This is a genomic window from Chitinilyticum litopenaei DSM 21440, assembly GCF_000428145.1.
Lineage (GTDB): Bacteria > Pseudomonadota > Gammaproteobacteria > Burkholderiales > Chitinibacteraceae > Chitinilyticum > Chitinilyticum litopenaei.
This window is the reverse complement of record NZ_ATZJ01000025.1, coordinates 1-55,086: the sequence shown is the minus strand read 5'-3', so window position 1 is coordinate 55,086 and position 55,086 is coordinate 1. Positions and strand designations below refer to the sequence as shown.

Annotated in this window: 39 protein-coding genes; 18 read left to right on the top strand and 21 right to left on the bottom strand. The window is 63.1% G+C overall.

What is annotated here, in order from left to right; genetic code table 11:
- Nucleotides 1–299: 299 nt before the first annotated feature.
- Nucleotides 300–1,412 (bottom strand): AI-2E family transporter, encoded by a 1,113-nt coding sequence (locus C515_RS20665; protein ID WP_051304859.1) that lies wholly within the window; start codon nt 1,410–1,412, stop codon nt 300–302.
- Nucleotides 1,413–1,521: 109 nt separating this feature from the next.
- Nucleotides 1,522–1,824 carry a hypothetical protein gene (locus tag C515_RS0110975; protein WP_028455580.1) on the bottom strand — a complete coding sequence of 101 codons (303 nt, stop codon included), beginning with the start codon at nt 1,822–1,824 and terminating at the stop codon, nt 1,522–1,524.
- Nucleotides 1,825–2,190: 366 nt separating this feature from the next.
- Between C515_RS0110975 and glmS the strand changes: the two genes are divergently transcribed.
- Nucleotides 2,191–4,011, top strand: coding sequence for a glutamine--fructose-6-phosphate transaminase (isomerizing) (gene glmS / locus C515_RS0110970; protein ID WP_028455579.1), 1,821 nt, complete (start codon nt 2,191–2,193; stop codon nt 4,009–4,011).
- Between the two features lie 366 nt (nt 4,012–4,377).
- Here glmS and C515_RS0110965 read toward each other — a convergent pair whose 3' ends face one another.
- The 6 genes from C515_RS0110965 to C515_RS0110930 all read right to left on the bottom strand — a co-directional run bounded on the left by C515_RS0110965 (nt 4,378) and on the right by C515_RS0110930 (nt 13,197).
- Nucleotides 4,378–7,527 (bottom strand): type I restriction endonuclease subunit R, encoded by a 3,150-nt coding sequence (locus C515_RS0110965; RefSeq protein WP_028455578.1) that lies wholly within the window; start codon nt 7,525–7,527, stop codon nt 4,378–4,380.
- A 137-nt stretch (nt 7,528–7,664) separates the two neighbouring features.
- Entirely contained in the window at nt 7,665–8,420 is a 756-nt protein-coding gene (locus C515_RS0110960) for a DUF6933 domain-containing protein (protein ID WP_028455577.1), read from the bottom strand.
- 1 nt (nt 8,421) lies between these two features.
- Entirely contained in the window at nt 8,422–9,480 is a 1,059-nt protein-coding gene (locus tag C515_RS0110955; protein ID WP_028455576.1) for a PDDEXK nuclease domain-containing protein, read from the bottom strand.
- A 238-nt stretch (nt 9,481–9,718) separates the two neighbouring features.
- Nucleotides 9,719–9,859, bottom strand: a complete 141-nt coding sequence (locus tag C515_RS24035) for a hypothetical protein (protein ID WP_158380811.1) — start codon at nt 9,857–9,859, stop codon at nt 9,719–9,721.
- A 316-nt stretch (nt 9,860–10,175) separates the two neighbouring features.
- Nucleotides 10,176–11,558 carry a restriction endonuclease subunit S gene (locus C515_RS23100; RefSeq protein WP_081686898.1) on the bottom strand — a complete coding sequence of 461 codons (1,383 nt, stop codon included), beginning with the start codon at nt 11,556–11,558 and terminating at the stop codon, nt 10,176–10,178.
- A gap of 55 nt (nt 11,559–11,613) precedes the next feature.
- Nucleotides 11,614–13,197 (bottom strand): class I SAM-dependent DNA methyltransferase, encoded by a 1,584-nt coding sequence (locus C515_RS0110930; protein ID WP_028455572.1) that lies wholly within the window; start codon nt 13,195–13,197, stop codon nt 11,614–11,616.
- Between the two features lie 205 nt (nt 13,198–13,402).
- Here C515_RS0110930 and C515_RS0110925 point away from each other — a divergent pair, with 205 nt between their 5' ends.
- On the top strand, nt 13,403–14,647 hold the full coding sequence (locus C515_RS0110925; RefSeq protein ID WP_028455571.1) for a spore maturation protein: 1,245 nt from the start codon (nt 13,403–13,405) through the stop codon (nt 14,645–14,647).
- A 58-nt stretch (nt 14,648–14,705) separates the two neighbouring features.
- Complete coding sequence (locus C515_RS0110920) at nt 14,706–15,581, top strand: pirin family protein (RefSeq protein ID WP_028455570.1); 876 nt, start codon at nt 14,706–14,708, stop codon at nt 15,579–15,581.
- Between the two features lie 70 nt (nt 15,582–15,651).
- Here the strand turns inward: C515_RS0110920 and C515_RS20655 are convergent, their stop codons facing one another.
- A complete protein-coding gene (locus tag C515_RS20655; RefSeq protein ID WP_051304858.1) occupies nt 15,652–17,787 on the bottom strand; it encodes a TonB-dependent siderophore receptor in 2,136 nt (711 codons plus the stop codon).
- 193 nt (nt 17,788–17,980) lie between these two features.
- Here C515_RS20655 and C515_RS0110910 point away from each other — a divergent pair, with 193 nt between their 5' ends.
- The 13 genes from C515_RS0110910 to C515_RS0110850 all read left to right on the top strand — a co-directional run bounded on the left by C515_RS0110910 (nt 17,981) and on the right by C515_RS0110850 (nt 36,478).
- On the top strand, nt 17,981–19,294 hold the full coding sequence (locus tag C515_RS0110910; protein ID WP_028455569.1) for a lysine N(6)-hydroxylase/L-ornithine N(5)-oxygenase family protein: 1,314 nt from the start codon (nt 17,981–17,983) through the stop codon (nt 19,292–19,294).
- Entirely contained in the window at nt 19,285–20,460 is a 1,176-nt protein-coding gene (locus C515_RS0110905) for an MFS transporter (RefSeq protein WP_028455568.1), read from the top strand. Before C515_RS0110910 ends, C515_RS0110905 begins: the two co-directional genes overlap by 10 nt.
- The gene (locus C515_RS20650; protein ID WP_051304857.1) at nt 20,447–21,070 is read left to right on the top strand and encodes a GNAT family N-acetyltransferase; all 624 of its coding nucleotides are present in this window, start codon (nt 20,447–20,449) and stop codon (nt 21,068–21,070) included. Before C515_RS0110905 ends, C515_RS20650 begins: the two co-directional genes overlap by 14 nt.
- Entirely contained in the window at nt 21,067–22,890 is a 1,824-nt protein-coding gene (locus tag C515_RS0110895) for an IucA/IucC family protein (protein WP_043649150.1), read from the top strand. The genes C515_RS20650 and C515_RS0110895 overlap by 4 nt, the downstream gene beginning before the upstream one ends.
- Nucleotides 22,891–22,911: 21 nt before the next feature.
- Nucleotides 22,912–23,637 (top strand): siderophore ferric iron reductase, encoded by a 726-nt coding sequence (locus C515_RS20645; RefSeq protein ID WP_051304856.1) that lies wholly within the window; start codon nt 22,912–22,914, stop codon nt 23,635–23,637.
- 297 nt (nt 23,638–23,934) lie between these two features.
- Nucleotides 23,935–24,699 carry an ABC transporter ATP-binding protein gene (locus C515_RS0110885; protein ID WP_028455566.1) on the top strand — a complete coding sequence of 255 codons (765 nt, stop codon included), beginning with the start codon at nt 23,935–23,937 and terminating at the stop codon, nt 24,697–24,699.
- Nucleotides 24,696–26,786 carry a Fe(3+)-hydroxamate ABC transporter permease FhuB gene (fhuB, locus tag C515_RS0110880; RefSeq protein ID WP_144290429.1) on the top strand — a complete coding sequence of 697 codons (2,091 nt, stop codon included), beginning with the start codon at nt 24,696–24,698 and terminating at the stop codon, nt 26,784–26,786. Before C515_RS0110885 ends, fhuB begins: the two co-directional genes overlap by 4 nt.
- A gap of 4 nt (nt 26,787–26,790) precedes the next feature.
- On the top strand, nt 26,791–27,648 hold the full coding sequence (locus C515_RS0110875) for an iron-siderophore ABC transporter substrate-binding protein (protein WP_028455564.1): 858 nt from the start codon (nt 26,791–26,793) through the stop codon (nt 27,646–27,648).
- A 211-nt stretch (nt 27,649–27,859) separates the two neighbouring features.
- Nucleotides 27,860–28,885 carry a tetratricopeptide repeat protein gene (locus tag C515_RS0110870; protein ID WP_028455563.1) on the top strand — a complete coding sequence of 342 codons (1,026 nt, stop codon included), beginning with the start codon at nt 27,860–27,862 and terminating at the stop codon, nt 28,883–28,885.
- 77 nt (nt 28,886–28,962) lie between these two features.
- Nucleotides 28,963–29,979, top strand: coding sequence for a tetratricopeptide repeat protein (locus tag C515_RS0110865; RefSeq protein WP_028455562.1), 1,017 nt, complete (start codon nt 28,963–28,965; stop codon nt 29,977–29,979).
- 268 nt (nt 29,980–30,247) lie between these two features.
- Complete coding sequence (locus C515_RS0110860) at nt 30,248–34,117, top strand: DUF3683 domain-containing protein (RefSeq protein ID WP_043649147.1); 3,870 nt, start codon at nt 30,248–30,250, stop codon at nt 34,115–34,117.
- 340 nt (nt 34,118–34,457) lie between these two features.
- Nucleotides 34,458–34,871 carry an HIT family protein gene (locus tag C515_RS0110855; RefSeq protein WP_028455560.1) on the top strand — a complete coding sequence of 138 codons (414 nt, stop codon included), beginning with the start codon at nt 34,458–34,460 and terminating at the stop codon, nt 34,869–34,871.
- Nucleotides 34,868–36,478, top strand: a complete 1,611-nt coding sequence (locus C515_RS0110850; RefSeq protein WP_028455559.1) for a cyclic-di-GMP receptor FimW-related protein — start codon at nt 34,868–34,870, stop codon at nt 36,476–36,478. Before C515_RS0110855 ends, C515_RS0110850 begins: the two co-directional genes overlap by 4 nt.
- A gap of 507 nt (nt 36,479–36,985) precedes the next feature.
- Here C515_RS0110850 and C515_RS0110840 read toward each other — a convergent pair.
- The 11 genes from C515_RS0110840 to C515_RS0110790 all read right to left on the bottom strand — a co-directional run bounded on the left by C515_RS0110840 (nt 36,986) and on the right by C515_RS0110790 (nt 51,341).
- Nucleotides 36,986–38,575 (bottom strand): HD family phosphohydrolase, encoded by a 1,590-nt coding sequence (locus C515_RS0110840; protein WP_028455558.1) that lies wholly within the window; start codon nt 38,573–38,575, stop codon nt 36,986–36,988.
- A 12-nt stretch (nt 38,576–38,587) separates the two neighbouring features.
- Nucleotides 38,588–40,924: a GspE/PulE family protein gene (locus C515_RS0110835; protein WP_028455557.1), complete on the bottom strand. Its 2,337-nt coding sequence runs from the start codon at nt 40,922–40,924 to the stop codon at nt 38,588–38,590.
- 34 nt (nt 40,925–40,958) lie between these two features.
- The gene (locus C515_RS0110830) at nt 40,959–41,723 is read right to left on the bottom strand and encodes an MBL fold metallo-hydrolase (protein ID WP_028455556.1); all 765 of its coding nucleotides are present in this window, start codon (nt 41,721–41,723) and stop codon (nt 40,959–40,961) included.
- Between the two features lie 10 nt (nt 41,724–41,733).
- Nucleotides 41,734–42,414, bottom strand: a complete 681-nt coding sequence (locus C515_RS0110825) for an FHA domain-containing protein (protein WP_028455555.1) — start codon at nt 42,412–42,414, stop codon at nt 41,734–41,736.
- Between the two features lie 37 nt (nt 42,415–42,451).
- Entirely contained in the window at nt 42,452–43,279 is an 828-nt protein-coding gene (locus C515_RS0110820; protein ID WP_051304855.1) for a PP2C family protein-serine/threonine phosphatase, read from the bottom strand.
- Nucleotides 43,254–44,702 (bottom strand): serine/threonine-protein kinase, encoded by a 1,449-nt coding sequence (locus tag C515_RS20640; protein ID WP_245575024.1) that lies wholly within the window; start codon nt 44,700–44,702, stop codon nt 43,254–43,256. Before C515_RS20640 ends, C515_RS0110820 begins: the two co-directional genes overlap by 26 nt.
- 68 nt (nt 44,703–44,770) lie before the next feature.
- On the bottom strand, nt 44,771–45,487 hold the full coding sequence (mtgA, locus tag C515_RS0110810) for a monofunctional biosynthetic peptidoglycan transglycosylase (protein WP_081686897.1): 717 nt from the start codon (nt 45,485–45,487) through the stop codon (nt 44,771–44,773).
- A gap of 73 nt (nt 45,488–45,560) precedes the next feature.
- On the bottom strand, nt 45,561–46,379 hold the full coding sequence (aroE, locus tag C515_RS0110805) for a shikimate dehydrogenase (RefSeq protein WP_028455552.1): 819 nt from the start codon (nt 46,377–46,379) through the stop codon (nt 45,561–45,563).
- 72 nt (nt 46,380–46,451) lie between these two features.
- Nucleotides 46,452–48,116: a DUF7017 domain-containing protein gene (locus C515_RS0110800; protein ID WP_051304853.1), complete on the bottom strand. Its 1,665-nt coding sequence runs from the start codon at nt 48,114–48,116 to the stop codon at nt 46,452–46,454.
- Nucleotides 48,113–50,800: an NERD domain-containing protein gene (locus tag C515_RS0110795; RefSeq protein ID WP_081686896.1), complete on the bottom strand. Its 2,688-nt coding sequence runs from the start codon at nt 50,798–50,800 to the stop codon at nt 48,113–48,115. Before C515_RS0110795 ends, C515_RS0110800 begins: the two co-directional genes overlap by 4 nt.
- Nucleotides 50,801–50,879: 79 nt before the next feature.
- Nucleotides 50,880–51,341, bottom strand: coding sequence for a rhodanese-like domain-containing protein (locus C515_RS0110790; RefSeq protein ID WP_028455549.1), 462 nt, complete (start codon nt 51,339–51,341; stop codon nt 50,880–50,882).
- Between the two features lie 416 nt (nt 51,342–51,757).
- Between C515_RS0110790 and glnA the strand changes: the two genes are divergently transcribed.
- Nucleotides 51,758–53,167 (top strand): glutamate--ammonia ligase, encoded by a 1,410-nt coding sequence (gene glnA / locus C515_RS0110780; protein ID WP_028455548.1) that lies wholly within the window; start codon nt 51,758–51,760, stop codon nt 53,165–53,167.
- A gap of 179 nt (nt 53,168–53,346) precedes the next feature.
- Entirely contained in the window at nt 53,347–54,648 is a 1,302-nt protein-coding gene (locus tag C515_RS0110775) for a tyrosine-type recombinase/integrase (protein WP_211234042.1), read from the top strand.
- A gap of 185 nt (nt 54,649–54,833) precedes the next feature.
- On the opposite strand, the gene C515_RS24390 is transcribed toward C515_RS0110775, so the two are convergent.
- Nucleotides 54,834–55,086, bottom strand: a 253-nt coding sequence (locus tag C515_RS24390; protein ID WP_211234041.1) for a hypothetical protein, incomplete at its 5' end; no start/stop codon positions are given.

Here is a 55,086-nt window from a genome sequence, read left to right as displayed (position 1 = left end):
ATCCCGGGCAAGTTGAAGGCGATGCGCAGCAACATCAAGCGCTTCATTCTGCCGCCACGTCGCAGCGAGCGGCGCTATCCGCGCACAGTGAAGATGAGCAAAACCCGTTACCCAGTCAAGAAAAATGCCGCTCAGGCTTAACTGAGCGGCATTGCCGCAATTGCGGGGCTTTTGTCTGGCGATGCCCAAAGGAGGTACTACTGATCGGCAAACCTGCTCGGCACGCACCCCACGGGGCGCCACTGTGCGGGACGCCGCGCGCAACACGCTCAGTCAGCCGCGTCTCGCCGCCTCACGCCTCAGGCATCCGTGTCCGTCTTGCGGTCTGCCGCCGTTCTGGCGGCTGGCGGCATCGCGGTTTCAACGATTTCATTGAACAACCAGCCCTTGGCCAGCGAATAAAACAGCGCCAGCAGCGTCGGACCTAGGAAGACGCCAAGGATGCCCATCGAAATGGCTCCGCCCAGCACCCCGAACAGAATCAGGGCGAAAGGCAGATTGCTGTTCTTGCCGATCAGCAGCGGCTTGACGACATTATCCGCGCTGCCAACGATCCCCACCATCCAGACCGCCAGGAAAATGGCCCAGCCCGTTTCGCCGTTGTGATACAGCCAGCCGGCCACCGGCAAGCCCAGCAAGGCCGGACCGCCAGGAACCACCGAGAGGAAACAGCTGGCAAAACCGAAGGTTGCCGCATTGGGCACGCCGGCGATCAGATAACCGACGTAGGCCAGCGCCCCCTGTACCAGCGCCGTGCCGACAAAGCCGTTGACCACGCCACGGATCGAAGAGCCGGCGATGCCAAGCAGCTCGTCGCCACGCGGGCCGGCCAGCTTGCCCATCAGGGCCACCAGCCATTTGCGCACGGTTTCCCCTTCCAAATAGAAGACCAGTGCGATGGCAAAGCTGAGCGCCAGCTCCACCACACCCCGGCCCAGCGCCGCCAGGATGCCGAGCAGGAAATGCGCGACCGGCGAGGCATACTCGCGAATCCGGGCCAGCAGCTCGGTGTCGCCCTGCCCCAGCAGACTCCAGTAGTGATCGATGTTCGCCCCCACCCAGGGCAGCTTGACCAGCCATGCCGGCAGGGCCGGCCAGCCATGCGCGAAGGCGTCACGCACCTTGACGACCAGCATGCCTGCCTGCTCGACAAACTGGCTGCCGCCGATCAGCAGCGGCAGCAACAGCAAACCGGTCAGCGCCGCCAGCATCAGCAGCGCCGCCAGCAGACGCTGGCCACGACACAAACGCAACAGGAAACGGTAAGGCGCCCATGTGGCGATGACCAGAATGGCGGCCCACAGGATGGGCCCAAGAAACGGCTTCATCACCAGAAATGCCATGCTGCACAGCAAGACAATGGCGCTGAGCCCAAAGAAGGGTGTAATCAATTCGGAAGTACGGATACGCATGCGTCACTCGCCCATGAAATATTGACGCAAGCATAGCGGATATGACCGGGCGACGCTGCCCGGCCCGCGTTACAGATGGTCGAAGCCGAACAAGCGAAGCCCGAACGAATCAGACTGCGCCATGACGGGCAAGCCGCCTGGCGCGTTGCAGCATTTCCCCCAGCAAAAAAGCGATCTGCCGGCGGGCCAGCGGTTCGGACACCTCGCAAAACCGCCGCGCCAGCACATCGTGCATGTCACGCACCAGCAGGAACAGAATCTCCTTTTCTTCCAGCGATGCACGCGGCAGATAAGCGTGGATTTCGTCGACGAGCTGGTCGGCCAGTTCTTCGGGATAGCGGGCCGGAGCAGTAAGAATACGATCGTACAGGCGCACTCCGATCACACCCATAGCCAGCAGTTGCAAAGCCATTATGCACTCCCATGCGGCAACGATTTCAATCTAGGAACACTGCCGCTTGCTGCCATTGCCATCCGTCGAGCGGCACGCAGGCAAGCATGGCGTCGCAAAGCGGTCTAGCAGGGTGTTGCACCAACCGGATTTCCGACCGGCATCCCGACGTCAAGCAGCGGGCTGCGGACAATGCCTGGCACAAATCACTGCCTGCAAAATCAGCGACTTGGTTTTTGGTTTTCCTGCATTTTTCCCGGCTTCGCAGTGAAAGCGGGCCACAAGCTGTCGTTCACCAGCCCGCTAAGGTGTTGCAGTTATCGCACTGCAACATAAAGCGCCGTATAACTCAGTAGATAACGATGACTACATCTGGAGAAGCAAATCATGTGCGGGATTGTCGGCGCCATTTCCGATCGCAACGTCGTACCCATGCTGCTGGCCGGGCTGGAGCTGCTGGAGTATCGCGGTTACGACTCAAGCGGTCTTGGGCTTATGGGCGAAAACGGCCTTGCACGCATTCGCGTCAAGGGCCGCGTCAGCGAGCTGGCCAGCGCCAGCGCCAATGCCACGGCCAAAGCCGGCATTGCCCATACGCGCTGGGCCACGCACGGAGAACCCAGCGAGGCCAATGCCCACCCGCATCTGGGTGGCGACAGCATTCTGGTCGTGCACAACGGCATCATTGAAAACCACGCACTGATCCGCGCCCAGCTGCTTACCGCCGGCTACACCTTCACCTCGGAAACCGATACCGAGGTCATCGCCCACCTGATCCACGCCGAGCTGCAGCACTGCGGGCATGTGCTGCCGGCCATCCAGGCCGCACTGCAAAGACTGGAAGGCGCCTACGCGCTGGGCATCATCAGCCAGCACGAACCGGACACGCTGTATTGCGTGCGCCGTGGCAGCCCGCTGGTGATCGGCAGCGGCTTCAATGAATACTTCTTCGCCTCCGACATCGCCGCGCTCTTGCCCTTCACGCAACGCATCACGCATCTGGAAGAAGGCGACATCGCCCGCATCAGCCGCGAGCACTGCCAGATCATCGACAGCACGGGCCAGCCTGTGCAACGTCTGTGCCGCACCGTCGACCTGAGTCCCGAATCAACCGACCTGGGCCACTACCGCCATTTCATGCAGAAGGAAATGTTCGAACAGCCGGCCGCGCTGGCCAGCACCGTCGAACGCGCCCTGCAGCTGGGCTTTCATCCCGCGCTCTTCGGCCCGCAGGCCGAGGCGCTGTTCCAGGGCGTGCAGCACATCCGCATCCTCGCCTGCGGCTCGAGCTATCACGCCGGACTCGTGGCCCGCTACTGGATCGAGGAAATGACCGACCTGCCCGTCAGCGTCGACATCGCCAGCGAATATCGTTACCGGCTGGCGCGCGAGCCAGCAGGCACGCTGATCGTCGCCATCTCGCAGTCGGGCGAAACCGCCGACCTGCTCGCCGCCGTGCGCGCCGCGCGCGAGCGCGGCCAGGTCACCGTGCTGGCGATCTGCAATGTCCAGCATTCGTCGCTGACACGCGAAGCCGACCTGCTGGCGCTCACCTACGCCGGCATCGAAATCGGCGTCGCCTCGACCAAGGCCTTCACCACCCAGCTGGCGCTGCTCTTCACGCTGGCCGCCACACTGGCCCAGCAACACGAGCGTCTGGATCGTCATACCCTGCAGGAGTACCAGCACCTGCTCGGCAGGCTTCCTCAGTTCTGCAGCGATACCCTTGCCCTTGAACCGGAAATCGCCAAATGGGCGCATGAACTCAGCCATGCCGACCACGCCCTGTTTCTTGGCCGCCACCTGCTCTACCCGATCGCGCTTGAAGGCGCGCTCAAGCTCAAGGAAATTGCCTACATCCATGCCGAAGGCTACGCCGCCGGCGAGCTCAAGCACGGCCCGCTGGCGCTCGTCGACGAAACGATGCCGGTGATCGTCTGCCTGCGCCACGACCGGCTCACCGACAAAGTGCTGAGCAATCTGCGCGAAGTGGAAGCGCGTGGCGGCCAGATCTACCTGATTGCCGAGCCCGGCTGCACTGAACACGCCAGCTTTGCGCACCGCGTACTCACCATCCCGGCCAGCGGCGAGCTGGCGCCGCTGCTGATGACCTTGCCACTGCAGCTGCTCGCCTACCACAACGCCTGCCGCAAGGGCACCGACGTCGACAAGCCGCGCAATCTGGCCAAGAGCGTGACGGTGGAGTGAGGCAATCAGGAGTGCCGAAGAATGTGATCAGGTCAAACAAAGTTTTTACAGACTGACCCAGTAAAAGGCTATGTACCCAAACCGTGTTGTGATCTTGAATTCGTCATTCCGGCACAGGCCGGAATCCAGGGATTCCGGATAAAAATGCACTCTGGGTACCGGCTTTGACCGTAGGGAATCCCCGTGGGACGCCGGTATGACGAAGTGGTTTCTCATGTTTCTGTGACACAACATCGTTCTGGGACATAGCCTTATTGATCCGGCCCTCAGAAATTTCCGTAGGAGCGAACTTGCTCTCGCGAAGCGTTGCTGATCGCGAGCAAGCACGCACCTACGAGTGAAAACACCAGAGGGTCGGATCAATAATTAACCCCATACCTCACCCAGTGCCTCGGCCTGTTGCAACACAGTCTGTACAGCCTCGTCCTGGCCGTCAGGCGGATATTTGTATTTGCGCAGGATGCGCTTGACCATGATGCGCAGTCTGGCGCGCACGCTTTCGCGCTGCGACCAGTCAACGCTGATGTTGGCGCGCAGATTTTCGGTCAGCTCGTGGGCGATTTTCTTCAGCGTTTCGTCGCCCAGCTCCAGCACGGCCGCCTCGTTGTTGGCCAGTGCGTCGTAGAACTTCACCTCGTCATCCGACAGGCCCAGCGCTTCGCCCCGCCCTGCTGCGTCGCGAAATTTCCTGGCCATGTCGACCAGTTCTTCCATCACCTGCGCGGTTTCGATGCTGCGGTTCTGATAGCGCTTGACCACATTGGCCAGCAATTCGGAGAACTTCTTCTGCTGGATCACGTTGCTGGCGAACTTGCTGCGGATTTCGCCTTCCAGCAGGCGCTCCAGCAGTTCCACGGCCAGGTTCTTCTCCGGCAGGTTGCGCACCTCGGCCAGAAACTCGTCATCCAGCAGGCCGATATTGGGCTTTTCCAGCCCGACCGCATCGAAAATATCCACCACCTCATCACTGACCACGGCCTGGCCGATGATCTGGCGAATGGCGAGGTCGCGCTCTTCGTCGGTGCGCTTCTTGTCGGACAACTCGCGTTTGGTCAGCAGCACCTTCACCGCCTGCAGGAAGGCCACTTCCTCGCGCACCGCCTTCGCTTCATCCAGCGTGCAGCACAGGCTGAAGGCCTTGCTCATTTGCAGTGCAGTATCGGCAAAGCGCTTCTTGCCGTCCTTCTGGCCGAGCACATGGTTGGCCGCGCCGGCCAGCAGCTTGTGGCCGCCGGTAGCAAAACCGCTGTAGTCAAAACCATGCAGCAGCGCCCGCAGCACATCGAGCTTTTCTTCAAGAATCGACCACGCTTCCGCCGCATCGACGGTGGGTTTGCCGCGCCCATTGCTGGCGGTGTATTCCTTCAGTGCGGCCTTCAGCTCGTTGGCAATGCCGATGTAATCCACCACCAGCCCGCCCTGCTTGTCACGGAACACGCGGTTGACGCGGGCGATGGCCTGCATCAGGTTGTGGCCTTTCATCGGCTTGTCCACATACAGCGTATGCACGCAGGGCGCGTCGAAGCCGGTCAGCCACATGTCGCGCACAATCACCAGCTGCAGCGGGTCATCCGGGTCCTTGAAGCGCTTTTCCAGACGCTTTTTCACCTGCTTCGGGTAGACGTGCGGGCGCAGCAAGGGCTTGTCGCTGGCCGAGCCGGTCATCACGATTTTCATCGCGCCCTTTTCCGGGTCGTCGTCATGCCAGTCTGGACGCAGTTCGCGGATGGCGTTGTACAGATGCACGCAGATGTCGCGGCTCATGGCCACCACCATCGCCTTGCCGCGCTGCGCCTGCTGGCGTTCCTCGAAATGCGCCACCAGATCGGCCGCCACCTGCCTGATGCGCGGATCGGCGCCGACGATCTTTTCCAGCGCGGCCCATTTCGATTTCAGTTTCGATTGCTGGCCTTCTTCCTCGTCCTCGGCCAGCTCGTCTACCTCATCGTCGATCTGCGGCAGCTCGTCTTCCTTCAGGCGCAACTTGGCCAGCCGCGACTCATAGTAGATGGCCACCGTCGCGCCATCTTCCTTGGCCTGCTGCATGTCATAGATGTGGATGTAGTCGCCGAACACCGCGCGGGTGTCGCGGTCTTCGCTGGAAACCGGCGTGCCGGTGAACGCCACAAAGGTCGCGTTCGGCAGTGCATCGCGCAGATGCTGGGCGTAGCCCACCTGATAGGTGCTGGCCAGATATTGCCCGCTGGCATCCTGGGCGGTGTTTTTAGGGGTATCCGGCTGCTTGCGTTCTTTCAGCTTGGCTTCAAAGCCATACTGGGTACGGTGTGCTTCATCGGCAATCACCACGATATTGTGCCGATCAGACAGCACGGGGAAGCTGTCCTCATCCGCGCCGGGGGCGAATTTCTGGATGGTGGCAAAGATAATGCCGCCAGACGGGCGGTTCGCCAGCTTGGCGCGCAAATCCTGCCGGGTTTCCACCTGCACCGGCTGCTCGCGCAGCAAATCCTGCGCCAGCGAAAACACGCCGAACAGCTGACCATCCAGATCGTTGCGGTCGGTAAGCACCACAATGGTCGGGTTTTCCATTGCCGCCTCGCGCATCACGCGGGCGGCAAAGCAGGTCATGGTGATGCTCTTGCCACTGCCCTGCGTGTGCCACACCACGCCGCCCTTGCCCTTGCGGCTACCAATCACATCGGTGCGCGAGGCCGCCACCACCTGGCCGATGGCCGAGCGCACCGCGTGGAACTGGTGATAGCCGGCAATTTTCTTGATCAGCGTGCCGTCGTCTTCAAACAGCACGAAGTAGCGCAGGTAATCGAGCAGATACGCCGGCGCGAACACACCGCGAATCATCGTTTCCAGCTCGTTGAATTCACCCAGCGGATCGAGGTTCACCCCGTCGATGGTGCGCCACTGCATGTAGCGCTCAGCATTGCTGGACAGCGACCCCATGCGCGCCTGGCTGCCGTCGGAAATCACCAGAATCTCGTTGTACTGGAACACATCGGGGATCTGTTCCTTGTAGGTCTGAATCTGGTCAAAGGCCTTCCAGATGTCGGCATTTTCGTCGGCAGGGTTTTTCAGCTCCAGCAACACCAGCGGCAGGCCATTCACGAACAGGATGATGTCCGGCCGGCGTGACTGCTTCGCCCCTTTCAGGGTGTACTGGTTGATCGCCAGAAATTCGTTAGCGCCGGCGCTGTTTTCCCAGTCAAGCAGCCGGGCGAAGTCGCCGCGCGTCTCGCCATCCTTCTGGTAGCTCACCGGCACACCGTTGACCAGCAGACCGTGGAAATGCCGGTTGGCAGACAGCAGCGCCGGAATGCCGAGGTCCAGCACCTGCTGCAGCGCATCTTCGCGTGCAACAAGTGGCAACTGCGGGTTGAGGCGGGCAATGGCAGTACGCAGGCGCTCCACCAGCAGCGGCTGGCTGTAGTCGGTACGCTCCGGCGTATCCCCATCGGGGGCAATGTCATAGCCACAGACATGGCGATAGCCTGTTTCCACCAGCCAGCTTAGGGCTTCCTGTTCCAGTTGGTCTTCGGTCATTCACGCCTCCCAGCGCCGCCCGGGTTTGCCAATAAATACAAATCAGAGTTCAACCGTCATGCCGGCGCAGGCCGGCATCCAAACGGCGCATTCAAGTCAAGCAGCTGGATTCCGGCCTGCGCCGGAATGACGTACGCTCAATGCAGACCGCTCTTGCCCTTGTACGCCTGTGCCAGCAGCTGCTCGATCAATGCCTGCCTGGCATCGTCTTCCTGCGGATTCATTACTTCTGCATGCTGCAGCAGCACTTCCGCCATGTCCTGCCGCTTGGCCATTCGCAGCCGTTCGCGCACCTGCTGCACAGTGGACTCGTCCATCCCGGCAAAATCACGCAGCGCCGCACACAGCATTTCTTCGCCCGGATAGAAATAATCACTGCCGCGCGCGCGGCGCAGCATGCGGTTCATATCCTCATCGAACCAGGCAGCCTGCTCCTCATCTTCCGGCAGGCCACCGTTATCCTCGACAGCGCCTCGGCAGCAATGCACCACCTCGTTGATGTGCGTCTGCACGCTGCGGTCACTGCCGGAGCGGAAGGCGAAGCGCTGATGGGCCTTGATCAAACAATCCACCATCGCATTCAGCTGTGTCTCGTCCAGCGCCGACACATCCTGTGCCAGCCAGAGCAGATGATTGACCAGCCGTTCCCAGAACAACCGGATCAGCGTTTCACCATCACCCTTCTTGATGCCCCAGAAGATCATCACAAAGCGCGTTTCGGCCTGCATCGCCACCAGCACGTTCTGGCGGGCAATCTTCACCGCATGCAGCTGCCACACCCACGGCGGGTCATCCGGCGGCATGGGCCGATCATCCACCCACGATTCGGTCACACCCTTGCGGGTCGCAGTCAAAGCCTCGGTCGCGTCTTTGGTGCACTGGAACAGCAGCATGTCAATCGTCCTCGTCTTCTGCATGGTCGGCCAGCAACTCAGCGGCCAATTCAGCTTCAATGGCGGCAATGCTCGGCAGGCTCTGCTCCAGCGTTTCCGGCAAATCCCGCAACAGCTGGTATTCGGCGACGCCGATGGGTTTATCGATGCCGGACAGCGCATATTCCGCCACCAGCCGGTTCTGCTGCTTGCACAGCAAGAGGCCAATCGTCGGCTTGTCGTCGGGCGCCTTGATTTGCGCATCGACCGCAGCCAGATAGAAGTTCAGCTGCCCGGCGTGCTCGGGCTTGAAGGCCGCCGCTTTCAGCTCGACAACCACATAGCATTTCAGCCGCGTGTGGTAGAACAGCAGGTCGATGAAGAACTCATCGCCCGCCACCTCCAGCCGGTATTGCCGCCCCACAAACGCAAAGCCCGCGCCCAGCTCCAGCAGAAAGCGCGTGATATGCCGCACCAGGCCCTCTTCGATATCGCGCTCGTGCGCCTCATTGCCCAGGCCGAGAAAGTCGAACAGATACGGGTCTTTCAGCGTTTCCTGCGCCAGCGCCGATTCCCCCGCCGGCAGCCGGGCGACAAAATTGCTCACCGCCGCGCCCTGGCGCTGACGCAGCCGGTTTTTGATGTTCAGCTCCAGCGTGCTGCGTGACCAGCCCTGCGCCACCGCTTGCGACGCATACCACTCGCGCTCGGCCGCATCGTCCAGCTTGGTCAACAGCGTCACGATATGGAACCACGGCAATTGGTCAGCAGGCTGCTGACCAAATTGACCATCCGGGCAGCGCTCGGCAAAAAAGCGCATGTATTTCAGGTTCGAGGCCGACCAGCCGCGCATTTCGGGGAAGGCATCTTTCAAATCCCGCGCCAGCCGCTCGACCACCTTGGCGCCCCAGCCCTGCACCTGCTGTCGCTGCAAAATTTCCCGCCCGATGCGCGCATACAGCGCCACCAGCTCGGCATTCACCGCCAGCGCCGCCCGCTGGCGCGCCTGCTGAATGTCCACCTTCAGCTGCCGCAACCAGTCCGCGTAGCCATCGGGAGTCACCATGGTCAGCTCCGTCATTGCACCACCTCATCCAGCGCGGCTTCGGGCAGGCGGAGGGTGCCTGCGATGAGGCGATTGGTAGGGTGGGTTAGCCGCGCGGCGCTGCTTATTCTTGAGCAAATGTATATCGCGGCGTCCCGCAAGGGGATTTGCTGCGCGGCATAACCCACCGGAACGCTGCGGGGCAATATACCCACCATACTATGCTTTCGTAGCCATTGATTGGCAATGGCCGCATGAATATACCCTATAAACATCACACCACCTCCACCAGCGCTGCTTCGGCTTCGGGCAGGCGGAGCTGGCTGGAGATGGGGCGAATTGTAGGGTGGGTTAGCCGCGCGGCGGCGTAACCCACCGGAGCTACGCGGATAAATGACGGCTTAACTTGGTACATGGCATGGTGGGTTACGGCGTTCCGCCTAACCCACCCTACGAAAAACCGCATCATTACACCACCTCCGCCAGTGCAGCTTCAGCTTCGGGCAGGCGGAGCTGGCCGGAGATGAGGCGATTTGTAGGGTGGGTTAGCCGCGCGGCGATGCTCATTTTTGAGCAAATGTATGTCACGGCGTAACCCACCGGGACGCTGCGGGGCAATATACCAACCAGCCTATGCAGTCGTAGCCATTGATAATAAATGGCTGCATCAATATACCCTAGATGGTGGGTTACGGCGTTCCGCCTAACCCACCCTACGAAAAACCGCATCATCACACCACCTCCGTAAGCTGTGCTTCGGCTTCAGGGAGGCGGAGCTGGCCGGAGATGAGGCGTGGCAGTAGCGTGTCGCGCAGGGTGGCGAGGGTTTGGGCTTGTTTTTCATTTTCGACTAAGCGGTCGAATAATGGTTGAGCCACATTTACAAACGCCTCAATCACTTCCACAGGCGGCAAGACCAGCTCAATCGGGCGGAAGGCCTTTTTGCTAATCTCCATAAAAGTCGAGCCGTTTGCACGGTTTTTAATGACTTCCATGTTTTGGCGGCACCAGAACAGCATATAGAGCGGTGGCAAACGGCCTCCGGGTGGCATCGCAATGTAGCCTTGATTAATTGCCAGCGGAATTTGAGCGATTGCCAGATAGCCAATCGGGGCGCGCGACGACATCAGCAGGGAGCCTGTGGGCAGCAGACCAGAACTAATTTTGGCCAGTCCTTTTTCAGACACTTTCCGCTCTGTATCCAGCAACACCGGCGTATTAAGCCCTGACAGGTCTTTTGGCGAAGTCCAAGCTACCTCTGCCGGATTCCAGAACTCATCATTTTTGGTATCAGGGGTTGCGCCACCCACAGTTTCCACCGCATCGGCAATCGTGCCCCATGCCCACCCCTCCGGCACCGGGCCTTGTGGGGAAGCGGTGAAGGTGGCGGGGAAGAGGGTTTGTAGCTCGGGGGGGAGCGTGGCGGTTTGGGTGCCGGTGTTGGCGTGGACGGGATCGAAATCGACAAACCACGACTTGAACAGCGCCTGCGCCATCGCCTCCAGCGTCGCATTGGTCTCGCGCAACAGCGCAATCCGGTCGTCGAGGGCACGCAATACGCTCGCGATGTTTTTTTGAGATGCAAGAGATAATGCAGGTATTTTTAAATCTCCAATTTCTTGAAGATTGAAATTTGGTTGTGCTGACTGTGAAGCAGAACGCAATACCCAATCACGACAAGCTGGGGACTGCAATGCGTAGTGAATAAAGTATGGGTCGGCCACTTGTTCATTTAGCGAGATAATGCCGACAGCTTGATTTGTATTCGCAGGCAAATGCTCAGGCAACACTACTGCCGTTTTTCCCAAATAGACACCGGCCATTGAAAATAAAACGTTGCCGGCGCAAAGCTGAGAGCGCGCAAGTTTGCTATGCGTCTCTGAGTCAATGTATGCAAATTTGGATACATCAATCGAACCATCCGCTGTAATTGATTCAGATTTGATGTAATTGATGCCATGCTCGACGAAACCCTGGCCTTTTGTAGGGGTTGTTCCCTTCGTTATACGAACACTTAGGTCACGAAGTCGAATCCACTCATACTCAGCCCCGTAGGGCGCAATTACCGAAGGTATTGCGCCACAAGCCTTATCAGCAGAAGACTTCAGAGCCATACCCCCATCCGGCGCATTGCCGCTGCGCGGCAAATGCGACTTACCCATTTGCATCTCAGAACTCATACCCCAGCCCTCCCAGTTTCTGGCGGATTAGCTGGTCGAGTTCTGCGCCTTTGGCCATTTGTTCGCCGAGCTTTTCGGTGAGTGCGGTCATTTTGGTGGCAAAGTCTTCGTCGTTGTCTTCCACTTCCTCCGCGCCAACGTAGCGCCCCGGGGTGAGTACGTGGCCGTGTTCGGCGATTTCAGCGAGCTTCACGCTGCGGCAGAAGCCGGCAACATCCTGGTAAACCAGGTTTTCCTCCCCGGCCGCAAGCGGCACTTGGGCCTGCGGCCCGGCGCGCCATGCCAATACGGTATTGGCGATGCGGGCAATACCCTCGTCGTCGAGTTCGCATTGCACACGCGAAATCATTTTGCCGAGTTTGCGCGCGTCGATGAAGAGCACTTCGCCCTGGCGGGTGGTTTTGGTCTTAGATAGGAACCACAGGCAGGCAGGAATTTGGGTGTTGAAAAACAGCTGGCCGGGCAGCGCAATCATCACTTCGACCACGTCGGCATCGACCATGGCGCGGCGGATGTCGCCCTCGCTGTTCTGGCTGGACGACATCGAGCCGTTGGCCAGCACAATGCCCGCGCGGCCAGTGGGTTTGAGGTGGTAGAGCATGTGTTGCAGCCACGCGTAGTTGGCGTTGCCTTGCGGCGGCGTGCCATACACCCAGCGCGAATCGCCTTCCAGGCTGCCATGCCACCAGTCGCTGATATTGAACGGCGGGTTGGCGAGGATGTAGTCGGCGCGCAGGTCGGGGTGCTGGTTTTTGGTGAAGGTGTCACCCGGCTCCCGGCCGAGATTGAAGTCGATGCCGCGAATGGCGAGGTTCATCGCCGCCAAGCGCCAGGTGGTGGGGTTGGATTCCTGCCCGTAAATCGACACATCGCCCAGCTTGCCGCCGTGCGCTTCGATGAATTTTTCCGACTGCACAAACATGCCGCCCGAGCCGCAGCACGGGTCGTAGACCTTGCCCTGATGCGGGTCGAGAACAGAAACCAGCGTTTTGACGATGGATTGCGGCGTGTAGAACTGCCCGCCCTTTTTGCCCTCGGCGCTGGCGAACTGGCCGAGGAAGTATTCGTACACCTGGCCAAGAATGTCGCGGGCGATGGTCTGGTCTTCGCCGAAGCCGATGGTGGAAATCAGATCGACCAGCTCGCCCAGCTTGCCATCCGGTAGCGGGGCGCGGGCGTAGCGCTTGTCGAGAATGCCTTTCAGACGCGGGTTGTCGGCTTCGATCAGCGCCAGCGCGTCGTCGATGCGTTTGCCGATATCGGCCTGCTTGGCATTGGCGCGGAGTGCTTCCCAGCGCGCGGCTTCGGGCACCCAGAATACGTTGACTTCGCGGTAGTAATCGCGCTCTTCCAGCTCCTCGGCGAGCATTTCGTCATCGCAATCGTGCAGGAAGTAATCGTCGGCCTCGTCCTGAAAACGGCGGGTGAGCTCTTCACGCCGCGCCTGGAAGGTGTCGGAGACAAACTTGAGGAAAATGAGGCCGAGCACGAGGTGCTTGTATTCGGCGGCGTCCACATTCGCGCGCAGCTTGTCGGCGGCGGCCCAGAGGGTTTTCTTGATGTCGTCGAGCATGATTTCTTCTTTGACTTGGGGCTTGTTGCAGGCTGTCGGCAAGTATATCGCGAGGGCGCGCGGCCGGGATGGCGAATGCCCGCGGGTGCCCATCCCCGCCTGTTGCGGCCCGGTGAGTTCCGGCAGTTGCCCGAGGGCGCACAGGGCGCCAGCCTGCTAGACTGGTCGCCTTTACCTCCTGGCCGGCCGCGCGCCGCACCCCACCGTGCTCAATCTCATCTGGATCGCCTTCATCCTCGTCGGTTTTCTGGCTGCGCTGGCGCAGGCGCTGCAGGGCGATCTGGCGGTGTTTTCCCGCGTGCTCACCGGGCTGTTCGAGTCGGCCAAGACCGGTTTCGAGGTGTCGCTGAGCCTGGTCGGCGTGATGAGCCTGTGGCTGGGCATCATGAAGATCGGCGAGCGCGGCGGCGTCATCCAGCTTGGTGGTCGCCTGCTTGCCCCCTTCTTCCGCCGCATTTTCCCGGATATTCCGCCCGGTCATCCGGCCAGCGGCAGCATCGTCATGAATTTTTCCGCCAACATGCTGGGGCTCGACAACGCGGCGACGCCGCTGGGGCTCAAGGCCATGCGCGAGCTGCAGGACATCAATCCGCAGCAGGATACGGCGAGCAACCCGATGATCATGTTCCTGGTGCTCAATACCGCGGGCATCACGCTGATCCCGACCTCGGTGATTGCGGTTCGCACGGCCCTGGCGGCCAAGCAGGGCCTCGTCGGTTTCAACGCAGCGGACATTTTCCTGCCCACGCTGCTGGCGACCTTCGTGTCGTTCACGGCCGGCCTGATTGCCGTGGCCGCCTGGCAGCGCATCAATCTCTTCTGCCGCCCGGTGCTGGTCTTTTTCGCCGGCTTCGGCGCGCTGCTGGCGGCGCTCTATGCCTGGCTGCACGGCATGCCGGCCGAGCAGATGGCGCAAATGATCGGCCTGCTCGGCAGCGGGCTGATCGTGCTGATCATCGGCGCTTTCATCGCGGCCGCTGCCATACGGCGCGTCAATGCCTACGAGGCCTTCGTCGAAGGCGCGAAGGAAGGCTTCGGCGTTGCCGTGCAGATCATTCCCTACCTGGTCGCCATGCTGATCGCGATTTCGGTCTTTCGCACGACGGGCTGCATGAATTACCTGATCGACGCCATTGGCGCCGTCGCCGCCGCTGCCGGGCTGAACACCGATTTCGTCCCGGCGCTGCCGGTTGGACTGATGAAGATCCTCAGCGGCAGTGGCGCGCGCGGGCTGATGGTCGACGTGATGAGCACTTACGGCGTCGATTCCTTCCAGGGCAAGCTCGCCGCCATCATCCAGGGCTCGACCGAAACCACCTTCTATGTGCTGGCCGTCTACTTCGGCAGCGTGAACATCGTCAAGACGCGTTATGCAGTAGCCTGCGGCCTGATCGCCGATGCCGTCGGGCTGGTCGCGGCCATCGCCATCGCCTATGCCTTCTATCACTGAAATCAGCCGGCGCGAACACCATCCTCCCCCACTTGCGCTGCGCACCAAGGAGAACAGCATGAGCATTCTTGAACGCATTGCGCTGCGCGATGCCGATCTGGGCGACGGCCTGATCGTGCGGCGTGCGCTGCCCACCCGCCAGCGGCGCATGATTGGCGCCTGGTGTTTTCTGGATCACATCGGTCCGGTTGATTTCGCACCGGGCGCCGGGCTGCATGTCGGCGCGCATCCGCATATCGGCCTGCAGACCTTCACCTGGATGATCGAAGGCGAATTGCTGCATCGCGACAGTCTGGGCTCCGAGCGGCTGATCCGCCCCGGGCAGGTCAACCTGATGACCGCAGGCCGGGGGGTGGTGCACACCGAAGACACGCCAGCAGGAAACGCCCGACTGCATGCCGCGCAACTGTGGATAGCCCTGCCGCCGGAACTGGCCGACATGCCGCCGGCCTTTGCGCACTATGCCGAGGTGCCGGTTCGCGAAGAGGGCGGGGTGCGCCTGGCCTTGCTGGCGGGACGCTACGGGGAGCTGAATGCCCCGGCCAGCGTGCACAGCCCGCTGCAGGGTTTCGAGCTGGCCGGCACGCAGGGCGGCACCATCGCGATGACGCTGGAGCCCGGTTTTGAATACGGCCTCCTGCCGCTGTCGGGCCGGATGCGGCTTGGCGATGACGTGTTGAATGACGGGGAATTCGTCTATCTGGGCAGCGGCAATACGGCGCTGTCACTCACGCTGGCCGCCGGCGCCAGCGCCCTGCTGCTGGGCGGCCAGCCTTTCGCCGAGCCGGTGACGATGTGGTGGAATTTTGTCGGACACGACCGGGCCGCCATCAGCCAGGCCCAGCACGACTGGGAGAATGGCGCGGCGCGCTTTGGACCGGTCGGCGATGGCAGTGCGCCACGCCTGAGCGCTCCGCCACTGCCCTGGGCGTGATGGCGGCATGCTACCGCTGCATGCACGGCGGGGCTGCCGTGGCAGCCCCGCCGTGTTGGCCGACAAGTGCTTACCAGACGTATTTCAGCGAGGTCATCACGCTGCGGCCTTCGCCGAAGTAGCAGTAGTTCTCGCCGTAGCAGGCCGCCACATAGTCCTTGTCGAACAGGTTGTTGGCGCTCAGCTGCAATGAAACGCCTTTCATGCCCTCGATCCACTTGCCCAGCTCGACACTGGCCGAGAGGTCAAACAGCGTCGTGGACGGCACGGCCATCGTGTTGGCGATGTCGGCCCAGCTCTTGCCGATGTGGCGCACGCCCAGGCCCAGCCGGGTGCCGGCGGCCGGCGTCAGGTTCAGCCAGGCCGAGGCCAGCTGTTCGGGCGACTGGCGCGGGCGCTTGCCTTCGCTGCCGTCCGCGCCATTGCGGATTTCCATGTCGTTGCGCGTGTAAGCGGCATGCAGCGTGACGTACTTGCCCAGATCAAGCACGGCTTCCAGTTCGAGGCCGCGCGACTGCACCGTGCCCACCGGCTCGAAATGCGAGGCGCCGGGCACCATGCGGGCAACGTGTTCCTGATCGAGGTCGTAGAGCGCGGCGGTCAGCAGCAGGCCGGCATGCGGCTGGTACTTCACCCCGCCTTCCAGCTGGCGGCCGCGCGTGGGGCGCAGCACCTGGCCGTCGATGTCGGTATTGCTGCTCGGGTCGAAGGATTCGCTGTAGCTCAGATAGGGCGCGATGCCGTTGTCAAAGCGATAAAGCACGCCCAGGCGGCGGCTCCATTCGCCGCCGCTCCAGGTGGTGGTCGTCCCCGCGTCGGGGTCGTGCACCGAGGTATTGGCACGGTCATAGCGCGCACCGGCGGTGAAGCGCCAGCCGCCCAGCGCAATCTGGTCCTGCAGGTAAAAGCCGGTCTGGCGGAACTTGCGCACCCAGTTCATGCGCGCCGTGTCGCTGATGGCGTCGTTGCCGTAGACCGGATTGAAGGCATCGATATTGCCCACCGTGCCCCAACCCCAGAAGCCCTCGTTCTTGCGGTCCTGATAGTCGATGCCCAGCACCAGTTCGTGCAGCCAGTCACCGGTCATGACTGCGCCCTGCAGGCGGGTATCGACCGCCAGCCCTTTCAACTTCTCCTCCGAGAAGGAATACCCCCGATAAAGCTCGCTATCGTCCGCCCAGCCGGCCTGGTAGAACTGCTCCAGATCCATGTCGGAGCTGGTGTAGCGCAGGTTCTGGCGCACTTCCCAGGCCGGGGTGAAGCGGTGGGCGAACTGGTAACCCAGCATGCGCTGGCTGCGGTCGAACTGGTCGTGATCCGGTTCGCCATCGAAAAACTCGCGGCGGATTTTCCGGCCGGCGTGCTCGCTGACCGAGCCTTCATAGGGCGTGCCACTGTGAAACCCGCCCTCCGGGTCATTCTGCAGATAGGCCTGCAGCAGCAGCGCCGTATCCTTGTCGGGCTGCCACAGCAGTTGCGGCATGATGGCCAGGCGTTTTTCCTCGGCGTAGTCCTGCATGCTGTCGCCCTGCTTGCCGATGCCAGTCAGCCGCACGCTGACGGTATCGCTCAGGCCGCCAGCCAGGTCGAAGGCCAGCGCCCGCTGGGCATCGCTGCCGACGTCGACGCGCACTTCGCTGTGGCGGGCATGCTGCGGCTGCTTGCTGGTCAGCGCCACCATGCCACCCGGCGCGGCATTGCCATACAGCACCGAGATCGGGCCGCGCACCAGTTCGACGCGTTCGACAAAGTAGGGGTCGACCGCGAAGGCGCTGAAGCTGCCGGCATCGGACATCAGGCGCAGGCCATCGAGCACGGTATTGGCCATGCTGGTGTCGACAAAGCCGCGCAGCGCCACATAGTCATAGCGCGTGGCATTGCCGAAGAGGCCGGCGTAGGCGCCCGGCGAATAGTTGAGCGCCTCGACGATGGTCGACGGCATCTGCGCCTCGATTTGTGCGCGGGTCACCACGCTGACCGACTGCGCCAGCTCGCCCAGCGTGGTCGTGGTCTTGGTCGCCACGCGGCTGTCGCCGGCCGACCAGTTGCTTGCGTTGGCGGGCGCCCGGGCGGCGTCGCCGGCGACCACGTCCACCTCGGGAAGAATCACCGCGTCGCTGGCGTGCGCCATGGCGCCAGCCAGCGACAGGCCGGCCAGCCACAGGGCGCGGGCGAGTGGGGTGCGTACAAATCCAGCAGCTTTCATTTGATCCTCATCGTTGATCCAGGCTCTGTTGATCAGAACCCGGGCTTGCTAAACCGTGACGGATTTCACCGTCCTGACGAAGATCAAATGATAACGGTATTGATAACCATTGTCATTACCGTTTATGATGCGCCGCGTCATCACCGTGCGGCCCCCACCAGGCTGACGCGGCGTGAGCACTCTGGAGAAGCGCATGCACGACACGATCCACGACTTCATCGGCATTGGCCTGGGCCCCTTCAATCTTGGGCTGGCAGCCCTTTCGGTCCCCCTTGGCGGCGTGAATGCGCTGTTCCTCGACATGGCCGACGGCTTCAACTGGCACCCCGGCATGCTGCTGGACGACGCAACGCTGCAAACCTCCTTCATCGCCGATCTGGTCACGCTGGCCGACCCGACCAGCCCTTACAGCTTTCTGAATTACGCCAAGCAGGCCGGCCGGCTGTACGCCTTCTACATCAAGGAAGATTTTTTCCTGCTGCGCCAGGAATACAACCAGTACTGCCAGTGGGTCGCCGCGCAACTGCCCAATCTGCGCTTCCGGCAGTTTGTCGAGCTGGCGCGCTATGACGAGGCACGCGGCTGCTATGTGCTGAGCTGCCTGTGCACGCGCACCGGCCGCGTCAGCCAGTATCTGGCGCGCAAGCTGGTGCTGGGCACCGGCACCAAGCCGCAGCTGCCGCGCTGCTGCGACGGCGTGCCGGTGGTGCACAGCGGGCAGTACCTGCAGCACCGGGCCGGGCTGCAGCAGAAAAGGGCGATTGCCGTCGTCGGCAGCGGGCAGAGCGCCGCCGAGATCTACCTCGACCTGCTGAAAGACGCGCCCCGCCATGGTTATCGCGTCGACTGGATCACCCGCTCGCCGCGCTTTTTCCCGCTGGAGTACACCAAGCTCACGCTGGAAATGACCTCGCCCGACTACATCGACTACTTCCACGCCCTGCCCGCTGGCGTGCGGGACCCACTGCTCGCCGCGCAAAAGGGCCTCTACAAGGGCATCAACCGCACACTGATCAATGCGATCTACGACGAGCTGTATCGCCAGAGCCTCGCCGGCCCGCCGCCGTCGACGCTGCTGAGCAATACCGAAATGACCGCGCTGCGGCATGACCCCTACCGCGACGGCTACACGCTGGCGCTGCACCATCACGAAACCGGCCAGACCAGCGATTACCGCTGCGAGGCGCTGGTCGTGGCCAGCGGCTATGGCTATCAGGAACCCGCCTTTCTGCAAGGCCTCCAGCAGCGCATTGCACGCGATGCCGAGGGCCGGCTGGCCGTGCGGCGCAATTACAGCATCGACACGCAAGGCCGGGAGCTCTTCGTGCAGAACGCCGAGCTGCATACCCATGGGCTGGCTGCCCCCGACCTGACCATGGCCTGCCATCGCAATTCGGTGATCCTGCGCGAAATCCTCGGTCATGCGCCCTACCCGATCGAGGAGCGCGTCGCCTTCCAGACCTTCGGCATGCCGCAGCATGCGCGCCAGGAGGCGGCATGGGCCTGACATACTGGCTGATCGCCATGACGGCGGTGGCGGTCGTGGCCGACACCATGCTGCTGCCGTTTTACCCGCAGTATTTCGCCGAGCGCTTTGGCGTGACCGATCCCGAGCATATCGGCCTCTACACGGCGGCAATCTGCCTGGTGGCCATGCTGTCGCTGCCCATGTGGGCCCGGCTGGTGCGTCCCGGCGGCACGCTGCGGCTCTTGCTGTGGACGCAGGTTGGCGCAGGGCTCTTGTGCATCGCCTGCAGCCTCACCGACAGCCTCTGGGTGTTCTGGGCGCTGTCGCTGGCGATGATCGTGTTCAAGGCCAGCTATCTGCTCATTTATCCCTATCTGATGGAGGGCGTGGCCGATACCGACCATGCCCACACCATCGGGCTCTTGTCCATCGTCGTGCATTTCGGCCATATCGCCGGGGCAGTGCTGGGCGGCATGGTGCTGGCCTACTGGCCGCTGCAGCACGCCTTCCTGCTGATGGCGGTGGGCGATGTCGTGCAGATCGCCGTCTGCGCCGGGCTGATCCGGGCCGGCCTTGAGCGCCCCGCCGCCGCGCAGTCCACGCCGCCCGCCGGGCCGCTGCGCACTTCGCCGGGCATTCATGCGCTGGGCCTGCTCATGCTGGTGTTTTATTTCAGCGAATACCAGATCGTGCCCTTCTTCGTCGAGTACTGGAAACAGATCGCCCCGGGGCACGGCGTGCAGCTGGCGTCGTGGGTTTACGCGATTCCGGCCGGGATGGGCCTGATCGCCCTGTGGTTCAACCATCGCATTGCCCGTGGCGACTGGGCGCGCGGCATGCCCTTGTGCCTGCTGCTGGGGCTGGCCGGGCTGCTGCTGCAGGGCTGCGGCCAGCCGGCCTGGGTGCTGCTGGGCCGGGTGATGTTCGGCTGGGCCTCGTTCCAGCTGACCGTGCGGCTGGATGCGCTGATTTTCGAGCGCAGCACGCCGGCGGCCTACGCCCACGATTACAGCAAGATCAACATTTACCAGAACGTCGGCGTGCTGCTGTCCTACTACGGCGCCGGCTGGCTGGTCGGCAGCACCGGCCTGGCCGCGCCATTCTGGCTGGCGGCGGGCGGCTTCGTGCTGACGCTGCTGCTGCTGCCGCTGCTCAATGCTTCCCCACGCCCCCTCGCCCGGAGTACCGCCGATGTCCTGCCCTGATCCGCAGCGCGCCCTTGCCGCGCCCTTCCAGCATACAGTCACCGGTATTGGCCGCTTTCTCATTCAGCCGTTGAGGCGTGAAGACATACCCCTGATTCATGCTTGGGTCACCGCGCCGCGCGCCAGTTTCTGGGGCATGCAGGGCCAGACACTGGAGCAGGTCGCCGCCGTTTACCACGCGCAGATCGATTCGCCGCACCAGGCGCCCTGCCTCGCCTACTGCAACGGCGAGCCGGCCTTCCTGCTGGAAAGCTACGACCCGGCGCACGACGAGCTGGCTACGCACTACCAGGTACTGCCCGGCGATCGCGGCATGCACTTTCTGGTCGCCCCTGCCCCGGGCAAGCCGGTGCACGGCTTCACCCGCGCGGTGATGGACAGCATTCTCGCCTGGCTGTTCAGCGACCCGCTGACAACGCGCATCGTCGTCGAGCCGGATGTCTGCAACGAGAAGATCCACCCGCTCAACCGCGCCGCCGGCTTTGAATACCTGCGCACGCTCGAACTCTCCTACAAGACCGCCTGGTTTGCCGTGTGCACGCGTCAGGCCTATCTCAGGCACGCCCTTCCCCAAACCCTCCCGCAACCCTGCACGGAGACCTTTGCATGACCGCCCGCCTCCCCCATCCCCTGCCCGCCGACTGCCCGCACCTCAACCCCGCCGTCTGGAGCAAGGTCAACCGCCTGCTGGTGCGCAAGGCGCTCAGCGAATTCGCCCATGAAAGCCTGCTGCAGCCGGTGGAAACCGCCGCCGGCCGCTTCGTCGTGTTCAGCGATGACGCACGGATTGCCTACCACTTTGCCGCCGAGCGCCTGCCACTGAATCACTGGTCGATTCCCGCGGCATCGATCCGCAAGGAGGTCGCTGGTGTCGAGCAGCCGCTGGACGCGCTGCAATTCATGATCGAACTGCGCGCTACGCTGAAACTGCCAGACCATGTACTGCCGGTGTACCTGGATGAAATCAGCGCCACGCTGTACGGCAGCGCGTTCAAGCACGACCGGATCGCACCGAGCGCCGCCGAGCTGATCGACGCGGACTTCCAGACCGTGGAAACCGCGATGACCGAGGGCCATCCCTGCTTTGTCGCCAACAACGGCCGGCTGGGCTTTTCGGCCAGCGACTATCGCGCCTATGCGCCGGAAGCCGCGCAGCCTTTCCAGGTCGTCTGGCTGGCCGTGCACAGGGATCGCGCGACGCTGTCGATTTCCGCCGGACTCGATTACACCCAGCTGCTCGCCGAAGAACTGGGCGCCGAGCTGCTGGCGCGCTTTGGCGCGCGACTGGCGGAGCTGGGCCTGAACCGTGACGACTACCTGCTGATGCCGGCGCACCCCTGGCAGTGGCAGAACAAGCTGGCCATGGCCTTTGCTGCGGAAGTCGCCAATCGCCAGATCGTGTTTCTGGGCGCGAGCGACGACCATTACCTGGCGCAGCAGTCGATCCGCACCTTCTTCAATATCAGCGCCCCGCACAAGCGCTACGTGAAGACCGCGCTGTCGATCCTGAACATGGGCTTCATGCGCGGCCTGTCGCCCTACTACATGCTGGCGACGCCGGCGATCAACGACTGGGTGTACGCGCTGGTCGAGGCCGACGCCTACCTGCAGCAGCAGGGTTTTCACATCCTGCGCGAAGTGGCGGCGATCGGTTACCGCAACCCCTACTACGAAGCGGCGATCAAGGAAAACAACGCCTACAAGAAGATGTTCTCGGCCTTGTGGCGCGAATGCCCGCTGCAGCACGTCGGCGACGGTGAAAAACTGATGACGATGACGGCGCTGGTGCATCTGGACAACGACGGCCGCGCGCTGGTGGCCGAGCTGATCCGCGCGTCGGGCGTGTCGGCCGATCGCTGGGTGGATGGCTATCTGGACGCCTATTTCGCGCCGCTGCTGCACTGCTTCTACCGCCACGACATGATCTTCATGCCGCACGGCGAGAACCTGATCATGGTGATGAAGAATCATCGCCCGGTGCGCGTGCTGATGAAGGACATCGCCGAAGAGGTTGCCGTGCTCAACCCGGCCGTGGCATTGCCGGAGGTGGCGCAGCGCATCTCGACCCACATCCCGGACGACATGAAGACGCTGTGCCTGTTCATTGATGTCTTTGACGGCTATCTGCGCCATCTGGCCGCCATTCTCGATGCGCAGTGCAACTACCGCGCCGAACGCTTCTGGCACGCCGTGGCGCGCTGCACGCACCGCTACCAGAGCGAGCATCCGGAACTTGCCGGCCAGTTTGCCCGTTATGACCTGTTCGCCGCCGACTTCGAACATTCGTGCCTGAACCGCCTGCAAATGGCCAACAACCAGCACATGCTCAACCTCGAAGATCCGGCGGGCAGCCTGCAGATGGCTGGCCGGCTCGCCAACCCGCTGGCCACCTGGCGCGATCCGGCCAGCGTCGCGCCCGTGGCGGATTGACAGCGCGGATTGCAGCCAGGCATGAGCACCACGCAGGAACAGCTGTTCAGCACGCTCGCCGGCATCCTGCCGGCGCTGCAGGGGCGGCTTGCGCCGGCAGCGGCGGCGCAAAGCGATTTGCCCGCCCGGCTGCTCGCCCACTGGCGGACTGCCCAGCCGCAAGCCGGCCGCATCTACTGGGCGGCGCGCAGCTGGAGCATGCTGATCTGGCAGCCAGCCTACCTGTCGGTGCTGGCGGTGCATTGCGGCCAGGCCGCGCTGCCGCTGGCCGGCCTGCAACAGGATGTGCACGGCGGTGGCACGGCGGGCTTTGCCCTGCCCGCCAGCCAGCCCGCGAGCGGCGAGACGGCGCGGCTGATCGCCGCTGCGGCGGCAGCGCTGCTGGCCTATCAGGACGAACAGCTGCCGCTGCTGCAGTCCGCCCAGCCCTATTCGGCCTATCAGGCCAGCTGCCTCACCGTCGATTGCGTGCTCAGCGCGCTGCAGCTCGCCAGCAGCACGCTGGGCTGGGACAGCCGCACGGAACTTGCCTGGATGGAAGTCTGGCTGGCCGCGCTGCGCCTGCCGCGCCACGGCCGGCTGATGGCGGTGGAACTACCCGATGGCCAGTGCCGGACCGCGCTGGACCGCAAGGGTTGCTGTCAGCATTTCCGCATTCCCGGCGCCGAGGCCTGCAGCAGCTGCCCGCGCTGGCCGGCTGCGGAACGGTTGCAGCGCATACGCCAGGAGCTGCAAGCCAGCGATTGATCCTGCTGCCACTCTCAGCTCCCGCACAAATTCAATGCCAACAAAAAACAACCTGATTAGCAAGACCCTTCGGCTTTCTGGCCGTCATTCCGGCGAAGGCCGGAATCCAGAAGGGTTAACGAAACGTTTGCAGTCTGGATGCCGGCCTTCGCCGGCATGACGGGCTGTTGGTGAATGCTTGCCGAGGCTGCTTTTCAGTCAGCAAAAACAAACAGGTATATCACCGGAGCCATTCACTAAAAAGGGCTGCACGGCAATACCCCATGCAGCATCACACACATTGCATTACGGAACCGCATGTACCAGATCGATTCGCTGCAGGTCGTCCGCCAGGGGCGCACGCTGCTCGACATTCCCCGCCTGAGCCTGCCGGCACAGGGCCTGACCGTCATCCTTGGCCATAACGGCTCGGGCAAGTCCACGCTGATGAAACTGCTGGCCGGGCAAGCGGCGCCGGACCGCGGCTCGGTGCTGCTCGATGGCCGGCCGCTGGCCGCCTATCGCCCGCGCGAGCTGGCCCGGCGCGTGGCCTATATGCCGCAGCAGATTCCGCAAACGCACATGCTGGCGGTACGCGAACTGGTCGAGCTGGGGCGCTTTGCCTGGCGCGGCTGGCTGCAGCGCTGGCGGCACGATGATCGCCGGCTTGTGCAACAGGCGCTGCGCGAAACCGGTGTCGAGCATCTGGCCCGGCATTGCCTGGACGAAATCTCCGGCGGCGAGCGCCAGCGCGCCTGGCTGGCCATGCTGCTGGCGCAGGGCTCGCCGCTGCTGCTGCTGGATGAGCCCAGTTCGGCACTCGATCTGGCGCACCAGTACGGCATGCTGCAGCTGCTGCGCGGCCTGGCCGATCGCCACGCCTGTGCGGTGATCGCCATCCTGCACGACCTCAATCTGGCGCTGCGCCACGCCGACCGCATCATTGCCCTGCAGCGCGGCGCAATCTGGTTCGACGGCAGCCCGGCCGGGCTGCTGGCGCATCCGCGTCTGGCCGAGCTCTACGGCATCGAGCTCGACATCGTGCATCGGGCCGGCAAGCACCCCGTGGCGGTGGTGGCATGAGCACGCGCTTGAAACGTGCGGCACACCCCGTGATCGTGGCTCGGGCGGTGCTCGACATCCTCATGGGCTGTCTGACTGCTGTGCTTGCTGTGCTCCGGCCTGGCGGCGCTGACGGGGGTTCGCCACGCCCGAGACACGCGCGGCGGCACGCGACGCTGCCGCTGCTGGCCGGCGCCGGCCTGCTGCTGGGCTTTGTCCACCTGCAGATCGATACGCCGCTGACGCTGGGCGAACAGTGGCGCACGCTGCAAGGGCTTGCCCCGCAGTCGGTCGATGCGCTCGTTTACCTGCATGCGCGCTGGCCGCGCCTGCTGATGGCGCTCGTGCTGGGTGCGGCGCTGGCCCTGTCCGGCAGCCTGCTGCAGCAGCTGACGCGCAATCCGCTGGTGTCGCCGATGACGCTGGGCAGCTCGGCCGGCGCCTGGTGCGCCATCGTGCTGGGCGGACTGCTGCTGCCGGCCGCCTGGCGCCTGCCCGTCGAGGTGCTGGCGCTGGGCGGCAGCCTGCTGGCGCTGCTGCTGGTGGCCGCGCTGGTCGGCTGGCGGCAGATGCACGGACTGGCGGCGATTCTGGCCGGCACGGCGGTCAATCTGCTGCTGGGCAGCGTGGCCAGTATCGCCGTGATGATGAACGACCAGTACAGCCGTTCGCTGCTGGTCTGGGGTGCGGGCGATCTGGCGCAGAACGACTGGTACTGGCTGACCTGGCTGTGGCCGCGCCTGCTGCCTGCCTGCCTGCTGCTGCCGCTGCTGCTGCGGCCCCTGCGGCTGATGCAGCTGGGCAGCGATGCGGCGGCGGCAGCCGGGCTGAATGTGGGCCGGCTCACCCTGATCGTCAGCCTGCTGGCGCTGTGGCTGAGCGGCCTCGCCATCAGTGCGGTGGGGCTGATCGGTTTTGTCAGCCTCCTGGCACCCAATCTGGCGCGGCTGTGCGGCGCGCACCGACCCGGCGCCAATCTGCTGTATTCGGCCGTGCTGGGCGCGCTGGCGCTGCTGGCGGCCGATGCGCTGGCGCTGTATGCCTCGGCTCGCCTGCCCGACAGCCTGCCCAGCAGTGCGGCGGTCGGCCTGATCGGCGCACCGGCGATGATCTGGCTGTGCCTGCGGCAAAGGCTGGTCGGCGGCCAGGCCGGCGAGGCGCCCGGCGGTCCGCGCCGCCAGCCCCTGCCGCTCCCCGTCTGGATCGCGCTGTGCCTCGCGCTGCTGGCATTCAGCGCGCTGTGCGGTCGCGATGCCTGGGGAAACTGGATGCTGGCCTGGCCGGATAGCGGTCTGTGGGCACTGCGCTGGCCGCGGCTGCTGGCGGCCTGTGCCGCGGGAGCCGGGCTGGCGATTGCCGGCGTCATCCTGCAGCGGCTGCTGAACAATCCGCTGGCAAGTCCGGATCTGCTGGGCATTTCCTCGGGCGCCAGCCTGGGCATGCTGGCCGGGCTGGCCTTCGCGCCAGACCTCTCGCCCCATCTCTTCGCCACACTGGGCGCGGCCGTGATCCTGCTGGCGCTGGGCTGGCTCGCGCCGCGCCATGCACCGGCCCGGCTGATCCTGCTGGGCGTGGCGCTGTCGTCCCTGCTGGAGGCGGTGCTGCAGTTCGTGCTGGCCCAGGGCAACAACGACAGCTTCCGCCTGCTGAACTGGCTGGCGGGCTCGACCTATCACAGCACTCCGGCGCAGGCCCTGTGGCTGCTGGCGCTGGTCATCGTCTTCGGCGCACTGGCCGGGCTGGCCTCACGGGTGCTGCTGCTGTTCGCCATCGGCGAAGCCAATGCACGCTCGGGCGGGCTGGATACCGCAGCAGCGCGGCTGGGCCTGCTGCTGCTGGTGGGGCTGATCAGCGTGGCCATCAGCAGCCAGTTCGGCCCCATGGCCTTTATCGGGCTGGTCTTGCCGCAACTGGCCAGCCTGCTCGGCGCGCGCCGTCCGCAAGCACAGCTGCTGCTCGCCGCCTTGCTCGGCACGGCCGCGCTGGCGCTGGCCGACTGGGCCGGGCGCACCCTGATTTTCCCGGCCCAGCTGCCCGTGGGCGCGCTGGCCTCCGTCGCCTGCGGCGCCCTGCTCTTGCTGGCCGTTCTCAAACACCGCCGGATCTGACGCCATGCACCTGCTTGTCCTGATCGTTTTCTCCTGCCTGCTGGGCCTGCCCGGCTTGTCCTTCGCGCAATCGCCGCGCGTGATCGCGCTAAGCTGGGAAGCCAGCGAATACCTGCTGGCACTCGGCGTGACGCCGCTGGCGATTGCTGACCGCGACGATTACCGCCACTGGGTGGTCGAGCCGCCACTGCCGGCCGGTGTGCTCGACGCCGGCAGCCGCCTGGAGCCGAATCTGGAGCGCATTCATGCGCTCAAGCCCGAGCTGATCATCATCAACCCGGCGCTGGCCGGGATGCAGCCCACGCTGCAGCGCATCGCACCGACGCTGCTGCTCGATGCCTTTCGCGCTGATCACGACAATGCACAGCAGGCCGAACGCCTGCAGCGCCAGCTGGCGCAGCGGCTGGGGCGCCTGGCGCAGCATGAGGCCTTCCTGCGCGCGCAGCAGCAAAAGCTGGCGCGCCTGCGCGCGGCGCTGCTGGCACGGCACGGCGCGACCGCGCCAGCGGTCTGCATCGTGCGCTTCGCCTCGGCGACCAGCTTCTGGGCCTATGGCGAGAACTCACTGCCGCAGGCCGCGCTGCAGGCGCTGGGGCTGCGCAATGCCTGCCCGCAGCCCCGTTCGGCCTGGGGAGCGCGGCTGCGCAAGATTCCCGACCTGCAGCAAGTCGGCGCGGGCACGCTGCTGCATGTACCGCCCTTTGACCAGCAGGCGCAGCTGGCGCGCAGCCCGCTGTGGCAATCGCTGGAGGTCGTGAAAGCCGGGCGCTTTCATGCGATGGCCCCGGTGTGGACCAATGGCGGCCTGTATTCGATCGGCCGGCTGGCCGAAGCGATTACTGCAGCGCTCGCCACCCCGTAAACAGCCCGTCACCAGGCGGCAAGACAGGCACCGGGCCACCCGTCAGACAACTGGCGGACAGGACTTGCGGGCGGCCCGCCAGCAGGAATACTCACAATTCCAGCCCGAGTCCGAATCGATTATGATGGCGGCCACTCCTGCTTCCCCGCCCGAAGCACGGCAAGCGGCCACATCGGGCCGGCTGCCGCAGCCCAGGAACCCCGCCCCCATCATGAGCACGACCGCCTCCGCCGACATCGACCAGCTCCTGCTTCAGTCGCGCGAACTGGCGTTTGCCAATCCGCAGGATGCACTGCGCCTGGCGCAGCAGGCCGCGCAGCAGGCCGAACAGGGCCGTGCCTACCGCGAGCTGATCGCCGCACAGATCCAGGTCATGGGCCTGCTCTTCAATCTGGGCAATCTGCACGAAGGCGGCGAATGGCTGATGAAAGCGCTCACCGTCGCCGAAACCCACGACCTGCACCCTGAACACGGCTATCTGCTGGTGCAGCTGGGCATCCTGCATTACACCCTGGGCGAAAACGAGGAAGCGCTGGACTACTGGACCGACTGCCTGGATTACAGCAACCCGCTGTTCAGCAACGCGGCGCGCATCAACGCGCACATCGGCACCGGCCAGATTTACTACGCCTACGGGCAGTATGCCGATGCCCTGCGCCATCACCATCAGGCCCGGGCGCTGCTGCGTGCCGACATCGCCGCCGACCTGCGGGCCGCCGTGCTGATCAATCTGGCCGCCGACTGCAACCAGCTGGACGACTTCGCAGGCATGGCCGAGGCGCTGGACGAGGCCGAGCGCATCACCCGCGCCAGCGGCCACCTCAATTACCTGGGGGAAGTCTGTTACTACCAGACGCTGCTGGCGCTGGCGCGCAATGACCCGGCGACCGCCAGCCGCTACGCCGCCGAGGGCGCGAGCATGCGCAATATCTGTGTCTGGAGCGAAATCAGCAACCTCATCGCCCAGGCACAGATCAGACGGCTGGCCGGCGACAGCGCGGGCGCGCTGCAAATCCTGCTGACCGCGCTGGAGCGTTCGGAAGCGACGCGCTGCGACCATCACCTTTTCCTGGTCTACCGCCAGGTGGCGGCGCTCTGCCACGAGCTGGGCGACTTCACGCAAAGCGCCCACTACCACCGGCTGTATCAGGAACAGTCGCAGAAGGTGACCACGGCCAGCGTACTGGCCAAGCTAGCCATCCTCGAAGCAAAGTTGCACGCACAGAACAAACCCTGAGCCGGCGACCGGCAAAACGCGCAGGCGGCGGGCAAGACTGCTATGCTGGTCCCCTGACCCATCCGCCTCATTCCGGCATGACCCAGATCGCAGACCTCGACCGCCTGATTGCGCGCGCCCGCAAGCTCACGCACTCGCATTGTGCCGAGTCGCTGGCGCTGGCTGCCCAGGCGGCGGAAAGCGCCGCGGCGCTGAGCGACGCCGCCCGCCAGGCGCAGGCGCTGTGTGCGCTGGCAGTGGCCTACTTCATGCTCGGCAATACCGAGCAAAGCTTTGCCAGCCTCGCCAGGGTGCGCGAACTCGCGGACAGCGCCGCAATCGGCACGGCCGAAGGCGACGCCGTGCAGCTCACCGCCCGCAATCTCTATACGCAGGGCGAATACGCGCAGGCGCGCGAATACTGGCAACGCTGCCTGACCATGCCGGACGACGCCATCACGCTGGAAGACCGCGTGCTCGCGCACATTGGCCTGGGCCAGCTCTATTACGCGCACGAGCATTATGAAACAGCGCTGGCGCACCACCAGGAAGCCGAAGAGCTCGCCGCCAGCTCGGCCGACTATCACCTGCAAAGCGGCATCCTGATCAATATCGCCGCCGACCTGATCCAGCTCGGCCGCCACCAGGACGCGCATGCGGTGCTCAAGGATGCGCTGCCGCTGGTGCGCGCCGACCAGAACTACGAATACGAAGCCGAAATTTACTCGCACATCGCCACGCTGCAGCTCAAGCAGGGCGAGCATGACAAGGCGCGCATGACGGTCATGGTGGCGCTGAAGATCAACCGCCTGCACGCCAAGCAATGGGCCGAGGCCACCAATCTGGTGCTGCTGGCGCGCTGCTATCTGGCCGGGCGCGACTTCGCCCATGCCCGCGACCTGCTCAGGCAGGGACAGTCGCTGGCCAGCGCGCTGAATGCCCAGCACCTGCTGCTGACCATCCTGGGCTGCCGCATCGAGCTGGCGCAGCAGGAAAACGATCTGGACGAAGTGGCGCGGCTGCGCACGCGTCACGAGCAGCTGCGCCAGTCGCTACTGGCCGCCGGCAATGACGAAGCGCTGCACACGATGGAATTGCGCTTCGAAACTGCCTGATACCCAGCACCGTGTAGCCCTGCAGCCAAACCAGAGACTAGGGTTTACCCGTATACCCATTATTGCAGTCCACGAACCCGCCTGCACGCCGCATTCTGACCGCATAGGCGACGCCCCGCGCGGGCGCCAGTAGCGGGAAACAACAGCGCGGAAAATGCGACCTGCCCTGCCGCAACGCAAGAAGCCCACACGAAATTTGCACCTTTTGCCACGGCAAATTCCTTTAAAATCCGGTTTTGCACCATTCTTCCCCCCCGGATTGCCTGCCATGACCGAACAAAGCGTCATTCTTGAGCATACGCACGACCGACTGCGCGAAATTCCGTACAACTACACCTCGTTCTCCGATCGCGAAATCGTGATCCGCCTGCTGGGCGAGGAAACCTGGCGGGTGCTGGACCAGCTGCGCCAGGAGCGCAAGACGGGTCGTTCCGCACGCATGCTGTTCGAAGTGCTGGGCGACATCTGGGTGGTGAAGCGCAATCCCTATCTGCAGGACGACCTGCTCGACAATCCCAAGCGCCTGCAGCTGCTTGTCGACGCCATGCATCACCGCCTGGCCGAAATCGAGAAGCGCCGCCAGGACAACGAGCGCGTCGGCATCCTGATCGCGCGCACGCGCCAGGCCGTCGACGCCTTCGAGCGCGAATTCCGCGACATCGGCAGCCTGCGCAAGAAGGTGATGAAGCGCATGGGTGCCATCACCCGCCGCGACAACATCTGCTTCGACGGTCTGGCGCGCGTGTCGCACGTCACCGACGCCACCGACTGGCGCGTCGAATACCCGTTTGTGGTGCTCAACCCCGATACCGAAGAGGAAATGGCGCCGCTGGTGGCCGCCTGTATCGAGCTGGGGCTGACCGTGATTCCGCGCGGCGGCGGCACCGGCTACACCGGCGGCGCCGTGCCGCTCACGCCGATGTCGGCCGTCATCAATACCGAAAAGCTCGACCGCCACAACGGCGTGGAAATGCGCCAGATTCCGGGGGTCGATCATGAGGTCGCCACCATCCAGTGCGGCGCCGGCGTGGTGACGCGCCGCGTGATGGAAGCCGCCGAGGAAGTGGGCCTGGTGTTTGCCGTCGACCCGACCTCGGCCGACGCCTCGTGCATCGGCGGCAATGTGGCGATGAACGCCGGCGGCAAGAAGGCCGTGCTGTGGGGCACCGCGCTCGACAACCTGGTCAGCTGGAAAATGGTCGACCCGGACGGCAACTGGAAATTCATCGAGCGCATGGATCACAACCTCGGCAAGATCCATGACGCCGAATTCGCCACTTTCCGCGTCACCACCTATAAACCGGATGGCAAGACGCAGCTCAGCGAAGACATGCTGCAGGTGCCCGGCAGCCAGTTCCGCAAGACGGGGCTGGGCAAGGACGTCACCGACAAATTCCTCGCCGGCCTGCCCGGCGTGCAGAAGGAAGGCACCGACGGCCTGATCACCAGCGCGCGCTTCATCCTGCACCGCCTGCCGGCGCACACGCGCACGGTGTGCCTGGAATTCTTCGGCACCGTCGCGCAGGCGACGCCGGCCATCGTCGAAATCAAGGATTATCTGGATGCCCACCCGGCCGTGCAGCTCGCCGGGCTGGAGCATCTGGACTGGCGCTATGTGCGCGCCGTCGGTTACGCGACCAAGGCCAAGTCCAAGGGCCGCCCGAAAATGGTGCTGATCGCCGACATCGTTTCGGACGACGAGAACGCGGTGGGCGAAGCCGCCAGCCATGTGGTGCGGCTGGCGAACGCCCGCGTCGGCGAAGGCTTCATCGCCGTCACCGCCGACGCGCGCAAGAAATTCTGGCTGGATCGCGCGCGCACCGCGGCGATCGCCAAGCACACCAATGCCTTCAAGATCAACGAGGACGTGGTGATTCCGCTGCCGCGCCTGGGCGATTATTCGGACGCCATCGAGCGCATCAATATCGAGCTGTCGATCGGCAACAAGCTGGAGCTGCTCGACGCCTTCACCGAGTTCTTTGCGCAGGGCCGGCTGCCCATCGACGCGGCCGATGCCCCGGTCGGCCACGACGTGCTGATCGGCGACCGCCGCGAAACCGCGCTGCAGCTCATTGCCCGCACCCGCGCGCACTGGCAGTGGATACGCGACAACCTGGATGCGGCCTTCGAGCTATACACCACCGCGTATCCGGATGCACCCCTTGAGCGTGAATTCTCGCAGGAAGATACCCCGCAAAGCGTTTTCCACGCCATGCGCGACTTCATCCTGCGCATGAGCTGGAAGCGCGAGCTGCAGGCCGAGCTGGAAACGCTGTTTGCCGGGCGTACCGACAAGCCGATTCTCGATGCCATCGCCGCCATCCACCAGAAGGTGCTCAAGGGCCGCACCTGGGTGGCGCTGCACATGCACGCCGGTGACGGCAATGTGCACACCAATATCCCGGTGAACTCCGACGACTACGAGATGCTGCAGCGCGCCCACCATGCCGTCGCGCGCATCATGGCCGTCGCGCGCGAGCTCAACGGCGTGATTTCCGGCGAGCACGGCATCGGCATCACCAAGTACGAGTTCCTGACCCGCGAGGAACTCGCGCCCTTCGAAGCCTACAAGCAGAAGGTCGATCCGCACGGCCGCTTCAACAAGGGCAAGCTGCTGCCGGGCTCGGACCTCGCCAACGCCTACACGCCGTCGTTCTCGCTGCTGGGCGCGGAATCGCTGATCCTCGAGCAATCCGACATCGGCTCGATCTCGAACATGGTCAAGGACTGCCTGCGCTGCGGCAAGTGCAAGCCGGTGTGCACGACGCACGTGCCGCGCGCGAATCTGCTGTACTCGCCACGCAACAAGATTCTGGCGACCGGCCTCTTGACCGAAGCCTTCCTGTACGAGGAGCAGACGCGCCGGGGTATCTCGCTCAAACACTTCGAGGAACTGGGCGACGTGGCGGACCATTGCACGGTATGCCACCGCTGCGTGAATCCCTGTCCGGTGAAGATCGACTTCGGCGATGTGTCGGTGGCCATGCGCAACTTCCTGAGAAAGGAAGGCAAGAAGAAGTTCAACCCGACCACCGCGATGGCGATGGGCTTTTTGACGCTGAAGGACCCGGCGACGATCAAGCTGATCCGCAAGGTCAGCATCGAGTGGGCGTACAAGGCGCAGCGCCTGGGCTACCAGCTGGGCAAGCGCTTCGGCCTGACCAGGTCCGTGCTCAGGCAACCGCCGGCGACCACCGGCGGGAAGCCGCCGGTGAAGACGCAGATCATCCACTTCATCAACAAGCCCATGCCGGGCAAGCTGCCGAAGAAGACCGCGCGCGCGCTGCTGGACATCGAGGACGATACCGTCATTCCGGTGATCCGCAATCCGCGTGCGGCAGAGGACAGCGAAGCGGTGTTCTACTTCCCGGGCTGCGGCTCGGAGCGCCTGTTCAGCCAGGTGGGGCTGGCCACGCAGGCCATGCTCTGGCATGTCGGCACCACCACGGTGCTGCCGCCGGGCTATCTGTGCTGCGGCTATCCGCAGGCGTCGGCGGGGTATGACGACAAGGCCGACAAGATCACCATGGAAAACCGCGTGCAGTTCCACCGGCTGGCCAACACGCTGAACTACCTCGACATCAAGACAGTGATCGTGTCCTGTGGCACCTGCATGGACCAGCTGCAGAAGTATCGCTTTGAAGAGATCTTCCCCGGCTGCCGCCTGCTCGACATCCACGAATACCTGCTGGAAAAGGATGTGAAGCTCGCCGGCGTGCAAGGCGTGCAGTACATGTACCACGAGCCCTGCCACACCCCGATGAAGACCATCAAGGGCGTGGATGCCGCGCAGCAGCTGATGGGCCAGCGCGTCGACCTCAACGACCGCTGCTGCGGCGAATCCGGTTCGTTCGGTGTGTCGCAACCGCACATCGCCACGCAGGTGCGGTTCCGCAAGCAGGAAGAAATGGAGAAAGGCGCGGCGAAGCTGCGTGCGGCCTCGGGTGGCCAGGATGAGGTGAAGATCCTGACCTCCTGCCCGGCCTGCCTGATGGGCCTGCAGCGCTACGATGATGACGCCAATACCACGGCCGATTACATCGTCGTGGAAATGGCCAAGCACATTCTCGGCGAAAACTGGATGCCGGAGTATGTGGAACAGGCGCGCAGCGGCGGCATCGAGCGCGTGCTGCTCTGATCTCGTGACTCCCCGAGCACAACGGGCCGCATTGCGGCCCGTTGTGCCATCCGGCCGGCCCCGCATTCGCAACTTACTGTTTCACCTTATTGGGATGCAGCCTATCCTCGGGTATGACTGTTGCTCCGGCTCTCAGAAGTTTGAATTTCCGTAGGAGCGAGCTTGCTCGCGAAGCGTTGCCGATCGCGAGCAAGCTCGCTCCTACGCATGAGACCATCAGGGCGGCCGGATCAATAGGCCGGCAAAACGGCACCGCCGGCATGAGATAAAATATAATCGTTCACTAATGCAACCCCGCACTGGCCACCACGAAGGCCCGTGCGCCACGGGAATCGCCTGAATGACTAGCAACTGCCCCCTCTGCACGCAAAGTGGCGGAGAAGTGCTCTGGGAAAACGAATTCTGCCGCGTGGTGCTGGCCGACGAGCCCGACTATCCCGGTTTCTGCCGGGTCATCCACAAGCAGCATGTAGCCGAAATGACCGATCTGCCTGCGCCCGAGCGCGATGCGCTGATGCAGGTGGTTTATGCCGTTGAAGCCGCGCAGCGCGCGGTGCTGCAACCGGACAAGATCAATCTGGCCAGCCTTGGCAATGTGGTTCCCCATCTGCACTGGCATGTGATCCCGCGCTGGCAGGACGACCGGCACTTCCCGGCCCCGGTCTGGGCCACGCCAAGCCGCCCCGGGCGGCATGAGCCGCCAGCGGCAGCGCTGGCGCACTTGCGCAGCGCACTGCAGGAACTGGCGCCATGAGCGGTCTGCTGAGCTTTCTGCCCGCGCGCGGCACGGCCGATCCGCCCTTTGCCGATGCCCGCGCCGCCCGCGAATGGCTGAAGCTGCTGCCACTGATCAACACGCCGGTCGCGCACGCCGAGCTGCTGGAAGCCATTTCCGGCATGAACCGCAGCCGGCTGGGCGCGCTCGACAGCCTGAAAACGCTGGAGCAGTTCCGCGACACCGTGCACCAGATCCAGGACAACTGGCAAACCACCTTTCTGGGCAAACCGCTGCCGCTCAACCCGGGCGAGCGCTCGCACTGGCAGCATTTCGTCGATCTGTGGAACGCCATGGCCGACGGCTATGCGCGCTGCTGGCGCGCTGCGGCCGAAGGCGATGCCGGCGTCGGCCAGTATCAGGCACTGCTGGCCGGGCGCAGCCTGTATTACCGCCTGCGCATGCACTACGCCCACGCCCTCGTGCATCGCAGTCCGCCACAAGCCGGCTGGGACATCCTGTTTGCCTACTACAAGCTGATCATGCAACAGGGCCTCGCGCAGGAGCGCTTTCGCGACAGCCTTAGCGCGGCCAGCGGCACCAGCCATTGCGAAAGCCTCTTCATCCAGGCCCTGCTGTTTGCCGCCGGCAATCCACAGCAGCTGAGCACCCGCCAGCAGCAATGGCTGCATCCGGTACTGGAAAACCTCGCGCCGCGCACCAGCCTTGGCACGCAGGCGGCGGCGCCCGAAGGCCATCAGCCGCTCAGCATCGACCTCGATCACCCCTCTCCGCCGCTGCGCCGCCCGCCAGCAGATGGCCAGAGCAGCCTCGCCATCGACACACTGCAGCTGGCGCAATCGCTGATCAAGCGCATCAAGCTCTTGCGCCAGGGGGAAGCGCCACAGCAACTCGGCCTGGGCAGCACGCTCTCTACCGAAGCGGCCGAGCAGCTGCTGCGCGAACTCTACAAGCACTGGTGCGAACACCCCGGCGAGCGCAAGCTGGGCCGCAAGCCGCAACAGGCCGAGCTGCAGGTAGCCGGCGGCGGCATCGGCAACCAGCATCGCTGGCTGGCCCAGGGGCTTTACGCACCGCCCGCCGTGCCGCAAAAAGCGCTGGGCAATCGCGACATGCTCGACATCCAGATGTTCGGCAAAACCACCACGCGCTTCACCGCGCCGGTGCTGCAGGCTCCGGAGCTGGAAAACTGGTCGCTGGTCGACGAGTCGGTGCTGGGCCTGCGCATGGAACGCGGCATCGCCGGCACCCGCCTGCAGTTGCAGCAATTGCTCACACTGACACTGGACGGCCAGCGCTTCTGCGGCTCGATACGCTGGCTGGAAATCGGCGACGAGAAAATCCTGGCCGGCGTGCGACTGCTGCCGGGCCTGCCCGCCGCCGCCGCCGTGCGCGCCATCGATGCCGTGCGTCTGGGACAGGAGCACTATACCGATGCACTGCGCCTGCCGCCCATGCCGGCACTGAAGGAGCCGGCCTCGCTGCTGCTGCCGCCTGGCTGGTTCCGTCAGGGGCGGGTGCTGGAATTGTGGGATGGCCAGGCCCAGCACAAGGTACGGCTGCAAAGCCTGCTGGAGCGCGGCAGCGACTTCGAGCGCGCGCACTTTGTCCCGGCCGGGACATAACACCACTCCGGAACAAAAGCACAGGGTATTTGCCTGCAGCCTATACACTCAAATGGCTAAAGACCAATACCCCAAGAAAACCGCCAAGCTGAAAGCCATTCCGCCGGGCATTCAAACCCTGCTCATCAGGCCGGCGAATCTGGAAAAAGAGATACCTGATTAGCAAGACTTCTCAGCAAAACCCAAATCAACCACAGAGACACAGAGAACACAGAGAAAAACCGGAGCACGTCCAAGCAATTCTCAGTGTTTTGTTTCCTCTGTGCCCTCTGTGTCTCTGTGGTTCAATAGGTTTGCTGATTAGAAAGCTGTCTCAGCAAGCATTCACCAACAGCCCGTCATGCCGGCGAAGGCCGGCATCCAGACTGCAAACGTGTCGTTAACCCCTCTGGATTCCGGCCTTCGCCGGAATGACGGCAAGAAAGCTGAAGAGTCTTGCTAATCAGAATAGGTTTTGTGGTTTGCTGAGAAGGGTTTCTAATCAGGAAGAGATATGCCTGCGCCGGCTCAGCCCTGCAGCCCCGCCAGTTTCAGCAGCGCCGCCTCGTCGACACTGTCGATCTGCGCGGGCTCGAGGAAGCGCTGGGCGTAATCCAGCCAGACCCGCTCGCGCACGAAGATCTCGAACAGGTCCGGATCTATGTGGCCATCGGCCACCATGCGCGCCAGAATGGTCAGCGCCAGCGACAGCTTCATGCCGTCCTTGTAGGGGCGATCACGCGCAGTCAGCGCCTCGAACACGTCGGCAATCCCCATGACACGGGCCTGCACACTCATCTGCTCGCGCGTCAGCCCGCGCGGATAGCCCTTGCCATCCATGCGCTCGTGATGGCCGCCGGCGTATTCGGGCACATTCTGCAGATGCTTGGGCCAGGGCAGGCTTTCCAGCATCTCGATGGTGACTTCGATGTGATGATTGATGATCTGCCGCTCGGCATCGGTGAGCGTGCCCTTGCGAATACCCAGGTTCAGCAGCTCGTCACCGCTGAGGAAGGGTTCGTCCACGCCTTGCGGCGTGCACCAGCGGTAAGCGGCAATATGGTGCAGGCGCGCGATGTGCTCGTCACTCATGAATTCGCCGCCGATATTGCAGCGCTTGAGAAAGGCCAGATCGTCGGCGTACTGGGCCAGCAGGCCGGCGTGCGCGGCGTGGCTGAGTTCACCCTTGAGCAGGGCGATTTCGGCGTCGCGCTTGAGCACCTCGAAGCGCGTTTCGATCAGGCCGATGCGGTCGTAAATCGTCTGCAGCTTGGTGGCCTTGTCGACCACATGCACCGGCGTGGTGACCTTGCCGCAATCGTGCAAAAGGCCGGCGATGCGCAGCTCGTAGCGGTCCTTCTCCGTCATGGTGAAGCCCGCCAGCGGGCCGTAGCCGGCGCGATTGACGGCCTCGGCCAGCAGCATCGTCAGCTCGGGGACGCGCTGGCAGTGCCCGCCGGTATAGGGGGACTTGTCGTCAATCGCCAGGTTGATCAGCTGGATGAAGGATTCGAACAGCACCTGCAGCGATTCGATCAGCGCGCGATTGGTCAGCGCAATCGCCGCCTGCGAGGCCAGTGATTCGACCAGATGCTGGTCTTCGGCATCGAAGGGCACCGGTTCATCCTCGACATCCAGCGCATTGATCAGCTGCAGCACGCCGATGATTTCGCGCTCGTGATTTTTCAGCGGCACCGTCAGAAAGGATTTCGAGCGATAGCCATTGGCGGCATCAAAGGCGCGCGTGCCGGAAAAATCGTAACCCTCGGCCGTGTAGGCATCATCGATATTGATCGTGCGGTCTTCCAGCACGCAGCAGGCCACCACATTGTTGCGATTGGGACTGCCGTCGGCGTGGTACAGCGGCACCGGCTTCATCGGTGGCGGCTTGCCGGTGGTGCCGCCCAGCGCGACGCCAAGCCGGTCGGTCATGACAATCTCGAAATGCAGCTCGCCATCGCGCACGCGGTAGAGCGTGCCGGCATCGGCATCGACCAGCGACTTGGCCGCGACCAGGATGGCTTCGGTCAGACTGTTGATATCGGTTTCGCCGGATAGCGCGATCCCGATGGCATTGAGTTTTTCCAGCCGCTCGCGCAGCGCACGCTTGCTCAACATGGGCGTGGTTCCTTATTTGATGCAGACCGCGCGGATCTGCGCCATGTCGGTGATGCCGGCGAGCACCTTGACGATGCCGTCCTGCTTCAGCGTGGTCATGCCCTCTTCCAGCGCCAGCTCGAGAATCTGCGCAACGCGCGCACGCTCCTGAACCAGCTGCTTGACGCCATCGCTGCCGACCAGCAACTCGTGCAGCCCAACCCGTCCCTTGTAACCGGTGGTCGCACATTCGGGGCAACCCTTGGCGCGATAGAGCGTAACCTTGCCATCCTTGCCGTAAAGCTGCAGCCAGCGCTCGTACAGGCGGTCGGCCAGGCCATGCGGGTCAGCCTGCCAGCTCGGCGTTTTCAGCAATTCCTCGGTGTATTCCGACACCATCTGCATCAGCTCGGTTTCGCTGGCCTCGTAGGCTTCCTTGCACTTGCACAGCCGTCGCGCCAGACGCTGCGCGAGAATACCCAGCAGCGCATCGGCGAAATTGAACGGGTCCATGCCCATGTCGAGCAGGCGGATGACGGACTCGGGCGCGCTATTGGTGTGCAGCGTCGCCAGTACCAGGTGACCGGTGAGCGAAGCCTCGATGCCGGTGCCTGCCGTCTCGGCATCGCGCATTTCGCCCACCATGATGATGTCGGGGTCGGCGCGCAGAAAGGCGCGCATCACGCTGGCAAAGGTCAGCCCGGCCTTGGGGTTGACCTGCACCTGGCGCAAGCCCTTCTGGGTGATTTCCACCGGGTCTTCGGCGGTCCAGATCTTGGTTTCCGGCGTATTGAGGTGCTTGAGCACCGAATGCAGCGTGGTGGTTTTGCCCGAACCGGTCGGGCCGCACACGAAGAAAAGGCCGTAGGGCTTGCTGATGACGCTCTTGAGCGCCGCCAGATTGGCGTCGGACAGCGCCAGCTTGTCCAGCGGCAGTGGCTCGCCGGCCGACAGGATACGCATGACCACGTCTTCGACACCGCCGGCGGTGGGAATGGTCGCCACGCGCAGCTCGATGTCGAGATCGGGCACGAATTTCTTCAGCTTGATCTTGCCGTCCTGCGGCTTGCGGCGCTCGGCAATGTCGAGGTCGCACATGATCTTCAGCCGCGTGACCAGCGGACTGCGGTAGCTGGACGGGATGTCGCGGTAGAACATCAGATTGCCGTCGCGCCGGAAGCGGATCTGCGTTTTCTCGCGTCCCGGATAGGGTTCGATATGGATGTCGGACGCCCCCTTGCGGTAGGCCTCGACGATGATCTGGTTGGCCAGCTGCACGACCTCGTTGTCCTGCGCGGCGGACATCGCCGCCGAGACTTCCTCCTGCACCGCCTCGTCTTCGGCCAGCTCAAGCTGCACGGCTTCGTTGACGGCCATGTCGCCAAACCAGGCCGCCAGCGTCTGCTGGAACTCGTTGCGCGTCGTGACCAGAAACTGCAGCTTGCGTCCTTCGAACCATTGCTGCGGCGCCATGCCGGCGCGCGCGAACTCCGGATCGGGCGACATAATGCGCACGCCGCCCTGCTCGTCTTCGCCCAGCGGCAGCCATTGCTGGGACTGCAGGTTTTCGCGGCGCAGGCGGGCCAGCAGCTCGACCGGCTTGTCGAGGCCGGGCTCAAAGGCGGTATAGGGCACGCGGTAGAAGGCGGCGAGTGCCGCGCCGATTTGCGCCGGCGTCACGCCATAGCCTTCGGCCAGCACCAGCTCGATATCGCGCTGGGTGCGCTGGGCCTCCTTGATGGCGACCTGGAAGGCCGCCGGGCTGATCAGCCCTTCATTGAGCAGCTGGTGATAGCGGTGCTTGGGTACGAAGGGATACGCCGACTGCTGGCGCTGGCGCAGCGCGACGGCCAGTGTTTCGGCCAGCATTTTCACGCCGTCGATGCGGCTTTGCGCAAAGGGGCCACCATCCTGGCAATTGATGAGCTGGATTACGCCGGTCAGCGTGCCGTCGCTGGCCTGCACGATGGGCGCCACCAGCATTTCGCGCGTGCGAAAGCCGGTGCGCTGGTCCACCGCCTGCAGGAACTGCAGCGTGGGCGAGAGCTTTTGCAGAGCGGCCTCGTCGTAGACGTCGGCCAGATTGAGCAACTCCTTGTGATTGGCGACAAAGCCGGCAATGCTGCGGTCGTTGATCGGCACCCGCAGCTCTTTCACCCCTTCCAGGCCGGTCTTGATGCGCGCGATCAGCTCGCGCCCGTCAGCACTGGCGACATAGAGCGTGACGCGCTCGGCGGCAAAGACCGCACAGATTTCCTGCCCCAGCTCGGTCAGGATTTCATCAAGGCGGCCACTGGCGTGGATGCGGGTGGTCAGCGCCTGCAGGGCGCGCAAAAAGGCCAGATCGCTGGCAGGGAAAGGCACGCTCATGCTCGCCTCATGGACCGGGTTGAAAGGGGGAAGACTAGAACTCGATGGTTTCGCCCTGCAGCAGCGGGCGAATCGAATGGCGGCTGTCCAGTGCGCGGATTTCGCGCAGCGTGCGGCCACTGTCGGCTGGCTTGAGATGGGTGATCAGCACTTCGGTTTCGCACTGGAGGCCCTGCAGCTCGTGCGCCAGCGTTGCGGGACACAGGTGCTTGGCCTGTGCGGCAAGTTCGGCTTCATGATTGGCAAAGGCGGTTTCGATGATCAGGCCCCGCAAGCGCGGTATGGCGTTGACCGCAGCCCAGAACTCGGCACCACCCACGGTATCACCACTATAGACCAGCGAACTTTCCGGGCTGTCGAGCCGGTAGCCGATGGCCGGAATGGTATGGATGGCCGGCAGTGGCGACACCGATACCCCATCCAGTGTCACCGTAGAGCCAAGGCTGATTGACTGATAGCGAAGGATACCCTCCTCAGCCGAGGGAATCTTGCTGAAATCCGGCCACAGATGCCAGTTGAACAGATGCTGCCTGAGCACGGCAATCGTTTCCGGCAGGCCATACACGGTCACCGGCGCCTTGCGGGCGCTGAACACCGTATCGAGCAGCATGGGCAGGCAGGCCACATGATCAAGGTGGGCGTGACTCAGAAAGACATGATCAATGGCGCACAGCTCGCTGTAATTGAGCTCGCCCACCCCGGTGCCGGCGTCGATGAGCACATGCTGGCCCAGCAGAAAGGCCGTGGTGCGGTTGCTGCCGCCGATGCCGCCGCTGCAGCCCAGTACCCTCAATTCCATGCCCTGCTCCTCACTGGCCAAGCTGGAAGGCCATTTGCACCCCCAGCAAATCGATCACATCGCCGTTCCTGAGCACGCGGCTGTGCAGGCCCAGATCCAGGCCATTGACCAGCGGCCGGCGCTCGCCCTCGACATGCATCAGCAGGTAGCCCTTGGGCTGGCGGGTGATCATCGCCACCTGCACACCGGCCTTGCCCAGCGTGGTCGCCGGCTTGTCCAGCTGCAGCACCTGCCCGGTCTGGCGGCCGCTGATGACGCGCATGGACGCCGGCGGCAGCGCGGGCGCAGCCCGCTCCGGAATGGTCGGCACCGTCGCCACATTGCCCATGGCCACCGCGGACGCCGGTGCTTCGCCGGAAGCAAGACGCGCCAGCCCGGATGGCACATCCAGCCCGGGGCTTTCGCCGGCGCTGTCAAACAGCAGGTGATAGCGGCCGATGCGGATGGTATCGCCGTCGCGCAGCACATGACGCACGACGGGTTCGCCGTTGACGCGCGTGCCATTGGTGCTTTCCAGATCGGTGAGCACATAGCCGCCATCGTGCTTTTCAATGGCGGCATGCACGCCGGAAATGGCGCGATGGGCGATCTGGATGTCATTGCCGGGGCGGCGGCCGATCAGCACGCGCGGGCGCGTGAGGCGGAATTCCTTGATGACGTTTCCTTCGCGACTGAGCAGCAACTTGGCCATGGTAAAAGTTCATTCCAGAAATACGGGGGTCGCGGGGTCAGCCAAACCAGCCGGTCATGCGCTGCCACCACGGGTTGTCAACCGAAAAGTCCCGCTTCACGCGGGCCAGCAATACCGAGATATTATCGCGTCCGCCCATGATATTGGCCTGATCGACCAGCGTTTGCGCGGTCAGCCCCAGATCGACGGACAACATCGCCAGCAGCTGGGCGATGTCGTCGTCGTCGAGCATGTCGGTCAGGCCGTCGGAGCAGGCCAGATAAATGTCGTCCGGGCGCACCTCATACTCGCAGACCTCGCCCTCGACATAGGGCGCGATGCCGACTGCGCGGGTCAGCAGATTCTTGTCGGCGGCAAAGCGCGCATCCTCGGCCTTCACGAGGCCGGCGTCGATGCGCTCCTGCAGCAGCGAATGATCGCGCGTCAGCTGTTCCAGCATGCCGTCACGAAAGCGGTACAGGCGCGAATCGCCAACATGCAGCACCGAAACCCGATTGTTGTAAAACAGCGCGGCCACCACGGTGGTGCCCATGCCGGCGCAATGCGGTTGCGCGAGCGCGGTCTGGTAGATCATCGAATTGGCGCGATCCAGCGCCAGCAGCAGCATTTCCTGCGCCACGCATTTCAGGCTGCCGGCCGGCTTGATGTGCGGCGGCGTGGCGGACACCTGGGCGCGCATCACCTCGTTCATCACCTGCACGGCAATCAGGCTGGCGATTTCGCCGGCGTTATAGCCGCCCATGCCATCAGCCAGCAGCAAAAGCCCCAGCTCGCTGTCGTAGTCGATGGCGTCCTCATTATGCTCGCGCACCCGCCCGGGGTCGGACTGGCCCACCATCTCAAGCACCTGGGCGAGACTCGGCATTCGTGTTTCCTTTCAGCTGCGCTTCGAGGCGCGCCAGCGCCAGCGCAAATTGCGCCCCGCTCTGGAAGCGCTGCCGGGCATCTTTCTGCAAAGCCTTCATGATAATGGCGACCAGCGCCTTCGGCAGCTCCGGTCGGTACTGGCGTGGGTCTGTTGGCAACAGATTGGCGATGGCATACAGCAGATCAGCCAGCGAATCACCGCCAAACGGCAAGGCGCCGCTACTGAGCTGATAGAGCATGACACCCAGCGAATACAGGTCGGAACGGCCGTCGATATGCTGGCCGGCGAGCTGCTCGGGCGACATGAACGAGGGCGTACCCAGCACCATCCCGGTGCGGGTGCGGCTGGCATCGGTCAGACGGGCGATGCCGAAGTCGGTCACTTTCACCTTGCGGGTGACCGGATCGTACAGCACATTGCCGGGCTTGACGTCGCGATGCACCACCTGATGCTTGTGGGCATACTCCAGCGCCAGCGCCACCTGGCGGACGATGGCCAGCACCTCCTCCAGCGGCAGCAGATTGTCCGGCCGCGCGTTCGCCTCCAGTGGTGCCCCGGCCAGCAGTTCCATGGCGATATAGGCCAGCCCGTCGGCCTCGCCGGCGTCGTAAAGCGTAACGATATTCGGATGGCTCAGGCGCCCGGCGGTTTCCGCCTCGCGAAAAAAACGCTCGCGGGCATCGGCCAGCATCTCGCCGTCAAATTCTTCGGCCAGCGCCATGGTCTTGATGGCGAGCTGGCGCCCCAGCGCCGGATCGACCCCGAGATAGACCGAGCCCATGGCGCCGCGCCCCAGCACCTTCTCCAGCCGGTAACGGCCCAGTGTCGCCGGCATGCCGGTAGCCGTGGGCGCAACAGCGACGACCGGCGCGGGCTGCGCAGCCGGTGCCGCGCCAGCTATCGGCAAGCCCGGCAAGTCGGGCGCATGCTGCTGCAGAAAACGGTAGGCCGCATCGGCCTTGCTGCGCAGGCCGCGCGCCTCGAAACTGCGGGCCAGCGCCAGCAATTGCGCCTGCGCGGCGGCGTCGGGCGGTGTGGCAAGCAGGCGGGCCAGTTCGGCATCGGCCGGCACGCCGCCCGCCTGCACGCTGGCCGGCAGGCGGCGCCGCAGCCAGTTGCCGGCCAGCACCGCGCACAGCGGCAGCACCGGCAACCACAGCACATCCTCCAGCCACCACAGGACGGCGGCCAGCGCCGGCAGCAGCAAGAGAATCAGCATTTCCAGCAGACCCGCCATGGCCGGCCGGGCACGCGCATAGCACAGCAGCAAGGCCGGCAGCAGCAAGACCAGAGCGGCCAGACTTGCCGACAGCGCCCACGGAGCCTGCGGCACGGCGGCGCTGCCGGCGCTCGCCGCCAACAGCACGGCCATCAGGCCGGTCGCGCGCACGACCACACCCGGGTTTCCCGCAATTGCCATCACCACCTCTTGCTGATAATCGAAGCCAGTCGCAATCGTAGCAGTTCCGGCCTCCGGAGGCGGCATGTTCAGGGAATGTCGGCGTAAGCCATGCGACGCTGGATGATGGCCGTCTTGCGCAGCAGCTTGCGGTCGCTGCGATGCGTGTCGTAATAGCGCGGATTGGGCACCATCGCCGCCAGCTTGGCCGCCTGCGGCACACTGAGCCGCGCCGCCGGAGCCTTGTAGTAATGACGGGCTGCGGCCTCGATGCCGAACACGCCATTCCCCCACTCGATGACGTTCAGATAGATTTCCAGGATGCGCCGCTTGTCCAGCAGCGCTTCCAGCATCACCGTGATCACCGCCTCCTCGGCCTTGCGCCAGGGCGTGCGCTTACTCGACAGAAACAGGTTTTTCGCCAGCTGCTGGCTGATGGTCGAGCCACCAGCCACGATGCGGCCCTTCTTCTGGTTTTTCTCCCAGGCGATCTGGATCGCCTCCCAGTCAAAGCCGTCATGCTCCAGGAATTTGGCATCTTCGCTGGCGATCAGCGCCCGCTTGATATTGGGGGAAATGCGGTCGTATTCGACCCACTGATGGCGCAATTCCGCCTCCGGATTCTTGTCCTGCAGGCGCTCAAGCTGCTCCTCCATGAAGGAGGTTTCCGCGGGATTCACCCAGCGCCAGGCCAGCACGTGCCCGAAAATCCACAACAGCCAGAGCAGCGCCAGCAGCGTCACGGCCAGCAGGGCCTTGCGCAGATACCAGCCCGCCGTGCGCGGCGGTGATGCCTTGCCCCCCATTACAGCCCCCATACATTAGACCCCATACAGCCCTAACCCTTTGCCAAAAAGGGCCGCAATCCGATACCCATGATTACAACGCAGCTCGCAATTGCGCCAGCACCGGCGCCACATCGGGCCGCTTGCCCGTCCACAGCGCGAACGCTTCGGCCGCCTGACCGACGAGCATGCCCAGCCCGTCGACGCGTTGCCCGACTCCGGCTGCGGCAGCCTGCTGCAGGAAGGCCGTTTCGTCCTTGCCGTACATCATGTCGTAGGCCAGCGCGCCGGGCGCGAAGACGCTTGCCGGAATCGGCAGCGCTTCGCCGGCCAGACTGGCCGAGGTGGCGTTGATCAGCAGATCGAATTCGCCGGACAGCTCGGCAAAACCGCAGCCCAGCAACGGCACGCCAGCAGCCTTGCTGGCGAATTCCGCCATCAAGGCTTCCGCCCTGGCAGCGGTACGGTTGGCCAGCGTGATGCTCGCCGGCGCCTGCGCCACCAGGGGCAGCAGCACGCCGCGCGCCGCACCGCCCGCACCCAGCAGCAGCACGCGCTTGCCGGCGATGCCCGTGTGGCGCAGCACATCGGCAACCAGGCCGGCGCCGTCGGTGTTGTCGCCCAGAATGCGGCCATCTTCGAGCAACTGCAGGGTATTGACCGCCTGCGCGGCAGCAGCGCGCTCGCTCAGCATATCGGCCAGACGGCATGCCTCTTCCTTGAAGGGCACGGTGACATTCGCACCGCGACCACCGGCCGCGAAAAACGCGCGCACGCTGGCAGCAAAGCCATCCAGCGGGGCGAGCAATTTGTCATAGCGGAAATCGGCCAAGCCGAACTGGGCGGCAAAGGCGGCATGAATCTGTGGTGATTTGGAATGGGCAATCGGATTGCCGAACACGGCGTAGCGCATGAAGTTGGCCGGGCAAAATAAAAGCGGGAAGTTTACACCTCACACCTCACATCTCGTGCTGCAGAATTGTTTTCACACCGCGCTGATCGCGACGGCGCGCCATCCGTATCTATCCTCCTTCGGGTGCTTCGCGTACACCAGCACAGCAACCACGGTATCGACTTCCGGCGGGACCGTCTCAGCCATAAAAGGAGGGACAAAGGCATCATCGACAAAAGCGAATCCCTTGGGGTTCCTCTTCAAGTGACCGGTTGTCGCCTTGACATCAGCATCTGGACGAGGACCTGGTTCAACGGCGAAAAGGTCCCTTCGGCCTGTCTTGCGGTTTTCAGTTACCCGAAAACGAACGCCTTCGCCGACTTTGGGGGAGTGTGACCCGATCCAAGCGTCGCCGTCGATTCCAACCTCAAGGTCCCGATCAACAAAGACTTTTGCCCGCCTCTCATCTGCTGCCTCGCGGGTTACCAGACCCATCCCTGAATCGGTGCAGTCCCAGCAGGCCCCATCCGACCGAACCGAAACTTGAACAATTGCGTCACGATCTCTGTCCCGTTGCCTGCCGAGAACTAGCGTTACTGGATCTCCGATCTTGATATTCCTGCAACGAACGCCCGGGCCAACAATACTGACCGATGCACCATTGGATTCACGTATCGCAAAACGAGGAAGAGGCCGAGCCTTTCTTCCCGGTTCAGCATCCTTGGGCTGCTGCACGATCGCTCCCAAATAGGTCGCAGGTTTAACTTCCACAGAATCGAAACACAGTGCCAGTGCGTCCTGGGAATGGTGGGCATAGAAGTCACTTGCTCTTTCAGCTCCTTGTGCTGACGGGTCATACCAACTGCTGTTGATCAGGCCCTGAAGTTCCGCATCGATTCCCCAACCTTGTTCTTGCCGGAGCGATATCACCGACGCCAGTTCGCTGCTTGCCTGAGCAAACTCACCGCGTTCCGCCAACATCTGGGCAAGCTCACGGTGAACCTTCACAGTGAACTTGGGGTCTGAACCACATTCCAAGGCCCGGCACGCACACGCTAATGCGAGGTCTGGCTGCTCCTCTGAATACAGTCTCGCCGCCTCGGCCCATACCCAAAACTCATTTCTCTTCGCCTTGATGATTGGACCAAGAACTCCGACCGCCTCGGCATGGCGATGGGCGCGCCGCAGTAGATAAACTCTGTCCCAGTCCATCCATAGGGCGTCATCACCCTCGGCCACGGGTCGCACGCGGTCGATCCATTCAAGAGCAAGATCAATTTCCTCTTGGGCCGCATCAGGGAATGCCTTTATCCATTTCGCCAAGCCACGGGCGACTCCAAGGGCGATGGGCTGAAGACGATTTTCATCGAGTTGGTTGTACTGCCAGTCTTCCACACCGAGGCCGTCGAAGCCCACCCAACGAATAAACCCAGGGAAGAATGGGAAGTGCGGAGCGATCTTCGACAACTCGCGCAAGATATTGGATAGCGCGTTGTCTGGCCGGCGCTTCGGTTGCCGCGCGTAACGGCGTAACGCCTGATGAATTTGATTAACAACCGCGTTGGGGGCTGGCTGTCCTCCTTTGAGCTTGGAAACTATGAAAAACACATGGTTCTTGACCAAGCCATAGAAGGCCCAGTCAATTTGCGTCCGCAGTTTGAAGTCATTGGGATCGTCAGCAAGCTCTTGGAGACCAAGGTCAACAGCCTCTTGGAAACGCCCGGATTTACGGAGCGCTTGTACGTCTGCCCACGTCATTGGAAAACAGACCTTATCGTTTCAACAGACTCTGGGCTGCTGCACGTCAACGGGCGCAAGCTGGAAACGAGCCCCTGCTTGTCAAAGTTGATCTCAAGCCCGACTCGCTTATCCTGGCTGCGAGCAACCGTTATTGCCAAACGATACGAAGTCTCAGTGGCAGACACGACCTTCCATCCAATTTGATCCAAGCGCGACCGGGTAGATAGGAGCAAGGCGGCAGCCTCAGGTGAAAAGTCATTCGTCGCGAGGCATTCAAAGGCCACATCGGAAAGCAAACCCCAGTGCTCAGATTCCTTCACGTGCATGGCCGTGACGACATTTTTCCCGCTGTAGGCGATCCGAAGTAGGCAGTGTTCGCCCTGCGGGCCAGAAAGGTCATACTGCTCCTGGTAGGGGTGACAGGCCACTTTTACGACTCGCCAGCCAAACCGCTCTGCAGCGTTGACGATACGAAGCCAGATGGCGACAGACTTGAGAACATCTTTCGATTGGTCGAGCCCCTCGGGCAAGCTGCGCTGCTGATCTCTTTCGGACGCGATTCCGTTGGGCTGAAATACCCAACCCGCACCCACTGCGATCTCAGAAGTCACCTTGACAGCACCTGCTTTCCAAACAGCAGCGTCGAAGGGGTGGATATCCGTGAAATTCAATAAAACCAGTTCACGCTCGGCCACAGTGAGTGCCGAGTACAGCCAGCGGAAGAATCCTTCTGAGTGGCGGCCAGCGGCGTGATCGCAATTCAGGTAGCAAATCGGCTGTGACATGCCTTGGGCATGGTGAACCGTGGATGCATATCCATAACGGGCATAGGTGAAATCTGGCGCGGCTGGTGGCGGGGGCGGCACCTCTATTCCCTGAAGTGCTGCCTGCTTGCCGCCGAACGCTTTCTCTCTGTCGCGCTTTGCGGCATTTCGCCAGACGCTTTCGGCAACCGCCGTCTCTTTGTCCAACTCCGGCCTTTCCGCCCGCAAGAACTCCTCGAACACCTCAAGCTCAATCTCATCGCGACGATCGACCCTACACCTGAGGGAATGGAACTTGACCGGGCCGCTCTTTACCCAGCTCAACCCTTGTTGGTACACGGATCGTTTGCCGACGCTCGCGACCGTCAGGCGCCCGCCGGACTGCATGGCTACCCTTGAGCCGAATGCATCGCGCACATCAGGGCTCACGTAGACCTCCAGCAGGTCGCCCACCTCCATCGTGTCCAGGAGTTTCTTGCCGTGCAAGCGCTCACGAATCCACTGGGTCAATGCGTTGGCCTGGCCATGTGTCTCGGCCAGGTACCAGACTGAGCTTGGGTCTGCCTGGAAATGATCCACCATCTCATTGGCAGCATCCTTTTTATCAAGAACCCTGAATCCTTCATCGGTTTCCAATTCCAAGGCAGCAAATTTCTGGGCACGGATGGCGGTTACCAGCTTGACTGCGTTGGCCAGTTTGGCTGAACCACCTGTGGTGTCGATCAGTTGCGTCAGCTCTAGCGATTGGTGCTTCAGCTCACGTGAGTTCTGGAAGTCACCCGAAAGCACGGCACCCTCGCTGCCGTCGCGCTGAATCTGATACGGATCACCAAAGAAAACGACCTTCCGCGCTCCCTTGCCCAGCGCAGCGAAGTCGAAGAAATCCGACAACAACTGGCCGCTGCCATATTGTTTGCCGTCAGGGGTCGAGAATCTGGAGTTACTCAGCAAGTGGGCGTCGTCCAGAAGGTAGACGCAGTCGGCCTCGTCATCGCAGGCGCGCAACGGGATGACTTTGAGCTTCTTCTGTTCGGCCTCGCTTTCCGGTTCATCATCCCCGTTCACACTACCGGTGTAGAGATGCCCGTAGATGCTGTTGGACTCCACCTCAGCGCCATCGGCAAGGCGCCGATTAGGTTGCAGCACGATGGCCTGCTTTCCAGCCTTTTTAACGATCTCTGCTACCTCGACAAGCAAACGGCTCTTGCCGGTCGAAGTCATGCCCAGAACTGAAAAACTGACAGAGTCGTCCGCAGCGACGAAGCTGCTCAGGGTCTGCAACGCCTCACGTAGATGTCCGGTCAGCGGGGTACGCGCTTGGGGTTGCTCCGAACGCGAGTGAATATCGCGAACCTGTGGGCGACTGGAGGCCCATTCAATGGGCTGAACGCCCAGCCTGCGGACGATCTCCAGCGCTTCGTCGCGAGCAATCCTCAACTCGGGTGACGACAGGCCATCGAGCATGACGGCGCAGTTGGCCAAATCCGTCGGGTAGAACCAGGAGCGAACCTTGGATGGAAGTTCCAACTGATCCGTGATCCCCCCCGAGAAGATGACACCGGCAGAGATATGCCCCAGGTTGCGGCCGGACAGCAGCGCCTTGGATTGCAGCCAATCCAGAACGGAAAACTTGTTGTCACGCAGCTGCTGGTAGGGGTTGGCCTTCCGGCCGCCCTTGACTATCACGCCATCGGCCTGCCAAGGTCCGTTCTCAGTGCCGGTCAGCCTGCCGCCGTAATTCTTGAAGTCGGCCACGATGATGGCCGATGGCAGGATGCAGACCAAGTCGATTTCCGCACCGTTCCACATCGCGTTTGCAACGGCAATAATCCAGTCAGTACTGTCTGCCCAACGGTCTTCCAGCCGTTCCAGAAAGACCTGGAGCATCTGGTTTTCGTGCGTGCGGTTGGCCTTCTCGCCATGAATAAGGATGGTCATTGGCGCGATCCAGTGCTACCGAAACCAATCACCAGATCGAGGGTCGCAGGTATCGTCATATACTCACACCTCACCGGCATCAGCCCTGCACCCAGGGCAGGCCGGAGGCCTGCCAGCCGTTGTGCGCACCGCGATGCTGGGCGGCATCCTTGTCACCCTCGAAGCCTTCGAGAATGTTGTAGGCCTCGCTGTAGCCATTGGCGGCCGCCAGCGCGGCGGCATCATGGCTGCGCGCGCCGGAGCGGCACAGGAACAGCACGATGTTTTCCGGATCGACCCGGGTTTTCAGCTGCGTCAGGAAATCCGCATTGGGCTGCATGCCATGCTGCGGGTCCCAGCGCCGCCACTCGATCAGCTCGGCGCCCGGCACGATGCCCACCCACTGCCACTCGGCGCTGCTGCGCACGTCAACGATGCGCACGCTGGGCAAGGCCTGCGCCAGCGCATGGGCCTCGACGGGCGTGACGGCGCCCGAATAGGCGGTACCCAGCTGCTCGCCGCGCTGGCGGGCGCGCTGCAGGATGACATTGGCTTCACTCATGATTCGACTCCACGAAGGTTGGGTTCTGTTGACGTTTTGCTTGCGCACGCAAGCAAAACGTCAACAGAACCTGGCCCGGCTCGCCGGCAGGCGGCACACGGGTTCTCGGCACGTCCGATGCGGCGCGGCCTTGCTGAGCTGATTATCGCACGCCACCGCCAGCGGCCAAGCCCGGCCGGGCACGGCAAGCCGGCCAACGGCCATCACCAGTAACGCACCAATAAAGTGCACGAAAGCCCGAAAATGCACCATAAAAGCACAGACGAACGCACTACTGGAAACCGCCAATGTTGTGGCACAATGGTTTTCCTCTTTTTCGGGAACTGGCACGCTTCCTGCTTACTCCCAGCCCCGTATCGGGCAGGCCGCAAAGCCCCGCCAGTTTCCATTTACTTCCATCACCCGGAGAGACAAAGATGGCTGTTGCCGACGTTCTCAAGCTGATTCAGGAAAACGACATCAAGTTCGTGGACCTGCGTTTCACCGACACCATGGGCAAGGAACAGCACGTGACCGTGCCGTCCCACGTCGTTGACGAAGACTGGTTCGTCCACGGCCACGCCTTCGATGGCTCCTCCATCGCTGGCTGGAAGGGCATCCAGGCTTCCGACATGCTGCTGATGCCGGATGCGGACACCGCCAACATCGACCCGTTCTTCGACGAGCCGACCGTCATCCTGACCTGCGATGTGGTCGAGCCGGATACCGGCAAGGGCTACGACCGCGACCCGCGTTCCATCGCCAAGCGCGCTGAAGCCTATCTGAAGACTTCCGGCATCGGCGACACCGCCTATTTCGGTCCGGAACCCGAATTCTTCATCTTCGACAACGTCCGCTGGGGCGTTGACATGTCCGGCTGCTTCCTGAAGATCGGTTCCGAAGAAGGCGCCTGGGCGACCTCCGAAGAATTCGAAGGCGGCAACCTCGGCCACCGTCCGCGCGTCAAGGGCGGCTACTTCCCGGTTCCGCCGGTGGACAGCCACCAGGACATCCGCGCCACCATGGTGCTGATCCTGGAAGAACTGGGCGTACCGGTTGAAGTGTTCCACCACGAAGTGGCCAACGCCGGCCAGAACGAAATCGGCACCAAGTTCTCGACGCTCACCAAGCGCGCTGACTGGACCCAGATCCTGAAGTACGTGGTGCACAACGTGGCCAACCAGTACGGCAAGACTGCTACCTTCATGCCGAAGCCCATCGTTGGCGACAACGGTTCGGGCATGCACGTTCACCAGTCCATCTGGAAGGACGGCAAGAACCTGTTCGCAGGCAACGGCTATGCCGGTCTGTCCGAACTGGCCCTGTACTACATCGGCGGTATCATCAAGCACGCCAAGGCGCTGAATGCCATCACCAACCCGGGCACCAACTCCTACAAGCGTCTGGTTCCGCACTATGAAGCACCGGTGAAGCTGGCCTACTCCGCCAAGAACCGTTCCGCTTCCATCCGCATCCCGCACGTGGCTTCCGACAAGGGTCGCCGCATCGAAACCCGTTTCCCGGATCCGCTGTCCAATCCGTACCTGTGTTTCGCGGCCCTGCTGATGGCAGGTCTGGACGGTATCCAGAACAAGATCCACCCGGGCGATCCGGCCGACAAGAACCTGTACGACCTGCCGCCGGAAGAAGATGCCAAGATCCCGGCAGTCTGCGCGTCGCTGGACGAAGCACTGGCCGAACTGGACAAGGATCGCGAGTTCCTGACCCGTGGCGGTGTATTCAGCAACGAATGGATCGATGCCTACATCGACCTGAAGATGCAGGAAGTGAACCGCATCCGCATGACCACCCACCCGGTGGAATTCGACATGTACTACTCGCTGTAGTATCGCATGTAGTCCCGGCAAGTCCGGGATAGTCCACGGAACCCGCATAAAGCCTAGCTTGTGCGGGTTTTTTCTTCCCTGTACGTCCGCACACGTCCACCCAAAGCCATGAAAAAGTCCCCCCGTTTTTCCCCCCGTTTTAAACTGGCCTGCCGCCAACACAAAAAACGGGGGGACTTGTGAGCAAAAAACCAATCAAAACAGACCTTCAGGCAAAGAACGCCAAACCAGAGGCTAAGGACTATCAGCTTGCAGCCGGGGGTGGGTTGTTTCTCGTGGTGCGCAGCACTGGCGGCAAGTCTTGGGTGCTGGATTTTGTCTGCAATGGTGAGCGGCACCGGCAACGGCTGGGCAAGTACCCCGCCGTTTCTCTCGCCGAGGCGTGCCGGTTGCGTGATGCGGCCCGCAAGGTGGCCTCCCAAGGCGGCAACCCTGCCGAGCTGCTGACCCATGACGATTCCCGTACTGCCCTGCTGGATGGTAAAAGCGTCAGCGAGGCCAGCAAGATCAAAGCCGAGCAAGAGGCGTTCGTGATCGATGCGGCCCGGATGACCTTTGCCGAGGCAGCAGGGCGATATAAGGCCGGCTGGGTGAATCAGAAGTGGAAGAACCCGGACAAAGCCTATGCCACAGTACGGCTACACCTACTGCCCCAGCTTGGTGCGCTGGCTCTGGACGATATCACCGCGCCCGATCTGCGGGAGCTGCTCTATGCCATCCGGGAGCGACGCGGCGAACAGGCCGCGCTGCATGCGCATGGCTGGGCCTCCCGGATTTTCGCCTATGCCGTCGAGCATGACTGGTGCAATGTGAACCCGGCCCAAGCTATCAAGGCAGCCCGAATCGGCCAGAAGGGAAAGCGTGGCCGCTACCTGTCACTGCAGGAAATGCGCCGTTACCTTGCCTGCCTGTATCAGACGGACGGATACCGGGGTTACAAGCTGGCCCTGCACCTGCTGCTGATGCTGGCGCTGCGCAAGAACGAGCTGTGCGGTGCACACTGGTCTGAGTTTGACCTTGTTGCAGCCGAGTGGCTGATCCCGGCCTTCAGGATGAAAACCAAGAAAGAGCACCGGGTATTCCTGCCTGTACAGGCTGTAGCCATATTGGAAGAGTTGCGCCGGCTGGGGGGTGGTAGTGAATGGGTGATGCCGATGCCCACCAACCCAAAGCGCCCGATGAATGGCAACAATCTGGACGGCGTACAGCATGCAGCCCTGATTGCCGCGAAGATTGAGGATTACGTGATCCACGATCACAGGCACACGGCTAGCACGCAGATACGCGAGCAGGGTATCGAGCAGAACCCGGAGGTAATCGAAACCATCCTTAGCCATGCCATCCCCGGTATGGCCGGGGTGTACTCGCAAGCCGAATACAAGACGCAGCGACTGGCCGCCCTGCAGAAGTGGGCGGATTTTCTGGATTGGGTAATGAACGAGCAGACCGTGATTGCCGCCACCTTCCGAAAGATTGCGTAAGCGTATTTTGTAAGCAATCAACAGGGCCATTCGCCGGAATGCTCCGGGGGGGGTGACAAAACAAGGTGTAACAGGTGTAACGGTGTAACAGCCAATAAATACGCGGGTTCCAGCGTTACACCTTTTTTGGGGAAGGTGTAACAGGTGTAACAGCCAAAACAGCAAAAATCATATAAATCAATTACTTATTCCTTTGCGTGGTGCAGTGGGCAGCAAAAAAACGGCGCGGCGGGCCTTCCCTTGCCAGCCCATAACGCGGCGATTTTCCCGGTAAAGCTTACAGATTCGGCGCAAATTTGCGCGGGATATTGGCCGCCATTTTGCAGCATGTAAGCATTCGGGCAGCGCCAGCGCCCTGCACGTTTGCCACTTCCGCCCGGCGTGTCGGTGCTGCGCCCAGCGCCTGAAACTCTTGCCACTTCCGCCCGGCGTGTCGGT

Coding starts and splice junctions, on each gene's coding strand:
- C515_RS20665 (WP_051304859.1), bottom strand. CDS start 1,412: ATGCGTATCCGTACTTCCGAATTGATTACACCCTTCTTTGGGCTCAGC.
- C515_RS0110975 (WP_028455580.1), bottom strand. CDS start 1,824: ATGGCTTTGCAACTGCTGGCTATGGGTGTGATCGGAGTGCGCCTGTAC.
- glmS (WP_028455579.1), top strand. CDS start 2,191: ATGTGCGGGATTGTCGGCGCCATTTCCGATCGCAACGTCGTACCCATG.
- C515_RS0110965 (WP_028455578.1), bottom strand. CDS start 7,527: ATGACCGAAGACCAACTGGAACAGGAAGCCCTAAGCTGGCTGGTGGAA.
- C515_RS0110960 (WP_028455577.1), bottom strand. CDS start 8,420: ATGCTGCTGTTCCAGTGCACCAAAGACGCGACCGAGGCTTTGACTGCG.
- C515_RS0110955 (WP_028455576.1), bottom strand. CDS start 9,480: ATGACGGAGCTGACCATGGTGACTCCCGATGGCTACGCGGACTGGTTG.
- C515_RS24035 (WP_158380811.1), bottom strand. CDS start 9,859: ATGTACCAAGTTAAGCCGTCATTTATCCGCGTAGCTCCGGTGGGTTAC.
- C515_RS23100 (WP_081686898.1), bottom strand. CDS start 11,558: ATGGCTCTGAAGTCTTCTGCTGATAAGGCTTGTGGCGCAATACCTTCG.
- C515_RS0110930 (WP_028455572.1), bottom strand. CDS start 13,197: ATGCTCGACGACATCAAGAAAACCCTCTGGGCCGCCGCCGACAAGCTG.
- C515_RS0110920 (WP_028455570.1), top strand. CDS start 14,706: ATGAGCATTCTTGAACGCATTGCGCTGCGCGATGCCGATCTGGGCGAC.
- C515_RS20655 (WP_051304858.1), bottom strand. CDS start 17,787: ATGAAAGCTGCTGGATTTGTACGCACCCCACTCGCCCGCGCCCTGTGG.
- C515_RS0110910 (WP_028455569.1), top strand. CDS start 17,981: ATGCACGACACGATCCACGACTTCATCGGCATTGGCCTGGGCCCCTTC.
- C515_RS0110905 (WP_028455568.1), top strand. CDS start 19,285: ATGGGCCTGACATACTGGCTGATCGCCATGACGGCGGTGGCGGTCGTG.
- C515_RS20650 (WP_051304857.1), top strand. CDS start 20,447: ATGTCCTGCCCTGATCCGCAGCGCGCCCTTGCCGCGCCCTTCCAGCAT.
- C515_RS0110895 (WP_043649150.1), top strand. CDS start 21,067: ATGACCGCCCGCCTCCCCCATCCCCTGCCCGCCGACTGCCCGCACCTC.
- C515_RS20645 (WP_051304856.1), top strand. CDS start 22,912: ATGAGCACCACGCAGGAACAGCTGTTCAGCACGCTCGCCGGCATCCTG.
- C515_RS0110885 (WP_028455566.1), top strand. CDS start 23,935: ATGTACCAGATCGATTCGCTGCAGGTCGTCCGCCAGGGGCGCACGCTG.
- fhuB (WP_144290429.1), top strand. CDS start 24,696: ATGAGCACGCGCTTGAAACGTGCGGCACACCCCGTGATCGTGGCTCGG.
- C515_RS0110875 (WP_028455564.1), top strand. CDS start 26,791: ATGCACCTGCTTGTCCTGATCGTTTTCTCCTGCCTGCTGGGCCTGCCC.
- C515_RS0110870 (WP_028455563.1), top strand. CDS start 27,860: ATGAGCACGACCGCCTCCGCCGACATCGACCAGCTCCTGCTTCAGTCG.
- C515_RS0110865 (WP_028455562.1), top strand. CDS start 28,963: ATGACCCAGATCGCAGACCTCGACCGCCTGATTGCGCGCGCCCGCAAG.
- C515_RS0110860 (WP_043649147.1), top strand. CDS start 30,248: ATGACCGAACAAAGCGTCATTCTTGAGCATACGCACGACCGACTGCGC.
- C515_RS0110855 (WP_028455560.1), top strand. CDS start 34,458: ATGACTAGCAACTGCCCCCTCTGCACGCAAAGTGGCGGAGAAGTGCTC.
- C515_RS0110850 (WP_028455559.1), top strand. CDS start 34,868: ATGAGCGGTCTGCTGAGCTTTCTGCCCGCGCGCGGCACGGCCGATCCG.
- C515_RS0110840 (WP_028455558.1), bottom strand. CDS start 38,575: ATGTTGAGCAAGCGTGCGCTGCGCGAGCGGCTGGAAAAACTCAATGCC.
- C515_RS0110835 (WP_028455557.1), bottom strand. CDS start 40,924: ATGAGCGTGCCTTTCCCTGCCAGCGATCTGGCCTTTTTGCGCGCCCTG.
- C515_RS0110830 (WP_028455556.1), bottom strand. CDS start 41,723: ATGGAATTGAGGGTACTGGGCTGCAGCGGCGGCATCGGCGGCAGCAAC.
- C515_RS0110825 (WP_028455555.1), bottom strand. CDS start 42,414: ATGGCCAAGTTGCTGCTCAGTCGCGAAGGAAACGTCATCAAGGAATTC.
- C515_RS0110820 (WP_051304855.1), bottom strand. CDS start 43,279: ATGCCGAGTCTCGCCCAGGTGCTTGAGATGGTGGGCCAGTCCGACCCC.
- C515_RS20640 (WP_245575024.1), bottom strand. CDS start 44,702: ATGGCAATTGCGGGAAACCCGGGTGTGGTCGTGCGCGCGACCGGCCTG.
- mtgA (WP_081686897.1), bottom strand. CDS start 45,487: ATGGGGGGCAAGGCATCACCGCCGCGCACGGCGGGCTGGTATCTGCGC.
- aroE (WP_028455552.1), bottom strand. CDS start 46,379: ATGCGCTACGCCGTGTTCGGCAATCCGATTGCCCATTCCAAATCACCA.
- C515_RS0110800 (WP_051304853.1), bottom strand. CDS start 48,116: ATGACGTGGGCAGACGTACAAGCGCTCCGTAAATCCGGGCGTTTCCAA.
- C515_RS0110795 (WP_081686896.1), bottom strand. CDS start 50,800: ATGACCATCCTTATTCATGGCGAGAAGGCCAACCGCACGCACGAAAAC.
- C515_RS0110790 (WP_028455549.1), bottom strand. CDS start 51,341: ATGAGTGAAGCCAATGTCATCCTGCAGCGCGCCCGCCAGCGCGGCGAG.
- glnA (WP_028455548.1), top strand. CDS start 51,758: ATGGCTGTTGCCGACGTTCTCAAGCTGATTCAGGAAAACGACATCAAG.